At 65.7% G+C, this 53,355-nt stretch carries 48 protein-coding genes, 1 pseudogene and 1 riboswitch; of the genes and pseudogenes, 24 read left to right on the forward strand and 25 right to left on the reverse strand.

From position 1 onward, the window contains the following. Positions 1–164, reverse strand: a 164-nt coding sequence (locus KO516_RS04375) for a transposase (protein WP_216002638.1), incomplete at its 3' end; no start/stop codon positions are given. 246 nt (positions 165–410) lie between these two features. Between KO516_RS04375 and KO516_RS04380 the strand changes: the two genes are divergently transcribed. After that, positions 411–647 (forward strand): transposase, encoded by a 237-nt coding sequence (locus KO516_RS04380; protein ID WP_216002594.1) that lies wholly within the window; start codon positions 411–413, stop codon positions 645–647. Between the two features lie 212 nt (positions 648–859). Beyond that, on the forward strand, positions 860–1,135 hold the full coding sequence (locus KO516_RS04385) for an IS3 family transposase (RefSeq protein WP_216002595.1): 276 nt from the start codon (positions 860–862) through the stop codon (positions 1,133–1,135). Positions 1,136–1,943: 808 nt separating this feature from the next. Here the strand turns inward: KO516_RS04385 and KO516_RS04395 are convergent. The 5 genes from KO516_RS04395 to KO516_RS04415 all read right to left on the reverse strand — a co-directional run bounded on the left by KO516_RS04395 (position 1,944) and on the right by KO516_RS04415 (position 7,289). Further along, positions 1,944–3,434 (reverse strand): replicative DNA helicase, encoded by a 1,491-nt coding sequence (locus KO516_RS04395; RefSeq protein ID WP_216002597.1) that lies wholly within the window; start codon positions 3,432–3,434, stop codon positions 1,944–1,946. Positions 3,435–3,680: 246 nt separating this feature from the next. Then, positions 3,681–4,364, reverse strand: a complete 684-nt coding sequence (locus KO516_RS04400; protein ID WP_216002598.1) for an orotate phosphoribosyltransferase — start codon at positions 4,362–4,364, stop codon at positions 3,681–3,683. A gap of 114 nt (positions 4,365–4,478) precedes the next feature. Then, on the reverse strand, positions 4,479–4,868 hold the full coding sequence (locus KO516_RS04405) for a hypothetical protein (protein WP_216002599.1): 390 nt from the start codon (positions 4,866–4,868) through the stop codon (positions 4,479–4,481). After that, positions 4,853–5,887, reverse strand: a complete 1,035-nt coding sequence (pyrC, locus tag KO516_RS04410) for a dihydroorotase (protein ID WP_216002600.1) — start codon at positions 5,885–5,887, stop codon at positions 4,853–4,855. Before pyrC ends, KO516_RS04405 begins: the two co-directional genes overlap by 16 nt. 205 nt (positions 5,888–6,092) lie before the next feature. Next, the gene (locus KO516_RS04415) at positions 6,093–7,289 is read right to left on the reverse strand and encodes a cytochrome b/b6 domain-containing protein (protein WP_216002601.1); all 1,197 of its coding nucleotides are present in this window, start codon (positions 7,287–7,289) and stop codon (positions 6,093–6,095) included. Positions 7,290–7,481: 192 nt separating this feature from the next. Between KO516_RS04415 and fabD the strand changes: the two genes are divergently transcribed. The 3 genes from fabD to KO516_RS04430 all read left to right on the forward strand — a co-directional run bounded on the left by fabD (position 7,482) and on the right by KO516_RS04430 (position 9,646). Then, complete coding sequence (gene fabD, locus KO516_RS04420; RefSeq protein ID WP_216002602.1) at positions 7,482–8,432, forward strand: ACP S-malonyltransferase; 951 nt, start codon at positions 7,482–7,484, stop codon at positions 8,430–8,432. A gap of 22 nt (positions 8,433–8,454) precedes the next feature. Continuing rightward, the gene (fabG, locus tag KO516_RS04425) at positions 8,455–9,192 is read left to right on the forward strand and encodes a 3-oxoacyl-ACP reductase FabG (RefSeq protein ID WP_216002603.1); all 738 of its coding nucleotides are present in this window, start codon (positions 8,455–8,457) and stop codon (positions 9,190–9,192) included. A gap of 220 nt (positions 9,193–9,412) precedes the next feature. Then, complete coding sequence (locus KO516_RS04430) at positions 9,413–9,646, forward strand: acyl carrier protein (protein ID WP_007800270.1); 234 nt, start codon at positions 9,413–9,415, stop codon at positions 9,644–9,646. A 144-nt stretch (positions 9,647–9,790) separates the two neighbouring features. On the opposite strand, the gene KO516_RS04435 is transcribed toward KO516_RS04430, so the two are convergent. Together KO516_RS04435 and KO516_RS04440 are read right to left on the reverse strand one after the other, a co-directional pair. Next, the gene (locus tag KO516_RS04435; RefSeq protein ID WP_216002604.1) at positions 9,791–12,013 is read right to left on the reverse strand and encodes a VWA domain-containing protein; all 2,223 of its coding nucleotides are present in this window, start codon (positions 12,011–12,013) and stop codon (positions 9,791–9,793) included. Between the two features lie 210 nt (positions 12,014–12,223). Further along, on the reverse strand, positions 12,224–13,066 hold the full coding sequence (locus KO516_RS04440; protein ID WP_216002605.1) for a LysR family transcriptional regulator: 843 nt from the start codon (positions 13,064–13,066) through the stop codon (positions 12,224–12,226). 93 nt (positions 13,067–13,159) lie between these two features. Between KO516_RS04440 and KO516_RS04445 the strand changes: the two genes are divergently transcribed. From KO516_RS04445 to KO516_RS04460, 4 genes are read left to right on the forward strand one after another with little or no spacing between them, the layout of a single operon-like run. Further along, on the forward strand, positions 13,160–14,461 hold the full coding sequence (locus KO516_RS04445) for an aspartate aminotransferase family protein (protein WP_252737394.1): 1,302 nt from the start codon (positions 13,160–13,162) through the stop codon (positions 14,459–14,461). 51 nt (positions 14,462–14,512) lie between these two features. Next, positions 14,513–15,961 carry an aldehyde dehydrogenase gene (locus tag KO516_RS04450; RefSeq protein WP_216002606.1) on the forward strand — a complete coding sequence of 483 codons (1,449 nt, stop codon included), beginning with the start codon at positions 14,513–14,515 and terminating at the stop codon, positions 15,959–15,961. Continuing rightward, positions 15,958–16,470: a hypothetical protein gene (locus tag KO516_RS04455; RefSeq protein WP_216002607.1), complete on the forward strand. Its 513-nt coding sequence runs from the start codon at positions 15,958–15,960 to the stop codon at positions 16,468–16,470. Before KO516_RS04450 ends, KO516_RS04455 begins: the two co-directional genes overlap by 4 nt. Before the next feature lie 53 nt (positions 16,471–16,523). Next, positions 16,524–16,718: a hypothetical protein gene (locus tag KO516_RS04460; protein WP_216002608.1), complete on the forward strand. Its 195-nt coding sequence runs from the start codon at positions 16,524–16,526 to the stop codon at positions 16,716–16,718. Positions 16,719–16,805: 87 nt separating this feature from the next. Here the strand turns inward: KO516_RS04460 and KO516_RS04465 are convergent, their stop codons facing one another. From KO516_RS04465 to edd, 7 genes are all read right to left on the reverse strand, one after another. Continuing rightward, entirely contained in the window at positions 16,806–18,230 is a 1,425-nt protein-coding gene (locus KO516_RS04465) for a gamma-aminobutyraldehyde dehydrogenase (protein ID WP_216002609.1), read from the reverse strand. Between the two features lie 16 nt (positions 18,231–18,246). Continuing rightward, positions 18,247–19,053 carry an ABC transporter permease gene (locus KO516_RS04470; RefSeq protein ID WP_216002610.1) on the reverse strand — a complete coding sequence of 269 codons (807 nt, stop codon included), beginning with the start codon at positions 19,051–19,053 and terminating at the stop codon, positions 18,247–18,249. Next, a complete protein-coding gene (locus tag KO516_RS04475) occupies positions 19,043–19,945 on the reverse strand; it encodes an ABC transporter permease (RefSeq protein ID WP_216002611.1) in 903 nt (300 codons plus the stop codon). Before KO516_RS04475 ends, KO516_RS04470 begins: the two co-directional genes overlap by 11 nt. Then, complete coding sequence (locus KO516_RS04480) at positions 19,942–20,922, reverse strand: ABC transporter ATP-binding protein (RefSeq protein ID WP_216002612.1); 981 nt, start codon at positions 20,920–20,922, stop codon at positions 19,942–19,944. Before KO516_RS04480 ends, KO516_RS04475 begins: the two co-directional genes overlap by 4 nt. A 48-nt stretch (positions 20,923–20,970) precedes the next feature. Further along, positions 20,971–22,125, reverse strand: a complete 1,155-nt coding sequence (locus tag KO516_RS04485; RefSeq protein ID WP_252737395.1) for an ABC transporter substrate-binding protein — start codon at positions 22,123–22,125, stop codon at positions 20,971–20,973. Between the two features lie 229 nt (positions 22,126–22,354). After that, positions 22,355–23,263 carry a LysR family transcriptional regulator gene (locus KO516_RS04490; RefSeq protein WP_216002614.1) on the reverse strand — a complete coding sequence of 303 codons (909 nt, stop codon included), beginning with the start codon at positions 23,261–23,263 and terminating at the stop codon, positions 22,355–22,357. A 51-nt stretch (positions 23,264–23,314) separates the two neighbouring features. Continuing rightward, entirely contained in the window at positions 23,315–25,120 is a 1,806-nt protein-coding gene (edd, locus tag KO516_RS04495; protein ID WP_216002615.1) for a phosphogluconate dehydratase, read from the reverse strand. Positions 25,121–25,301: 181 nt separating this feature from the next. Between edd and KO516_RS04500 the strand changes: the two genes are divergently transcribed. Both KO516_RS04500 and KO516_RS04505 read left to right on the forward strand, forming a co-directional pair. Beyond that, positions 25,302–26,495 carry an RSP_2647 family RNA methyltransferase gene (locus KO516_RS04500; RefSeq protein ID WP_216002616.1) on the forward strand — a complete coding sequence of 398 codons (1,194 nt, stop codon included), beginning with the start codon at positions 25,302–25,304 and terminating at the stop codon, positions 26,493–26,495. Next, positions 26,492–27,034 carry an RSP_2648 family PIN domain-containing protein gene (locus tag KO516_RS04505; protein WP_216002617.1) on the forward strand — a complete coding sequence of 181 codons (543 nt, stop codon included), beginning with the start codon at positions 26,492–26,494 and terminating at the stop codon, positions 27,032–27,034. Before KO516_RS04500 ends, KO516_RS04505 begins: the two co-directional genes overlap by 4 nt. Positions 27,035–27,082: 48 nt before the next feature. Here KO516_RS04505 and KO516_RS04510 read toward each other — a convergent pair whose 3' ends face one another. From KO516_RS04510 to KO516_RS04555, 10 genes are all read right to left on the reverse strand, one after another. Further along, positions 27,083–28,078: a YafY family protein gene (locus KO516_RS04510; RefSeq protein ID WP_216002618.1), complete on the reverse strand. Its 996-nt coding sequence runs from the start codon at positions 28,076–28,078 to the stop codon at positions 27,083–27,085. Between the two features lie 401 nt (positions 28,079–28,479). Beyond that, the gene (locus tag KO516_RS04515) at positions 28,480–28,716 is read right to left on the reverse strand and encodes a DUF2842 domain-containing protein (RefSeq protein WP_216002619.1); all 237 of its coding nucleotides are present in this window, start codon (positions 28,714–28,716) and stop codon (positions 28,480–28,482) included. 13 nt (positions 28,717–28,729) lie between these two features. After that, positions 28,730–30,025, reverse strand: coding sequence for an adenylosuccinate synthase (locus tag KO516_RS04520; RefSeq protein ID WP_216002620.1), 1,296 nt, complete (start codon positions 30,023–30,025; stop codon positions 28,730–28,732). Positions 30,026–30,106: 81 nt separating this feature from the next. Continuing rightward, the gene (locus KO516_RS04525; protein WP_216002621.1) at positions 30,107–31,042 is read right to left on the reverse strand and encodes an AEC family transporter; all 936 of its coding nucleotides are present in this window, start codon (positions 31,040–31,042) and stop codon (positions 30,107–30,109) included. Between the two features lie 121 nt (positions 31,043–31,163). Next, the gene (locus KO516_RS04530) at positions 31,164–31,961 is read right to left on the reverse strand and encodes an MBL fold metallo-hydrolase (RefSeq protein WP_216002622.1); all 798 of its coding nucleotides are present in this window, start codon (positions 31,959–31,961) and stop codon (positions 31,164–31,166) included. Continuing rightward, positions 31,958–32,755: a TatD family hydrolase gene (locus KO516_RS04535; protein WP_216002623.1), complete on the reverse strand. Its 798-nt coding sequence runs from the start codon at positions 32,753–32,755 to the stop codon at positions 31,958–31,960. Before KO516_RS04535 ends, KO516_RS04530 begins: the two co-directional genes overlap by 4 nt. A gap of 120 nt (positions 32,756–32,875) precedes the next feature. Then, the gene (locus KO516_RS04540) at positions 32,876–33,631 is read right to left on the reverse strand and encodes an ABC transporter ATP-binding protein (RefSeq protein ID WP_216002624.1); all 756 of its coding nucleotides are present in this window, start codon (positions 33,629–33,631) and stop codon (positions 32,876–32,878) included. Between the two features lie 48 nt (positions 33,632–33,679). Then, positions 33,680–34,654 (reverse strand): iron ABC transporter permease, encoded by a 975-nt coding sequence (locus KO516_RS04545; protein ID WP_216002625.1) that lies wholly within the window; start codon positions 34,652–34,654, stop codon positions 33,680–33,682. Further along, positions 34,651–35,478, reverse strand: coding sequence for an ABC transporter substrate-binding protein (locus KO516_RS04550; protein WP_216002641.1), 828 nt, complete (start codon positions 35,476–35,478; stop codon positions 34,651–34,653). Before KO516_RS04550 ends, KO516_RS04545 begins: the two co-directional genes overlap by 4 nt. Continuing rightward, complete coding sequence (locus KO516_RS04555; RefSeq protein WP_216002626.1) at positions 35,465–37,333, reverse strand: TonB-dependent siderophore receptor; 1,869 nt, start codon at positions 37,331–37,333, stop codon at positions 35,465–35,467. Before KO516_RS04555 ends, KO516_RS04550 begins: the two co-directional genes overlap by 14 nt. Positions 37,334–37,466: 133 nt before the next feature. Next, positions 37,467–37,660, reverse strand: a riboswitch (cobalamin riboswitch). 282 nt (positions 37,661–37,942) lie between these two features. On the opposite strand from KO516_RS04555, the gene KO516_RS04560 reads away from it, so the two are divergent. The 13 genes and pseudogenes from KO516_RS04560 to KO516_RS04620 form a co-directional block, all read left to right on the forward strand. Further along, positions 37,943–38,485 (forward strand): peroxiredoxin, encoded by a 543-nt coding sequence (locus tag KO516_RS04560; RefSeq protein WP_216002627.1) that lies wholly within the window; start codon positions 37,943–37,945, stop codon positions 38,483–38,485. A gap of 441 nt (positions 38,486–38,926) precedes the next feature. Continuing rightward, positions 38,927–39,781: an IclR family transcriptional regulator gene (locus KO516_RS04565; RefSeq protein ID WP_216002628.1), complete on the forward strand. Its 855-nt coding sequence runs from the start codon at positions 38,927–38,929 to the stop codon at positions 39,779–39,781. A gap of 20 nt (positions 39,782–39,801) precedes the next feature. Further along, positions 39,802–40,968, forward strand: a complete 1,167-nt coding sequence (locus tag KO516_RS04570; protein ID WP_252737396.1) for a zinc-binding dehydrogenase — start codon at positions 39,802–39,804, stop codon at positions 40,966–40,968. 116 nt (positions 40,969–41,084) lie between these two features. After that, positions 41,085–42,002, forward strand: coding sequence for a xanthine dehydrogenase family protein subunit M (locus KO516_RS04575; protein WP_216002629.1), 918 nt, complete (start codon positions 41,085–41,087; stop codon positions 42,000–42,002). Next, positions 41,995–43,908, forward strand: a complete 1,914-nt coding sequence (locus KO516_RS04580; RefSeq protein WP_216002630.1) for a molybdopterin cofactor-binding domain-containing protein — start codon at positions 41,995–41,997, stop codon at positions 43,906–43,908. The genes KO516_RS04575 and KO516_RS04580 overlap by 8 nt, the downstream gene beginning before the upstream one ends. Continuing rightward, positions 43,905–44,972 (forward strand): xanthine dehydrogenase family protein molybdopterin-binding subunit, encoded by a 1,068-nt coding sequence (locus KO516_RS04585; RefSeq protein ID WP_216002631.1) that lies wholly within the window; start codon positions 43,905–43,907, stop codon positions 44,970–44,972. Before KO516_RS04580 ends, KO516_RS04585 begins: the two co-directional genes overlap by 4 nt. 72 nt (positions 44,973–45,044) lie before the next feature. Beyond that, a complete protein-coding gene (locus KO516_RS04590) occupies positions 45,045–46,007 on the forward strand; it encodes a tripartite tricarboxylate transporter substrate binding protein (protein WP_216002632.1) in 963 nt (320 codons plus the stop codon). A 21-nt stretch (positions 46,008–46,028) separates the two neighbouring features. Then, positions 46,029–46,529: a tripartite tricarboxylate transporter TctB family protein gene (locus tag KO516_RS04595; protein ID WP_216002633.1), complete on the forward strand. Its 501-nt coding sequence runs from the start codon at positions 46,029–46,031 to the stop codon at positions 46,527–46,529. Between the two features lie 7 nt (positions 46,530–46,536). Beyond that, complete coding sequence (locus KO516_RS04600; RefSeq protein WP_216002634.1) at positions 46,537–48,036, forward strand: tripartite tricarboxylate transporter permease; 1,500 nt, start codon at positions 46,537–46,539, stop codon at positions 48,034–48,036. Next, positions 48,033–49,910, forward strand: coding sequence for a thiamine pyrophosphate-dependent enzyme (locus tag KO516_RS04605; protein ID WP_216002635.1), 1,878 nt, complete (start codon positions 48,033–48,035; stop codon positions 49,908–49,910). The genes KO516_RS04600 and KO516_RS04605 overlap by 4 nt, the downstream gene beginning before the upstream one ends. A 16-nt stretch (positions 49,911–49,926) precedes the next feature. Then, positions 49,927–51,375: an NAD-dependent succinate-semialdehyde dehydrogenase gene (locus tag KO516_RS04610; protein ID WP_216002636.1), complete on the forward strand. Its 1,449-nt coding sequence runs from the start codon at positions 49,927–49,929 to the stop codon at positions 51,373–51,375. After that, positions 51,372–53,078 carry an IlvD/Edd family dehydratase gene (locus KO516_RS04615; RefSeq protein ID WP_216002637.1) on the forward strand — a complete coding sequence of 569 codons (1,707 nt, stop codon included), beginning with the start codon at positions 51,372–51,374 and terminating at the stop codon, positions 53,076–53,078. The genes KO516_RS04610 and KO516_RS04615 overlap by 4 nt, the downstream gene beginning before the upstream one ends. An 11-nt stretch (positions 53,079–53,089) precedes the next feature. Then, positions 53,090–53,355 (forward strand): annotated as a pseudogene (locus KO516_RS04620) (NAD(P)(+) transhydrogenase (Re/Si-specific) subunit alpha); the annotation flags it as partial.

Raw genomic sequence — 53,355 nt, forward strand, 5'->3', positions numbered from 1 at the left:
CCATATTCCTTCGGTGCATCCCGCCAACGCAAGCCATTGCGATTGATGAAAATAATGCCGCTCAAGACGCGTCTATCATCAACCCGAGGCTTCCCGTGTGACTTGGGAAAGAAGGGAGCCAGACGTGCCATCTGCGCGTCAGTCAGCCAGAAGAGATCGCTCATATCACCGCTCCGTTTTCGAAGCCGTGAATCATGCTGGTGCAGCGAAATCAATGCATCCTGACCCTAGGAACGTCCCCGGCCGCAAAACCGATGTCAGCGATGCCGGGTGGCTGCGCCAATTGCAAGCTTATGGCCTGGTACGCGGCAGCTTCCGCCCCGATGCAGTGAGCTCCTCCCCGAAAATCGGACAGTGACGGAAGCTACAATCCGACGTCTTCTGGTCTCCAAGGACGAGCAGATCAGAACATGTCGACGCGCAGGAACCATGACGCGGGCTTCAGGGCTCGCGTGGCGCAGGAAGCGGTGATAGGCGCCCGCAGCGTGTCGATGCTTGCGGCGGAATACGGCGTGCATCCGAGCATGATCCAGCAATGGAAGGCGGCGCTGCTCGAGGGGGCATCGGAGATCTTTGAACGCGGCGGAAAGAAGAAGGCCGAGGTCGACGGGGAGACGCTGCCCCCACTGCACGCCAAGATCGGGTGAATTGGCGGGTGAACGCCATCGACCCGAGAGAACCCGCCAATGCAGTCGCCAACGATTTTTTTTTGTCACGAGGGCTCACACCCTGGACCGGAAAGCGAGGCGCGGGATGATCGAACGCTCTCACCCCACGCTGTCGGTCGGGGCGCAATGCCGCCTGCTGCCGATCTCGCGGTCGTCATTCTACTTACTGCGCAGCGCAGGGCGAGATCGCAGTGAACCTGGCGCTCATGCAACTGATCGGCCGGCAACTGATCGACAGGCAATTCTTGGAAACGCCGTTCTACGGCGTCCAGGAGGTGACCCGGCACCTGCAGAGCGAAGGCCACGCCGTGAACCTGATGCGCATCCGGCGGTTGATGCGGCCGATGCCGATCTACCGGAAGCTCAACACCAGCAAGCCCGCGAAGGGGCGCTGCCCCTGCCTGCTAGCTGGCCTGCGGGTCGATCGGCCAAACCAGTTCCTCCCTTCGGGATCATGCTGCGCATGACCTTTCCGGGCAACGGGTGCGCCGACCTCCCCTGTCTGCCGATGCGACGAGGCGTCCTCTCCCTGGTCGCCATCATGGCTGATTCACCCGGGAGGTGCTGGCCCGGCGCATCCCGAACACGCTGGAGGCGGACTTCTTAAACGAGGCAGTTCACCGCTTTGGCCCGTCAGAGATCATGAACAGCGATCAGGGCGCACAGTTCACATCCTTCGCCTGGAGCAACCGGCTGAAACGGATCGGTGCCAGAATCTCAATGTACGGGACGGGCCGCTGTCTCGACAACATCTTCATCGCGCGTCTCTGGCGGTCTGTGAAGGATGAGTGTGCATACCTGCACGCCTTGGGAGACCGGCGCGCAGGCCAAGGCTGGCGTTGGCCAATGGATCGCTTTCTGCAATCACCAGCGGCCGCCCGCCGTGGTCTACTTTACCAAATCGAAACCGACCGGCAGGGGCAGAGTGTAGCCTACTCTACACCAGATACTGTCCAACAGATGGGGTGGAACTCAGAGTTGCACTGTCGAAGGCATTTTACGCCTCGCTTTCAGTGCCGCCGATTTCAAGGTGCCGGGGGCGAAAGCCTCGACGTTGCCATTTGTGGCAAGCTGGTCCAGTTCGCCTGTGTCACCGGTTGCACCGAGGTCACAGCAGACGCAGTGCTGGTGCCCGCGTCAGGCCTGATGCTGCTGGGTTGCCGCGCTGCGCCGCAGGGCGCGCAAGGCCTGAGGCCTCCTGCGCGATGCAGAAGGACGGGCGGCGCTGAGTAGGCCGCCCTGTTCTTATGGTCGCTCCTGCCTCGAAACGGCGGATCAGTACCCGGCGTCGTCGCCGTTTTGCTGCCACGGCTTCACGAGGTTGCCGAAGCGGGTGAACTGGCTTTCGAAGGACAGCTCGACCGTGCCGATGGGGCCGTGACGCTGCTTGCCGATGATCACCTCGGCCTTGCCGTGCAGGCGTGACATCTTTTCCTGCCATGCCGCCATTTCGTCGAGCCGGTCATCCGACGGCTTTTCGCGTTCGGTGTAATATTCCTCGCGGAACACGAACATCACCACGTCGGCATCCTGTTCGATCGAGCCCGATTCCCGCAGGTCGGACAGCTGCGGGCGCTTGTCTTCGCGGTTTTCGACCTGACGCGACAGCTGCGACAGGGCGATCACCGGGATGTTCAGCTCTTTGGCGATGGCTTTCAGGCCCATCGAAATCTCGCCGATCTCCTGCACCCGGTTGTCGGCGGTGCCGCGCAGCAGCTGCAGATAGTCGACGATCACCACGTCAAGCCCATGCGTCCGCTTCAGCCGCCGCGCCCGCGCCGCGACCTGCGAAATCGGCAGGGCGGGGGTGTCATCAATGAACAGCGGGCAGGCCTCGAGCTCCTTGGCGGCATCGACGAAACGGCGGAATTCGCGCTCGTCCATGTCGCCCTGACGGATCTTGTGCGAGCTGATCTCGGACGCCTCGGCCAAGATCCGGCTCGCCAGCTGCTCGGCGCTCATTTCGAGGCTGAAGAAGCCCACAACGCCGCCGTCGAGCGCGCCTTCGGTGCCATCGGTCTTGATCCCGCGCCGATAGGCCTTGGCGATGTTGAAGGCGATGTTGGTGGCCAGCGAGGTCTTGCCCATCGACGGGCGCCCGGCAAGGATCAACAGGTCGGACGGGTGCAGGCCGCCCAGCTTTTTGTCCATATCGGCAAGGCCGGTAGAAATGCCCGCAAGCCCGCCCTCGCGCTGGTAGGCGGCGTTGGCGACATGCACGGCATCGGTCACCGCGCGCAGGAAGGATTGAAAGCCGCCCTCGGAGCTGCCCTGCTCGGCCATCTTGTAGAGCGCCTGTTCGGCCTCGACGATCTGCTCGCGCGGCTCGGATTTGACATCGACCTTGGCGGCCTTGTCGGCGATGTCGCGCCCGAGCCGGATAAGGTCGCGGCGCACCGCCATATCATAGATCATCTGCGCGTAATCGCGCACCGCAAAGCTAGACACCGCCGCCCCGGCAAGGCGCACCAGATAGGCCGGCCCGCCCAGTTCCTTGAGCCCCTCGTCGCTTTCCATGAACGCCTTGAGCGTCACCGGCGAGGCGAGGTTGTTCTTGGCGATGCGCGCGGCGGCGATCTCAAAGATGCGCGCGTGCACCGGCTCGTAGAAATGCGCCGCGGTCAGAATCGCCGCGACGCGGTCGTAGACGTCGTTGTTGGTCAGGATCGCGCCCAGCAGTTGCTGCTCGGCCTCGATCGAATGCGGCATCGTGTCGGCCTGATCGATCTCGACACCGGTCGCATTGAATACGCTATGATCGTTCATTGCTCTGCCCTGCCTTGTGCCTGTTCCCGATTGTGCCCCGTACGCTCCCCAGCGGTTCGGCTGCTATAAGCCGAAGCGCGGGGCGGAACCAATCTGTATATCTCTGTGGAGAACTGGCGCATAAGCCCGGTATTGCCCGGATCGTGGCGCAGCTCTCGCCGGATATCGTAGCAGATTGCACGATTCCCGCAACATCTGGGGCGGTGTTCAGCGATTCGACGCGGGGGGTTGCCCCGCGCCGCCCGATTAGGATGCGCCGTTTTCCGCCTGCCATTTGCGCGGGTCGGCAAGGAAGGCTTCGACCGCCGCCAGCGTGGCCGCGTCGAAGCCGCCGCGCGCCTTGGCCTCGGCCAGAACGTCATGCCATGTGCACAGGTGGTGCAGCGTGACGCCGTGATCGCCAAGGGTCTTGGTGGTTTCGGGGAAGATGCCGTAGTAAAAGATCACCGCGGTATGAGCGCAGGTGGCACCGGTTTCGCGGATGGCATCGACAAAGGACAGCTTGGAGCCGCCATCGGTGGTCAGATCCTCGACCAGCAGCACGCGCTGGCCTTCGCTCATCACGCCTTCGATGCGGGCGTTGCGGCCATAGCCCTTGGGCTTCTTGCGCACATAGGTCATCGGCAGGGCCATGCGTTCGGCCACCATGGCGGCAAAGGGAATGCCCGCCGTTTCGCCGCCAGCGATGTTGTCGAAGGTTTCGAACCCGGCATTGCGCATCACGGTGACGGTCAGGAAATCCATCAGGGTCGAACGCACTCGGGGGAACGAATTGGGCTTGCGGCAGTCGATATAGACCGGCGAGGGCAGGCCCGAGGCCAGCTTGAACGGCTCTCCGCCCTCCATGAAATGCACGGCGCCGATTTCCCACAGCATCCGTGCGGTCAGGCGGGCCATCTCTTCGGGCGAGGGGTAGGACGAGGGGATCATGGGCACAACTCCAGCGGCAGGTTTCGCCCCCTCTAGCCCATATCCACGCCCAAGCGAAAGAGCGTCGGGTCATGGACCATGGCGTTGATCGGAAAAAACCGGCGCGCGGCGCGCTCAGCCGTACGAATTGGTCTGCGCCCAGACCATGCGGTTCGGCACCGGATCGCTGAGCCGGCGCTGCGGCAGATGGCTCCCGCCACAGGTATAGGCCTCCAGCGCGCCGCTGCGGCGGCTCGCCCAGGTCTGCACCGCGCCGGATTGCGCCTGCGTGTGATGCACCAGCTTGCGCAGCAGGCGCAGGCGCCAGAGCGGGGTGTCATTGGGGGCGTCATACTCGGCCGCGCCGTCGATGCCTGCCGTGTCTGGAGTGTTGCGGCCGCGACCAGATGCGCAGGAAACGGATGCGCGCGCACGCCACTCATGAAAACGCGCCTCACCTGCGGGCAGATGGGCGCGTTTTGCCGGATGTCGGTGAAAGGCCGGGGCGCTCAGAGCACCTGCCAATGCAGCGGGAAGCCCGGATCGAAGACCGTGAGCGGCCCGTCGCCGGTCTCGATCTTTGCCGGATAGCTCACCGGCGCGCCCTTGCGCAGGGTCGTGCGGGCGTCGTTCGGGGCCAGCCCGTAGAAGGCGGGCCCGTTCAAAGAGGTGAACGCCTCAAGCCGGTCCAGCGCGCCGGCGGCCTCGAAGACCTCGGCGAGGATCGACATGGTGTTGGTCGCGGTGAAGCAGCCAGCACAGCCGCAGCCGCTTTCCTTGGCCGGGTCAACATGCGGGGCGCTGTCGGTGCCCAGAAAGAAGGTCGCATCGCCCGAGGTCGCCGCCTCGAGCAGCGCCAACCGATGGCTTTCGCGCTTGGCGACGGGCAGGCAGTAGTAATGCGGCTTGATGCCACCGACGAGGATGTGGTTGCGGTTGATCACAAGGTGATGCGTGGTGATCGTCGCGCCAAGCGTATCGCCGCCCGAGCGCGCGTAATCGACACCGTCCTTGGTGGTGATGTGCTCCATCACCACCTTGAGGCCGGGGGTGGCGCGGCGGATCGGATCGAGCACGCGTTCGATGAACACCGCCTCGCGGTCGAAGATGTCGATCTCGGCATCCACGACCTCGCCATGGACACAGAGCGGAATGCTGGCTTCGGCCATCGCCTCGAGCACCGGGCGCACCTTGTCGAAATCGCGCACCCCGGAGGCCGAATTGGTGGTCGCGCCCGCCGGGTAAAGCTTGACCGCGGTGACGATGCCGTCCTGCTTGGCTTTAACGACATCCGCAGGGTCGGTCGCCTCGGTCAGGTAAAGCGTCATCAGCGGCGTGAAATCCGCGCCATCCGGTACCGCGGCAAGGATGCGCTCGCGGTACGCGACCGCTTCGGCGCCGGTGACCACGGGAGGCACCAGATTGGGCATGATGATCGCACGGCCAAAATGGCGGGCGCTTTCGGGGGCAACGGCGCTAAGCATCTCGCCATCGCGCAGATGCAGGTGCCAGTCGTCTGGACGACGCAGGGTGATCTCGGTCATGAGGGCGCGATATCATGGCCACGCGCGCTGGACCAGACGTGTCGATGGGGTGCTGAGGGCGGAAGGGGGCGCTGCCCCCCGCGCGTTGCGCTCCCCCCGGGATATTTTGGGCCAGAAGAAACAGGGGCGCGGGGCTCTGATTTCTTCTGGCTGCAAATATCCCCGCCGGAGGCCGGCCGGACATCGCGGTCTGGCGCGGCGCGGGTCAGTTCTCGCTGCGGGTTGCGGTCAGGGTCACGCGCAGCTGCACCTCGTATCCAAGTTGCAACGGGTCACTCATGCCGTCGCCAATGGCAAAGTCGCGGCGGTCGAGCGTGGCGCGGCCGGTCATGGTTGCATTGTCGCCCTCGACGGTCAGATCGAAGGGCAGGGTCAGCGGTATCGAAGCGCCTTTGAGCGCGAGCATTCCCTTTGCCTCACGGCCATCACCCGTGCGGATGAGGTCGGCTTGGAATGTGGCCGTGGGATGTTCGGTTGCGGCAAAGAAGTCGGGCCCGAGCGCCTGTTGCGTGACCGAGCCTAAGGCAAGCGAGGGGATAGCGATCTGCACCGTCACGTGGCCTTCGGGGCCGGGCGTGGCCGCTTCGGTCCAGGCGATGGCGGCGGTCCAGTCGGCAAAGCTGCCGGTGATTTCAGTGCCCATCTGCATCACGCTGATCGAGAGCGTCCCATCCTGCACCTGCCAGTCTGAAACGGCGGCTTCGAGCTTTGGCGTCTCGGCAGTGGGGGCGGTGCCGTACAGGCCCGCCGCGGCGCCGCCGCTCAGCAGGGCGATCCATGCTGCGCTGGCAAGAAGGGCGGGCGTTGCGTGGCCTTTGTGGGGGTGGGGTGTGCCTGCGGACGTACCTTTGGCCATACGGGCAAGGGTGGCGTCGCGGTCGATCAGCGCGTGTTTCAGCGCTCCAGCGATGTGCAGCGCAAGCGCGGCGACGAGCAGCCATTGTGCGAGGAAATGCACCTCGGCAAAGCTTTTCGCCAGCGTGGGGGAATTGGGCACCAGCGGCAGGTCTTGCCCCAGGGGCCACCAGATCGGCGCAAAGCCATCGGTTGCCGCATGTTCGATCCAGCCGGACAGCGGCACCAGCACCAGCGCACTGTAGAGGGCCCAATGCACGGCTTCGGCCAGCAGGGTTTCGGTGCGTCGCTCCGGGTGCAGAGGCACCGGGCGCGGTTGGCTCAGGGCAAAGCCGATGCGCGCCAGCGCAACGAAGAAGATGGCGACACCCAGCGTCTTGTGGGCCGAGAACAGCGTGGTCTTGATGGTGATCGCCGCTGCATCCTGCATCGGCCACAGGTGTGCGGCCCATCCTAGCGGGATCATGAGCGCGATCCCAAGGGCGATCAGCCAGTGAAACAGGCGGGCAATGCCGCCATAGGCGGTGGCGGTGTTGGAAAGGGGCATGTCTGGCTCCTGCGGGCGCGGCATCTGGGTGACAGGATAGGTGCCCGTTTGGCGACGCATGGGCAATTGCGGCCCGGCGCACAGCGGACGTGCGCATCGCGCGAGCGTTGCGAAACCATGGCAACCCCGTTAATGGAGGCGTCCAACACGGGGCGCAGCGCGCCCGCACCGCAGATGCAGACGGAGGACCCCATGTCGCGAGCGTTCATCTTTCCCGGCCAAGGCGCCCAGACCATCGGCATGGGCCGCGCGCTGGCCGAGGCCTATCCGGCGGCCAAGGCGATCTTTGACGAGGTCGATGCGGCACTTGACCAGAGCCTGTCCTCGCTGATCTGGGAGGGCGATGCCGAAACTCTGACGCTGACCGAAAACGCCCAGCCCGCGCTGATGGCGACCTCGCTGGCGGCGCTGCGTGCGCTGGAGGCCGAGGGCGTGCAGGTCGACTCTGCCGCCTTTGTCGCCGGGCATTCGCTGGGCGAGTATTCGGCGCTGACCGCTGCCGGCGCGCTGCGCGTTGCCGATGCGGCGCGTCTGCTGCGCATTCGTGGCCGCGCCATGCAAAGCGCGGTGCCGGTCGGAATGGGCGCGATGGCGGCGCTGCTCGGGCTTGATCTTGCCACCGCGCGCGAGGTGGCCGCCGAAGCCGCCGCCGATGGCGGTGTCTGCGCCGCGGCCAATGACAATGATCCGGGGCAGGTGGTGATTTCCGGCAGCAAGCACGCTGTCGAGCGCGCGGTCGAGATCGCCAAGGCCAAGGGGGCCAAGCGGGCCGTGATGCTGCCGGTCAGCGCCCCGTTCCATTGCGCCCTGATGGCGCCCGCAGCCGAGGTCATGGCCGAGGCGCTGGCCGCTGTGCAGATCAAGGCGCCCTCGGTGCCGCTGGTTGCCAACGTGCGCGCGGCGGCGCTCACTGATCCGGACGAAATCCGGGCGCTGCTGGTCGAGCAGGTCACCGGATCGGTGCGCTGGCGCGAGTCGGTCCAGTACATGCTTGGGCAGGGCGTCACCGAATTCTGGGAAATTGGCGCGGGCAAGGCGCTGTCGGGCATGGTGCGGCGCATCGAGCGCTCTGCTGCCGTGCAGAACATCGGCACGCCCGAAGAGGTGGCCAAGGTCATCGCGGCGGACACCGCGGCTGAGTGAGACACTATAAAGAGGACGGGCAATGTTCGATCTGACAGGAAAATGCGCGCTGATCACCGGCGCATCGGGCGGCATCGGCGGCGCAATCGCCAAGGCGCTGCACGGGGCCGGGGCCACGGTGGCGCTGTCTGGCACCCGCGAGGCGCCGCTTCAGGCGCTGGCGGACGAGCTGGGCGAGCGGGGCTTTGTGCTGCCGTGCAATCTTTCCGACCCCGAGGCGGTCGCGGCGCTGCCCAAACAGGCGGCCGAGGCGATGGGCGCGGTTGATATTCTCGTGAACAATGCCGGGATCACCCGCGACAACCTGTTCATGCGGATGTCGGATGACGAATGGCAGTCGGTCATCGATGTGAACCTGACCGCGACCTTCAAGCTCTGCAAGGGTGTGCTGCGCGGCATGATGAAGGCGCGCTGGGGCCGGATCGTCAATATCTCGTCGGTCGTCGGGGCCACCGGGAATCCGGGGCAGGGCAACTATGCCGCCTCTAAGGCGGGCATGGTGGGCATGTCGAAATCGCTGGCCTACGAGGTTGCCTCGCGCGGAATCACGGTGAATGCCGTTGCGCCCGGATTCATCGAAACCGCGATGACGGACAAGCTGTCCGATGACCAGAAAGCTGGCATTCTGGGGCAGATTCCGGCGGGCCGCATGGGCTCTGCCGATGAGATCGCGGCAGCGGTTCTGTACCTTTCCAGCCCTGAATCCGCTTATGTCACGGGCAGCACGCTGCACGTAAACGGCGGCATGGCAATGCTGTGAGAACGGCCTTCTTCACGCTGCCGGAAAGCATTTGCCATCTGACACGCGTGTGATATAGGCCCGCATGGATTAGGGCCTCGGGGGTGCGAAGACTCGCGCCCCCGAGGTTTGACCCGGACCGACCGGGAAGAGCCGCCCGGGCAACGGGCGACATGAGCCGCCACCCCGGTGGGGCGAGGGCAGAGATGGGCGAGAGCCCGGAAAATTGTGAGGACGGAAAATGAGCGATATTCCTGATCGCGTTCGCAAGATCGTTGTCGAGCACCTTGGTGTGGAAGAAGACAAGGTGACCGAGAGCGCCTCGTTCATCGACGATCTGGGCGCGGACAGCCTTGACACGGTCGAGCTGGTCATGGCCTTCGAGGAAGAGTTCGGGATCGAGATCCCCGACGACGCCGCCGAAACCATCCAGACCTTCGGTGACGCGGTCAAGTTCATCAAGGAAGCCTCGTAAGAGCCTTTCGGACCGACCGGATTTCCAAGGCGGCGCCCCAGCGGGGCGCCGCCTTTTTTGCGTTGTACCCGGCCGGGACCGGCGCTCGTTCCTGCGGAACATCGCCCCGCCCGCCGTCCCGCAGCACATCGGGCGGGGCTTTGATCAGAACAGTTCGATGTCGGCGAGCAGGGCGTCGGTCGAGGTGATGCCCTCGAGCACGATCGAGCCGTCATACAGTCCGATGGTCAGACTGTCGCCGTCTGTCGAGGTCATTGCCTCAAGCGAGGCCTCATCCAGTGTGCCGCCTGTCCAGCTCGATGCCCTGATTCGCAGCAGGTCGGTGCCGAGCTCGAAATCCGTGATGACGTCTACGGCTTCCAGCCTGTCGAAGAAGAAAACGTCGGCCCCAGCGCCGCCGGTCAGGGTGTCTCTGCCGTAGCCGCCCTGCAGCGTATCATCGCCCGTGCCGCCGAGCAGGGTGTCGTATTGATCGCCGCCCTGAAGCAGATCATCGCCGTCACCGCCTTCGAGGGTGTCGTTCCAGTCGCCGCCAAACAGGTGGTTGTCGAAGGCGTTGCCGATCAGGTGGTCATCAAATCCCGAGCCGATCACGATCTCGACAGAGGTGTAGCTGTCACCGCTTGCGCCACCCGCGTTTATCGATGGATCTTGCAGGCTGGCCCGCACGCCAAGATGCATGGCGCCTGTCGAGACCGCCACCCCGGCGTAGGATACGGCATCGGCGCCGTCGCCGCCGAAGAAGCTGTCGGCGCCCGTGCCGCCGATCAGCACGTCGTTGCCATCGCCGCCGTATAGCATGTCATCGCCGTTGCCGCCGCGCAGCAGATCGGCACCCTCGTTGCCGCGCAGGGTGTCGTTCTGTCGCCCGCCGAAGATCAGATCGTCGCCGATGCCGCCGCGCAGAAGGTCTGCGCCGAATTCGCCGTAAAGGACATCGGCATCGCGGTTGCCCGCAAGCTGGTCGTTGCCATCGCCGCCGCTGATCGTATCGCTGCCCGCGCCGCCATAGGCCGTATCGTCGCCCTCGTTCGCCGCGATCAGGTCGGCGCCGCCGCCGCCAAGCAGGGAATCGTCGCCGCCCCAGCCGCGGATGTCATCGTTGCCGTCGCCGCCATAGGCCGTGTCATTGCCCTGATTGCCGGAGAGTAGATCGTCGCCGCGCCCCCCAAGGACGGTGTCGTCGCCGATGCCCCCACGCACGGTATCGTTGCCGTCATTGCCGCGCAGCAGATCGTTGTCGCGATGCCCGTCGATCAGATCGTCGCCAGGCCCGCCCGAGGCGGTGTCGCCGCCCGCGCCCGCCTCGATGGTGTCGCTGCCAGTGCCACCCCAGATGCGATCGTTGTCTTGCCCGGCGATCAGCAGATCGTCGCCATCACGACCGAGCAGGGTGTCGTTGCCCTCGCGGGCATCAATGGTGTCGTTGCCGCCCAGACCATCCAGCAGGTTCGGCCGTGCCGTGCCGGTCAGAAAATCATCGGCATCGCTCGCCGAAACGATCGCGGTGAGCAGAACATCAACCAGATCGCTGGCATTGGCGGCGGTCAGCGCTTCGCCGCCCGTGGCGTTGGCGATGCGCGCGAAATCATCAAGTGCCGCACGGCTACCGCCAAGAGTAATGGTGCTGATCTGTACACGAAGGGGCGTATTCGATTCCCCGGTCAGCGCCGGAACATCGGAGGCCAATGCATAGACCGCATCCTCCAGCGATTCGTCTTTGGCGCTGGCGTCACCGAAGATAAAGATGCGCGACGCGGTTGCGTCGGGCCGCCAGTCGCCAGCGCTTCCATCAAGCGCAAGTTGAAGTCCCTTGAAGGTCAGTTCGGGAAAATCGCCGCCGCCGTTGGCGCGCAGGGAGTTGATGGCGGCGATGGCCGCAAGCTTGCGGTCTTCGGGATCTGCGTCGTCGGTGAACTCCAGAACCACATCGGTGCCGGGATCGTTGAAGCCCACGATGGCGATGCGACTGTCGTAGAGCCCGTTCTCAGGAGCGAAGATGGCATCGAGCAGATCGAGCGCACTCGACTTCACCGCGGCGATGTCATCGTACATGCTGCCAGTGGTGTCGACCACGATGGCAATGTCCTGCCCGCTGCGAAGCCCGACCTGCATGTCGGCGAATTCGGCATATTCGACCGAGGTCAGCAGATCGGTGCCGTCGCGATTCGCGACGCTGTCGGTGATGCGAACCGCGCCGGTGTTAAGGAATTCTACGGTATAGTCGGCGAAATTGCCGCGGTAGACCGAGATGTCCTCTTGCGGGCGTCCGTCGATGGTGTCGTCGCCGCCAAGCCCGGTGAGGCGGTCGGTGCCGTCGATGCCATTCAGGGTTTCAGAGGCGTCGGTGCCGATAAAATCGGGCATTGGATTTCCTTTTTAAAGTCGTGTCGCCATTGCGAAGAAATTGTTTTTTGCATCGACAGACCGGCCTGCACGTCATGCGCTAGACCGGTCATTGGCGCGGGCTTTGGGCTTGTGCGGCAGTCCCCGGTCTGCACAATCCGTGGTTGCAGGTTTGCGGAAAACCGCCATCGGTTCAATCTTCTTTGGGAGAAATACTGGCGAAGGCGGGCCTCAGTCGCTGCGCAGCGCTGCCGCGACGAAATCGCCAAAGGCCCGGACCACTGGCGTGGGCCGGGGCGAGGCGCAGGTCACGGTCATGCCGATACGTGGCAGCGGCGGCAGGCCGTCGCTCAGCACGCACAGATCGGCTGGCACTGCCGCGCCGGTGACCACGCTGATCGCAAGGCCGGACCGGGCAATGGCCAGCAGGCCGGCGAGCCCGTTGCTGGCATGGGTGACGCGATAGGCCCGGCCCGCCGCATCAAGCACCGCGCGCGCCATGCGGTGATCCACCGTTTCGGGACCGGCCAGCGCCAGCGGCAGCGGCTGTGCCTCCAGCAGCGCCGGCGCGCCAATCCAGACCAGCGGCTCGTGGCGCAGGATGTCCACGCCTGCGGCTGCACCCGGCACCGATATCAGCGCAAGGTCGATGCGGCGGCGCGCCAGCATCGGGCGCAGCTCGACCGTGGGGGCGCAGACGATCTCGATCTCGACATCGGGGTGGTCCTGGCCGTAGCGGCGCAGCAGCGCGGGGAAAAAGGCGGTCAGGTAATCCTCGGGGCAGCCGAAGGACAGCGCCCCGCGCAGCCCGCGCGGGCGCATCAGCGCCAGCGTCTCGTCATGGGCGGCAAGGATGCGCTCGGCCCCGCCAATCAGCCGCTCGCCCGCCACGGTCAGCGTTACCCCCGACCCGGTGCGATGCAGCAAAGGCGCACCGGCAATGTCTTCGAGCTTTTTCATCTGAAGGCTCAGCGCCGATTGCGTGCGCCCAACGCGGTCTGCTGCCGCCCGGATCGACCCGGCCCGCGCCACGGCGACGAAACTTTTCAACAGCGCGATATCCAGCGTTGCCATATCAGAAATCCTCAAGTCCGGGCTTTGAAGTATGAATTATCCTTATTGCGCAGCAAGGCATAGACTTCGCTCAAACGCCAGCAGGAGGCAGACATGACCAAAGCCGACAGAACCATTACCGAAGACACGCTAGCCCATGTGATGCGCTATGGACCGGTGTTCGAGAGCAAGGTGATTGCCTCTGCCGAGGGCGCCTTCGTGGTGGCCGAAGACGGCACGCGCATCCTCGATTTCACCTCGGGCCAGATGAGCGCGGTGCTGGGCCATTCCCACCCTGATATTGTCGCCTGTGTGCGCGATCAGGTGGGGCGGCTGGATCATCTGTTTTCGGGGATGCTGTCACGCCCGGTGATCGACCTGTGCACGCGACTGGGCAGCATGGTTCCGGGGCTGGAAAAGGTGATGCTGCTGTCGACGGGCGGTGAATCCAACGAGGCCGCGATCCGGCTGGCCAAGGTGGTGACCGGCAAACACGAGATCGTCGCCTTTTCGCGCAGCTGGCATGGCATGACCGGGGCCGCCGCCGGGGCGACCTACAGCGCCGCGCGACAAGGCGCCGGGCCGGCGAGCGTTGGCAATTTTGCCATTCCCGCGCCGCATGCCTATCACCCGCGCTTTACCCATGCGGATGGCACGCTCGACTGGCAGAGCGAACTTGACGACGCCTTCGCTATGGTCGACGCGCAATCGACCGGCAGCCTTGCGGCCTTTATCGCCGAGCCGATCCTGTCGTCCGGTGGCATCATCGAGCTTCCGCTGGGCTATCTCGCCGCGCTCAAGCGCAAATGCGAGGAGCGCGGCATGTTGCTGATCCTTGATGAGGCGCAGACCGGCATGGCGCGCACCGGCGATATGTTCGCCTTTCAACGCGATGGCGTGGTGCCCGATATCCTGACGCTGTCGAAAACGCTGGGGGCGGGGCTGCCGCTGGCCGCCGTGCTGACCAGCACCGCGCTGGAGCAGGCGGCGCATGACAAGGGCTATATCTTCCTCACCACCCATGTGAACGATCCGCTGCCCGCCGCCGTGGGCTGCACGGTGCTCGATGTGATCGAACGCGACGGGCTGGCGGCGCGCGCCACGGTTGCGGGCGCCCGGCTTCGCGACGGGCTGTTGTCGCTGCAGCAGCGATTCGACTGCATCGGCGATGTGCGCGGGCGCGGGCTTTTGCTGGGGCTCGAAATTGTGACCGACCGGGCCAGCCGGGTGCCCGATCTGGACATGGGCGATCGTATCGCCGCCGAGGCGATGGCGCGCGGGCTTAGCATGAACATCGTCAAACTTCCCGCCATGGGCGCGGTGTTCCGTATCGCGCCGCCCCTGACCGCGACCGACGCCGAGATCGATCTTGGGCTGGAAATCATGGCCGAGGCAATTTCCGCAGCCGGGGGCTAGGATCGCTCGAAGGGCGGCGCTAGGGTCCGGCGCAACAAAAGGAGCGCCGCCATGAGTTTCGATATTCCCCTGCCGTCCGGTCACTACATCGGGGGGCGCCACGTTTCAGGCAGCGAGGCGATCGAGGTGACCTCGCCGTCGACCGGGGCGGCGCTTGGGGCGATCCCGCTGGCCGATGCCTCGGTGGTCGATGAGGCCGTCAGCGCGGCGCGCACGGCGCTGACATCCTCGGGCTGGGCAGGGCTTGCGCCGCGGGCGCGGGTGCGCGCCATGCACGCCTGGGCCGACCTGATCGAAGCCGAGGCCGAGACCATCGCCCGGATGGAGGCGGTCTGTTCGTCGCGCCCACAAGCCGAAGCGCGCGTCGGCGATGTGATGACCAGCGCCGAGCAGATCCGCTTTTTTGCCGAATTTGCCGACAAGGAGGCAGGCACGCTGGTGCCAACCTCGGACGCCGCCTTCGGGTTTATCGACGATGCGCCCTATGGGGTGATCGGGGCGATCACGCCTTGGAACTTCCCGCTGAACATGGCGGCGTGGAAGCTGGGCGCGGCGCTGGCAGCGGGCAATGCGGTGGTGATCAAACCATCGGAAATGACGCCTTGGACAACGTCGTATGTGGCAGAACTGTCGGTGCAGGCGGGTCTGCCCGAAGGGCTGATCAACGTGGTGATGGGCGACGGGCCGGTGACCGGCGCGGCGATCACCGGGCATCCGGGCATCGACAAGGTCAGCTTTACCGGCTCGACCCGCGCCGGGGCAGCAATCATGGAAAATATCGCGAAAACAGGCATCAAGCCGATGACGCTCGAGCTTGGTGGCAAGAGCCCGCAGGTGGTTTTCGCCGATTGCGATCTCGATCACACCGCCGATTGCCTTGTGCGCGGCATCCTGCCCAACGCCGGGCAGTTCTGCGTCGCCGGCTCGCGCATTCTTGTCGAGGACAGCATCGCCGATGCGCTGGCGGCAAAGCTGCTGGAACGCTTCGCGGCGGTGGTGCCCACCGATACGCTGGCCGACACGGCGGGGTTCTCGCCGATCATCTCGGGCAAGCAGCTGCGCCGCATCGACGGCATCGTGCAGGCGGCTGTGACGCAGGGGGCCGAACTGCTCTGCGGTGGCAGCGCGTTCGACCGCGAGGGATCTTTCTATCGCCCGACGCTGATTTCCGAGGTCACCGAAACCAATCCCGCCGTCACCGAGGAAATCTTTGGGCCGGTTGCCACATTCCAAAGATTTTCCAGCGAAGACGAGGCGTTGCAGCTTGCTTCTCATCCAACTTACGGGCTGTGCGCGGGGCTGTTTACCCGTGATCTCAGTCGGGCGCTGCGGATCACCCGCAAGCTGGAGGCGGGCACCGTCTGGGTTAACCGCTACGGGCGCACCCGCGATCACATCCTGCCGACGGGCGGCTGGAAAGCCTCGGGGCTTGGCAAGGATCTGGGGCGCGAGGCCTATCACGGCAACCGCCGCACCAAATCGGTGCTGATCGACCTGTGAGCGCCGAACGCACGCTTGTCACCGCGCTTCTGAGCCATGCCGCGCAGGACGGCATGGGCGAAGCCGTGCCATGGCCCGAGATCGAGGCCGCCATCGGCGCGCTTGCCCATGACCCGATGGCGCCGCGGGCGCTGCGGCAGGCGCTGCGTGCGCTCAACGACACTGAAACGGCGGAGACCTTGCATGACTGGCTGCTGAGCGAGGTCGCCACCCGCGAGGCCGCCGCCCGCGCCGCCGCCCGACCGGCGGAAAAGATCGTCGCGCCGATCCAGTCGATCAGTCTTGGCGCCTGCGTCACGGGGGCGGCGCTGGCGCTGGCGGGAACGGTGGGCGTGGTGCCGGCCGGGATCATGTGCACTGCGGCGCTGTGCTCGGGGGTGGCGGCAAGCTTGTCGCGGATGCGCCTGTCGCGCGCCGAAGACAGCGCCCGCGCCGATGCCGACGCGATCCGCCGCCTTGCGGCGATTTGTGCCGCAGAGAAGGGAACTCATGCTCCCGAGCGGCGTTGATCTGGTAATCCGGTGTGCGGGATGCTATATATAGCTCAACAAGGAGGACCTGAATGACCTCATTCGAAATCGCCCTGAGCGTCGGATCGGTGGCTGCGGCCGCACTGTCCATCGGTTACATGGCCCATCTGCTGCGCGCAAGCGTCCAGCCGGTGCGCGTGTCCAAGGACCGGCTTGATCGGTTTGTGCAGAACGCACCCTATCACCGTCTCGACAAACGCCTTACAGGGCGCGGCCTGCCGAAGTAACGGCATCCGCTGTGCAAACGAAATGGCCCGCCAGTCAGGCGGGCCTTTGTTGTGTCTGAAGGCTGTGTCGCGTTCAAAGACGGGGCCTCAGTGGGCGATCATCACATGGCGCGGCACGCTGTAATCTTCCAGCGCGTACATCGACATGTCCTTGCCATAGCCCGATTGTTTCAGCCCGCCATGCGGCATCTCGTTGACCAGCATGAAATGCGTGTTCACCCATGTGCAGCCGTATTGCAGCGCCGCCGCCGTTTCCAGCGCCCGCCCGATGTTGCCGGTCCAGACCGAAGAGGCCAGCCCGTACTGGCTGTCATTGGCCCATATCACCGCCTGTTCGGGCGCATCAAAGCGTGTGATCGAAACCACCGGACCGAACACTTCGCGCTGCACGATCTCGTCGGTTTGCAGCGCGCCCGCGATGACCGTGGGCTGGTAGTAAAAGCCGCTTCCGGCCCCGGCGCTGCCGCCTGCGGTGACCTCGATATGGCTCAGATCGGTGGCGCGCTGCACGAAGCTGGCAACGCGGCCCTGCTGGCGCTGCGAGATCAGCGGCGGGATCTCGTTTTTCGAATCGTCCGCATCGTCGAACACGATGCTTGAGACCGCCGAAGACAGATCCGCCACCAGCTTTTCATAAATCCCCGAGGCGGCATAGATCCGGCAGGCGGCGGTGCAATCCTGCCCGGCGTTGTAATAGCCAAAGGTGCGAATGCCCTCGACCACGCGGGCCAGATCGGCGTCGTCGAACACGATGACCGGGGCCTTGCCGCCCAGTTCCAGATGGGTGCGCTTGACGGTTTTCGATGCCGCCTGCAGCACCTTCTTGCCGGTCGCCACATCGCCGGTGATCGACACCATGTCGATATCGGGGTGGTTGATCAGCGTGTTGCCGACGCTGCCACCCTGTCCGGTGATGACATTGACCACGCCGGTGGGTAGGATGCCCGCCAGCACTTCGGCCATCAGCAGCGCGGTGAGCGGGGTTTGCTCCGACGGCTTCATCACCACGGTGTTGCCGCCCGCCAGCGCCGGGGCCAGTTTCCAAGCCATCATCATCAGCGGGTAGTTCCACGGCGCGATCGACGCCACCACACCGATGGGATCGCGCCGGATCATCGAGGTATGGCCGGGCATGTATTCCCCCGCCACCGGCCCGGTCATGTTGCGCACCGCCCCGGCGAAGAAGCGGAAGACATCGGCAACGGCGGGCAGCTCGTCGCCAAGCGCGGCGTGGTAGGGCTTGCCGGTGTTGAGCGCCTCCAGCTTCGCAAGCTGTTCGGCTCTGGCATCCACCGCATCGGCGATGGCCAGCAGCTTGGCGGATCGCTCGGCGGGCGAGGTCCGCGCCCAGCCCGGAAACGCGGCGCGCGCGGCGGCGACGGCGCGCATCACCTGCGATTCATCGGCCTCGGGCACCTGCACGAGCAATTCGCCGGTGCGCGGGTTGAGCACCTGTTCCGGTGCGCCAAGCCCGTCTTCCTGCGCGCCTGCGATCAGCATTTTGGTCAGCATTGTTCTGGCTCCCTGTTTATTTTCCGTGACCCGCAACCGTATCGGTGCCGCGGGTCAGCAGCCACGCGCCAAGGATCGGCGGCAGCGTCACGACAAAAACCACCATCGCGACCACGTTGGTGACGGGGCGTTCGCGCGGGCGGACAAGTTCTTCGAGCATCCAGATCGGCAATGTCTGCTGCTGGCCTGCGGTAAAGGTGGTCACGATCACCTCGTCAAAGCTGAGCGCAAAGGCCAGCATGCCGCCCACCACCAGCGCCGTGGCGATGTTGGGCAGGATGACGAAGCGCAGCGTCTGGAACAGGTCGGCACCAAGATCCATCGACGCCTCGGTCAGGCTGCCATGCATCCGGCGAAACCGCGCCACAGCGTTGTTATACACGATGACCACGCAGAAGGTGGCGTGGCCCAGAACGATGGTCCATGTGCTGAAGGGGATGTCGGCAAGGCTGAAGGCGGATCGCAGCGCGATGCCGGTGACCACGCCGGGCAGGGCGATGGGCAGGATCACCAGCAGCGAGATCGTCTCGCGCCCGAAGAACCGCGTGCGCGCCACCGCCGCCGCGCACAGGCTTCCCAGCAGCATGGCGAGCAGCGTGCTGATGGCGGCGACCTTCAGCGACAGCCCCAGCGCCGCCCAGACATCGGCGCGCCCCCATGTCACCGCGAACCATTTCAGCGTCAGGCCGGGGGGCGGCCAGGCAAAGCTCTTTTCCTCACTGGTAAAGGCATAGACAAAGATCAGCAGGATCGGCAGGTGCAGGAAGGCCAGCCCCAGCCCGGCGGCCAATTTCAACGAGCGGGGGGCGGATTCAGAGCGCATCGAAGGCTCCCATGCGTTTGGCCAATGTCAGGTAGATCCCCATGATGACGATGGGCACCACCGCAAAGGCCGCCGCCAGCGGGATGTTCCCCGCAACCCCCTGAAACTGGTAGACGGCCTGACCGATGAACAGCCGCGAATTGCCGATGATCTGCGGGATGATGTAATCGCCCAGCGTCAGCGAAAAAGTGAATATAGACCCGGCCACCACCCCCGGCAGCGCCAGCGGCAGCAGCACATGGGCAAAGGTCTGCGCCGGATGCGCGCCCAGATCGCCCGATGCGTCAAGCATCGAGGTCGGCACCCGCTCCAGCGCCGCCTGTATCGGCAGCACCATGTAGGGCAGCCAGACATAGACAAAGACAAGGAAGGTGCCGGTCGGGCTGACCGACAGCGAATTGCCGCCCACCACCGGCAGGGCAAGAAACCCGTCGAGCAGCCAGCCAAGATGCAGCCCCGAAAAGATCCACGTCAGGATGCCTTCCTTGGCAAGGATCAGCTTCCACGCATAGACCTTGACCAGATAGCTTGACCAAAGCGGCATCATGATGCCGAGATAGAACAGCGCCCGCCACGGGCCTTTTGCATAGCGCGCGGCGTAAAGCGCGATGGGAAAGGCGATGATCGCCGCCGCCAGCGTGACGCAAGCGGCCATCACCGCGGTGCGGATCATGATGTCGATATTGGCGGGGCGCAGCAGCTCGGCATAGGTGGCCAGCGTCAGCTCGCGCGTGACCATACCGCTGAAATGATCGATGGAGAAAAAGCTCTGCAGCAGCAGCGCCACCAGCGAGCCGACATAGATGATGCCAAGCCACAGCAGCGGCGGGACCAGCAGCAGCGCCAACAGCAGGCGCGGGTGGCGCCACAGCCTGTCGGAGAGCGCGCTCATGCGCTTCTCATCACGTGCAATGCGCCCGGCGCCCAGCCAAGCGCGACGGTCTCGCCCTGAGCGGGCAGCGGGTGATGCTGCGGCACCAGCGCGGTGAGGCGCGTGCCCCCGGTTTCAAGCGTGACGCGGGTCGATTGCCCAAGAAAGCTGATCCCGGTGACGTTGCCCTGCAGCGGGCCCGCGCCAAGCTGAAGATGTTCGGGGCGCAGCGCGGCGGGGTGGGCCTCGCCGGTGAAGGGTTGTGCCATTTCGACTGGCAGCACGTTGCTGGAGCCGACAAAATCCGCAATAAACGGGGTTTGCGGGCGGAAATACACGTCTTCGGGGGTGCCAAGCTGCATGATGCGCCCGTCGTTGAACACCGCGACGCGATCGGCCATCGACAGCGCCTCGCCCTGATCATGGGTGACAAAGACAAAGGTGATGCCCAGTTCGCGTTGCAGGCTTTTCAGCTCCTCCTGCATCTGCTCGCGCAGCTTTAGATCCAGCGCGCCCAGCGGCTCGTCCAGCAGCAGCACCCGTGGTTTCATCACCAGCGCCCTCGCCAGCGCGACCCGCTGGCGCTGCCCGCCAGACAGCTCGGACGGCTTGCGCGCGCCGTAACCGCCAAGGCGCACCATTTCCAGCGCCGCCTCGACCTGCGCGTGGCGGGCGCGCCGCGACAGCCCTTTGATCATCAGCCCATAGGCGACATTGTCCAGCACGTTCAGATGCGGAAACAGCGCGTAATCCTGAAACACCGTGTTGACCGCGCGCTTGTAGGGCGGCAGCGCCCCGACGTCTTCGCCGAAGATGCGGATGCTGCCCGAGGTTGGGCGTTCAAACCCGGCGATCAGGCGCAAGGAGGTGGTCTTGCCCGATCCCGAAGGCCCGAGCATGGCAAAAAATTCACCTTCGGGGATGGCAAGGTCCACCCGGTCCACGGCCCGCACCGCGCCGTAATGGCGCGAGACCGATGCAAACGACACCGCTGACATGGCTGTTTCCTGTGCAAGGCCCCCGCGCGTGGCACGGGGGCAAGGGGCTTAGCGCCCGCCGATCACGCCGATATAATCCGACACCCAGCGGTAATAGGGCACGCATTCCTCTTGCGAGGCGCAGGCCGCGACCGGGGTTTTCCAGAACTTGATGCGTTCGAATTCAGCCAGGCCGTTGGCGTCGCAGCCTTCTTGCGTCTGCATCCCCGAGCCATCCGAACAGGCCGAGGGCACCGAGGGCACCGCGCCGAACCAGACGGACAGATCCGATTGCAGGTTCGATGACAGCGTGTGTTCCATCCATTTATAGGCGCAGTTCGGGTGCTCGGCCTCGGCGTGCAGCATGGTGGTGTCGGCCCAGCCGGTCGCGCCCTCGGTCGGGATGACCGAGGCCACCGGCACGCCATCGGCCTGCAACAGGTTCACCTGAAACGGCCAGGACCCGGACGCCGCCATGCCTTCGTTCTTGAAATCGTCGATCTGGATGAACGCGTCGTGCCAGTAGCGCGACACCAGCGTGCGCTGGGTGCGCAGCAGATCGAGCGCCGCGTCATATTGCGCCTGTGTCAGCTCATAGGGGTCGGTGATGCCCAGATCGGGCTGGTGGGTCATCAGGTACAGCGCCGCATCGGCAATGTGGATCGGCCCGTCATAGGCCTGCACGCGGCCCTCGTTAGGCGCGCCATCGGGCAGGTCCATCGGCTCGAACACCACCGACCATGATGTTGGTGCCTCGGGGAAGACCTCGGTGTTGTACATCAGCACGTTGGGCCCCCACATGTAGGGGGTGCCGTAATGGGTGCCATCGACGGTGTGCCATGGCGCGTCCTTGAGCCGGTCGTCGACCTTGCTCCACGATGGAATCAGGTCGGTGTTGATCGGCTGCACCCGCTTGCCCGCGATCATCCGCAGCGACGCATCGCCCGAAGCGGTCACCAGATCGAAGCCGCCCTCGTTCATCAGCGCGACCATTTCATCTGAGGTGTTGGCGGTCTTGACCGATACCATGCAGCCGGTTGCCTCTTCGAAGCTGGTGACCCAGTCGAAGGCGGCGTCGGTTTCGCCGCGCTCGATATAGCCAGCCCATGCGACGATCGACAGGGCGCCTTCGCCTGTCCCGATCTCGCTCATCTGGGCCAACGACGCGGTGGCGAGCGACATCGCCGCCGTGGTGCCCATCAGAGTCCTGAGCAATCTGTTCATCTTCATACTCCCGCAAGGGCGGGCCGCAGGGTGCCAGCTTTGCCAAGGGGCAAAGGGCAGGGGCGGCGTGGCCCGGAAATGGCGCTGTTGGTAAGGGCCATGCGGCCCGGGAGGCAGCGCCGCGCCTCTGGCGGGCGCGTGTCGCCGTCTCCGTAATCGCAGCATGTGCCGGTCTCGCTGCGTTCGCAAATTCAATCTTGCGAATGATGTATTCGGAAATTCCGATAGCTTAGCTGCGCAGATGCGCGCCTTGCCCCAGTCGCGCCAGCGAGATGAAATCCTGCACCGGCGGTGTCAGCGGCAGGCCGCGCCGCCAGACCATGCCGACCTGCACGATCGGCAGCGAGCCCGAAACGTCGCGCGCCTCGATCCGGTCGCCATCCAGCGACCACGGGCGATAGACCAGATCCGGCAGCAGCGCGACTCCAGCGCCGGTGGCGACAAGGCTGCGCACCGCTTCGACCGATCTGGTGCGAAAGGCGATCTGCGGGCGGCGGCCAAACGCGCTGAGCAGCTTGACCGCCTCGTCCTCCATCTCATCGACCGACAGCATGATCAGCGGCTCCTGCGCCACGTCATCAAGTCCGATGCCTTCGCGATCCAGAAGCGGATGTTCCAGCGGCAACCACAGCCGGAACGCCGACACATCAAGGATTTCCGATTGCAGCGCCATGCGGTCGCGCAGGTTGGAGATCACCATCACCGCCACGTCGAGCTCGCCGCCGATCAGCAGATGTTCAAGGTATTCGCCGCTGTCTTCCTGCGCCGACACCTGCACCGCCGGGTTCATCCGCCGGTAGCGCGCCAGCAGGTCCGACATGACGTAGCCGGCCATCAGGCTTGTCACCCCGATGTTCAGCCTGCCGGTGGTGCCTTGTGTCGTTTCAAAGGCGCGGCGTGCGCCTTGCACCTCGGTCAGGATACGGGTGGCGTGGCGCAGGAACTGGTGGCCGCTCTGGGTGATGTCCAGCCCGCGCGCGTGGCGGTCGAACAGCGTGACGGCCAGATCCGCCTCGAGGTTCTTGAGCGATTCGGTGATCGCCGACTGCGACACAGACAACGCCCGCGCCGCGCCAATGACCGAGCCGCGCTCGGCCACCGCCACGAAATATTGCAATTGTCTGAGGGTAAACGACATTCCGGCTCTCCTTGCGGAGAAGCAGAGCCGGAAATCAGGGCTGGCGCAAGCTCAGACGACCACCGCCGCGCCATTCGACGCAAGGCCGACGTTTTCGCGGAAGGCGGCGAACAATTCGCGCCCGACGCCATGGCCATTGCCAGTGAGGTCAACAACCACCGGGTCGCGGTCTTCGAAGCCTTCGGTCAGGCAGGACAGGGTACCCGCGGTCGCATCGACACGCACGATGTCGCCATCGCGCAGTTTGGCCAGCGGGCCGCCGCTGGCTGCTTCGGGCGAGACATGGATGGCGCTTGGCACCTTGCCCGATGCGCCCGACATGCGCCCGTCGGTGACCAGCGCCACCTTCAGCCCGCGATCCTGAAGCACCGCCAGCGTCGGGGTCAGCGAATGCAGCTCGGGCATGCCATTGGCCTTGGGGCCCTGAAAGCGCACGACGACGATGGTGTCGGTGGTGAATTCCCCGGCCTTGAACGCAGCTTTCACATCGTCCTGATCGTGGAAGATGCGGCAGGGGGCCTCAACCACGTGGCGCTCGGGTGCGACGGCAGAGACCTTCATCATGCCATGGCCAAGGTTGCCGTGCATCTGGCTGAGCCCGCCGGTCTTCTGGAACGGGGCCGAGGCGGGGCGCAGGATCTTGTCGTTCTGCGTCTCGCGCGAGGCCGGTTCAAACGTCACCACGCCGTCTTTCAGCTTGGGTTCCTGCGTGTAAAGCGACAGCCCGTCGCCCGCCACGGTCTTGACGTCCTCGTGCACGAGGCCCGCATCCAGCAACTCGGCAATCAGGTATTGCAGGCCACCGGCGGCGTGGAAATGGTTCACGTCGGCCAGCCCGTTGGGATAGACCTTGGCCATCAGCGGCACCACCGAAGAGATCGCATCGAAATCGTCGAGCGTGATCTCCAGCCCGGCGGCGCGGGCCATGGCGGGCAGGTGCAGCACGAGGTTGGTCGACCCGCCCGTGGCCATCAGCCCGACGATGCCGTTCACGAAGGCCTTGGCATCCAGAATATCGCAGACCGGGCGGTAATCATTGCCCAGACGGGTGATCTCCAGCGCGCGCTTGGCGCCGGCCACGGTCAGCGCATCGCGCAGGGGGGTGTTGGGGTTGACGAAGCTGGCGCCGGGCAGGTGCAGGCCCATAATCTCCATCAGCATCTGGTTGCTGTTGGCCGTGCCGTAGAACGTGCAGGTGCCGGGGCCGTGATAGCTTTTCATCTCGGCTTCCATCAGCTTGTCGCGGCCGACCTCGCCGGTGGCGAATTGCTGACGCACCTTCGACTTTTCGTCATTGGGCAGGCCCGAGGTCATCGGCCCGGCGGGCAGGAAGATGCCGGGAATGTAGCCAAAGGTCGCCGCACCGATCACGAGACCGGGCACAATCTTGTCGCACACGCCCAGATAGACCGCCGCATCAAAGACGTTGTGCGACAGCGACACGCCGGTTGCCAGCGCGATCACATCGCGAGAAAACAGCGACAGTTCCATGCCGACCTGGCCTTGCGTGACCCCGTCGCACATGGCGGGTACGCCGCCTGCGACCTGCGCCGTGCTGCCCGCCGCGCGGGCGGCATCGCGGATGATCTGCGGAAAGCGCTCGAACGGCTGATGCGCCGACAGCATGTCGTTATAAGCGGTGACGATCCCGAGATTCGCCGACAGCCCTTCGGCCAGACGGCCTTGATCGTCGCCCATCGCCGCATAGGCATGGGCTTGGTTGCCGCAGGTCAGGTGGGCGCGGCGCGGGCCTTCCTCGGCGGCGCGGCGCATCCGGTCGAGATAGGTGGCGCGGCGGGTTTCAGACCGGGCCTCGATGGCGTCGGTGACCTTGGCAATCGTGCTGTCGAGCGGCATGAGTCCTCTCCTTGCTGGTCGGCCCTTCACGGGGGCACTGGCATGGGAAACGATCTATATCAGTTAGCGGTAACAGTAAAGATCTGCACAACGCCCGCTGGATGCGCGCCAGCGCGTTGCCGTTTCTGGCGTCGTGAAATCGCGCTTTCCCTTGATGGGGGCAGCGCGATATAGGGGCGGGATGAACACATCGCTCCCCACCGTGCGCTTGACGCCGAAAGCCAATGCCCGCGCCCTGCGCCGAGGCTTCCCTTGGGTCTATTCCAACGAGCTGGTGCTCGACCGGCGCACCAAGGGGCTTGCCCCCGGCACGGTTGCGCTGCTCGAGGATGCCGAGCGCACGCCGCTTGGCCTCGTCGGGGTCACCCCCGGATCGAAGATTGCCGGGCGGATGCTGGACCGCAACACCGAGGCGGTCATCGACCGCGCCTGGCTGACCGCAAAGCTGCAAAAGGCGCTGTCGCTGCGCGCCCGCCTGTATGATGCGCCGTTCTACCGGCTGGTCCATGCCGAGGCCGATGGCCTGCCGGGCGTGATCATCGACCGTTTTGGCGATGTCGCCGTGGTGCAGCCCAACGCCGCGTGGTCGGAATTGTTGCTGGACGATCTTGTCGCCGCGCTGGCCGAGGTCAGCGGCGTGACCACCATCCTCAAGAACGCCGGATCGCGGGGGCGTCAGCTCGAAGGGCTGGATGACGTCAACGCGGTGCTGCTGGGCGATGCGCCCGATGCGCCGCTGCCGGTAGAAATGAACGGCGCGACCTATCTCGCCGATCTGACCGGCGGGCAAAAGACCGGGCTGTTCTTTGACCAGCGTGCCAATCAGGCCTTTGCCGCCTCGCTGGCGCAGGGGCAGACGGTGCTGGACGTGTTCAGCCATGTCGGCGGCTTTGCGCTGGCGGCGCTGGCCAATGGCGCAATCCACGCGCTGGCGGTGGATGGTTCGGCCCCGGCGCTGGCGCTGGCCAGCGAGGGCGCGGCGCGCATGGGCGCGACTGATCGCTTCGAGACGCGGCAGGGCGATGCCTTTGACGCGCTGGCGGCGCTGAACGAGGAAAACGCCCGCTTCGGCCTTGTGGTTTGCGACCCGCCCGCCTTTGCGCCCGCAAAGCCGGCGCTCGAGGCCGGCCTGCGCGCTTATGAGCGGGTGGCCAAACTGGCCGCGCCGCTGGTCGAGGAAGACGGCTATCTGGTACTGTGCTCGTGCAGCCATGCCGCCGATCTCAGCAGCTTTACCGGTGCCTGCCTGCGCGGCATTGGCCGCGCGGGTCGGCATGCGCAACTGCTGCACACCGGTTTTGCCGGGCCGGACCATCCGCTGATGCCGCAGCTGGCGGAATCGGGCTATCTCAAGGCGTTGGTCTTCCGCCTGTGAAGGTGCTGCTGGACACCTGCGTCATCTACCCCACGGTGATGCGCGAGGTGCTCCTTGGGGTTGCGGCGCAGGGCGTGTTCGAGCCGCTCTGGTCGGCGCGCATTCTCGAAGAATGGGCGCTGGCCGCGCGCAAGCTCGGCCCGCTGGGCGAGGTGCAGGCGCGCGGCGAGATCGCGCAGCTGCGCAGCGCATGGCCGCGGGCCGAGGTGCGCTACAAACCCTCGCTGGAACAGCGGCTGTGGTTGCCCGACCCGTCGGATGTACATGTTCTGGCGGCGGCGATCGACGGCAGCGCCGACATCATCGTCACCGAGAACGCCAAGGATTTCCCGCGCGGCGTTCTGGCAGAAGAGGGTGTGAGCCGCGTCGATGCCGATGGCTTCCTGCGCGGATGCTATGAGGCCAGCCCCGAAGCGGTGCGCAGCGCCTGCGACGCGGTTCTGGCCGAAGCTCGGCGGCTGTCTGGCGAAGACTGGACGATGCGCGCCCTGCTGAAAAAGGCGCGCCTGCCGCGTCTGGGCAAGGCGCTTGAGGCCTGAACCGCAGCAGGCGTGCCGCATCGAATCGCTTCACGCAGCACATGGATGTTACGGCAATGTCGGGAAATCGCCCCGGCGATGGGCGGCGACCATGTCGCGCAGTTCGGGCGGGGATATGACCTCGACCTGATCGCCCCATTGATACAGGTGCCACGCCATCTCGACATGGCCAGAGGCGGCAAAGCGCACGGTCAGCGCGCCGCTGTCGTCTTCGCTCATGGTCTGATCGGGGTGGAAGATGAATTGCCGGGCCACCGGCGCGGCGGCAGCGGTGAACCGCCACTCGACCGGGCCGTATTCGGATTCGGAATGGTACGAGCCGAACGCCTGCGCCGAAAACCGCGCCAGATCAAAATCGGGGTCGCGAGAAAAGCCTTGCCCGGTGATCTTTGCCGAGGCGATGCGATCCAGCCGAAACCGCCGCATCTTGCCGTCCCCCGCCACGGGCCGCGCCACCAGATAGCGCCGGATGCCCAGCAGCAGGCCATGCGGTTCCAGCAGACGCTCGCTTGGGGTGCCATCTGCCGCAAGATAGCTGATCTCCAATGTGAACGGCGCGCGCAGCGCCTCGGTCAGCACGCCCAGCGTCTCGAGGCCGGGGTTGACGCGGGGGCCGGGGCGCGAGGCAAAGCCCTGCGCCTCGAGCAGTGCCTCGGCGTCGGCCTCGGTACGGCGGGCATGGCTGGGGGGCATGGCCGCCAGCAGCCGGTCGCGCAGGACCCGCAGGCGGCGGGCTTCGTCGGGGGCTCCGTCGCGCTCGGCGCGCTTGACCGCCATGTTGAGCGCGACCAGTTCGCTGTCGCCCATGCTTTGCGCCTGCAACCAGCGCGGATCGTGGCGGGGCATCTGCCAGCGGCGGCGGCGGGTCTCGTCTTCGGTGATCTCGACCTGCGGGAAGAGCGCCTCGAACGAGCGCATCATGCGCTGCGCGGTGCGGTGATCGCAGCCAAATTCCTCGGTCAGATCCTGAAGCGCGATGCCGTTGAAACGCGACATCGCCAGTTCGGCAACGCGCAGCAAGTCTGCTGCCTTGGCATAAGACATTTGGGAAATCCCTTGAGATAATAATTGCTTGGGGTGCCATCACAGGGTGACATCCTGCGCCACGCTTCTCTGTCTTGGGCGATCTGTCAACAGAGCGTCGACCGGGAAACGGTCAATCTGACACAAATTGTGTCTAGCGGCGCAGGAAGCGGGCTTTTGCGCCGCAGGTTTGCCGACCAGCCAGAGGCCTGACATGTCACGCCGCTTGTTGCCGCTGCGCATTGGAATGGCTGTTTTGCATCAGGCTGGGGAGGAGATCCGGGGCAGCCCGGCCCGGTCGTTGCCGGATCGGCGCGGCTGTCGCGCAAGGCTGCGGCAGCGCGGCGAGCCCCGGATCGCGGGGCTCGGCTGGCGCGCTGACCTGAGCCGGGTTTCACCCTCAGGTCAGCACGCCGCGCCTCTCAGGGGCGTTCGTCGTCGCGCGCGGCATCGGGGTCTTCGCGGCCGACCCCCTTGAAGATGACCTTGAAGGGGATCGCCCACAGAAAACCGAGGCCGACATAGACCAGCAGTTCGGCCCAGATCGGCGGGCGGTCGAACAGTGCCACGACCCGGATGGCCACCGCGATATACAGCGGCAGCCACACCACCAGCAGCAGGATCGACAGGCGCTTGCGGGTCTTGTGGCTAAGGGCCATCAGAACGGTGCCATCAGTCTTCGAACGGGTCGGTGACGAGGATGGTGTCGTCCCGCTCGGGCGAGGTGGACAGCAGCGCCACCGGGCAGCCGATCAGCTCTTCGATGCGGCGCACGTATTTCACCGCAGCGCCCGGCAGATCGTTCCACGAACGCGCCCCTTCGGTGGATTCCGACCAGCCTTCCATCTCTTCGTAGATCGGCACGCAGCGGGACTGCTGTTCGGTGGCGATGGGCAGGTGATCGAGCACGGTGCCATCCATCTCGTAGCCGGTGCAGATGCGGATGGTCTCGAACCCGTCGAGCACGTCGAGCTTGGTCAGCGAGATGCCGTTGACGCCGCTGGTCGCGCAGGTCTGGCGCACCAGCACCGCGTCGAACCAGCCACAGCGGCGCTTGCGCCCGGTGACGGTGCCGAATTCGCGTCCGCGGGTGCCAAGGCGGTTGCCGTCCTCGTCATCCAGCTCGGTCGGGAAGGGGCCTTCGCCGACGCGGGTGGTGTAGGCCTTGACGATGCCAAGCACGAAATCGATGGCGGTCGGCCCGATACCGGTGCCGGTGGCAGCTTGCCCCGCGATCACGTTCGACGAGGTGACAAACGGGTAGGTGCCAAAATCGATGTCCAGCAGCGCGCCCTGCGCACCTTCGAACAGGATGCGCTTGCCGGCGCGGCGCTTTTCATTGAGCACCTTCCAGACCGGGCCGGCGTATTGCAGCACCTCGGGGGCGATGGCGAGCAGCGACTCGATCAGTGCCTCGCGGTCGACCGGCTCCATGCCAAGGCCGCGGCGCAGGGCGTCGTGATGGGTCAGCGCCCGGTCGACGCGCGATTCCAGCGTGGCGCGGTCGGCAAGATCGGCAACCCGCACCGAGCGGCGCCCGACCTTGTCCTCATAGGCCGGGCCGATGCCACGACCGGTGGTGCCGATCTTCGATCCCTTGGCGGCGGCCTCTTCGCGGGCGCGGTCAAGCTCGCCGTGGATCGGCAGGATCAGCGGGGTGTTTTCCGCGACCATCAGCGTCTCGGGGGTGATCTCTACGCCCTGTTCGCGGATCGACGCGATTTCCTTGATCAGGTGCCAAGGGTCCAGCACCACGCCATTGCCGATCACCGACATCTTGCCACCGCGCACCACGCCCGAAGGCAGCGCGTTCAGCTTGAAGACCTTGCCGTCGATGACAAGCGTATGGCCCGCGTTGTGGCCCCCCTGAAAGCGGGCGATTACATCGGCCCGGCTCGACAGCCAGTCCACGATCTTGCCTTTGCCTTCGTCGCCCCATTGGGCGCCCACGACAACCACGTTCGCCATAACATCTTGTCCTTTCGGCGTGTCAAACGCGCTTCGTATAGCGAAGCGAGGGCGCGGGGGAAAGCCCGCGATTTTGGCGGATCAGGGCAGCAGCTGAAGCCAGACCCAACTGGTAAGGATGCACAGCCCCGTCGCCATCAGCACCGAGGTCGCCGCAACCCGCTTGGCCCGCCCGTAGAGGTTGGCAAAGACATAGGCATTGACCCCCGGCGCGGCCGCGGCGGTGATGGTTGCCGAGCGCAGGCTGTCGCTCGACAGATCGAACGCGTGGCCAAGGCCGAAGGCAATGGCCGGATGCACGCCGAGCGACAGCGCGCAGACGAACAGCACCGTCAGCATGTCGCCTTCGGGACGGTAGCGGAACAGCACGCCGCCCAGCGCGAACAGCGCCGAGGGCAGCGCGGTGCGGATCACCATGTCCAACGCCTCGACCGCCGGGCCGGGCAACGAGATGTCGCCAAGGTTGAACACCACGCCGATGGCAATGCCGATCACCAGCGCATTGCGGAACATGGCGCGGGCGATGGTCAGCGGCAGGCGGTGCAGCGCGGTACCGCTGGATTTGGCGCGGGCGATCTCCATCGCGGTGATTCCCAGCGCGTAGAGCATCGGCGAGTGCAGCGCGATGATGGCATAATTGCCCGACAGCGCCTCGGGGCCATAGGCGCGCTCGGTGATCGGCAGGCCCAGCAGCAGCGAGTTCGAGAACAGGCAGCAAAAGCCGATGACCACCGCGTCTTCCCAGTCGCGCCCGAAGAACAACCGCGCGCCCGCAACCCCGAGGGCAAAGCAGGTCAGCGCGCCGCTGTAGAACGAAATCAGCAGCAACGGTTCGAAATGCGCGCCAAGGTCAAGCTTCCAGATGGCGGTGAACAGCAGGCAGGGGATGGCGATGGTCTGGGAAAACCCCATCAGCCCGTCGACGGCGCTGTCGGTCAGCAATCCGCGCCAACTGGCCAGATAGCCCGCGCCAATCACCAGAAAGACCGGGAGGATGATGTCAAAGAGGGCTTGCATGGGTCTCGTCCTGCGGAATGGACCCGCCCGGCGTAAAACGCCGCTGCCTCCGGCGGGAAGAGTGGATGGGATAGGGTCTTGAGGGGTGGTGTGGGCGCCGCTGTTGGCCTGCGCCGGCCACTCAGATCGTGTGGTTCAGGACCATGCCGTCATAAGCCGGGCGGATATGGTCGGGGGTTTCGCGCGCCACCTCGTCGTGATCGAGGTCGATGTGCATATTGGTCAGCACCGCCTCGCGCGGGGCGACGCGGGCGATCCATTCCAGCGACAGCGCCAGATGGGCGTGGCTCGGATGCGGCTTGCGGCGCAGCGCGTCGAGGATCCAGCAATCGAGGTTTTCCAGCAGCGGCCAGACCTCATCGGGAATGCGGTAGACATCGGGCAGATAGGCCACGCCGCCAATGCGAAAGCCTAGCGCATCGATGCTTCCATGATTGACCCGGAACGGCTGCAGCGTCAGCGGGCCGCCCTTGCCGTCGATGGTGAACGGCCCGTCGATGCTGTTCAGCTCGAGGATCGGCGGGTAGGGGCTGCCCGAGGGCTGCACGAAGGCATAGCCAAAGCGCGAGATCAGCGCATCCGTGGTGTCGCCATCGGCCCAGACCGGCAGGCGGGTGCCGGTGTTGAACACGATCTGGCGCAGATCATCCAGCCCGTGGGTGTGATCGGCATGGGCATGGGTAAAGGCCACGGCGTCAAGCTCGCCAATCCCGGCGCCCAGCAGCTGGCTGCGAAGATCGGGCGAAGTGTCGATCAGAACGCGGGTGATGCCATCCGGCCCCAGCCGTTCGATCAGGATCGAACAGCGGCGGCGGGCGTTTTTCGGGTTGGTGGGGTCGCAATCGCCCCAATGCCCGCCAAGGCGCGGCACGCCGCCCGACGAGCCGCAGCCAAGGATGGTGATGCGCAGATTGCTCATGGCCGCCATGCCGCCGCCTTGGCGAAGAGCCGTTCGAAATTGGCTTCGGTGGCCTTGGCGAATTCCTCGTAGGGCAACCCGAAGGCCTCGGCCCCGATGCGCGCGGTCAGCGCGGTATAGGCGGGCTCGTTGCGTCGGCCGCGGTGCGGGGGCGGCGCAAGGTAGGGGCTGTCGGTTTCCACAAGGATGCGATCCAGCGGCGCGGCAGCGAAGATGTCGCGCAGATCTTTCGATCTGGGAAAGGCGGCAATGCCGGACATCGACAGGTAAAAGCCGCAGTCCAGCGCCGCGCGCGCCAGTTCGGCCGAGGACGAGAAGCAGTGCATCACGCAGCCATACGGCTTTTGCCGGTACGCTTCGGACAGGATGCGCGCCATGTCATCGTCGGCGGCGCGGGCGTGGATGATCAGCGGCAGGCCGGTTTCCTGCGCCGCCTCGATGTGAACGCCCAGCGAGGTCTTCTGGATCTCGGCGCTATCGGCGGTGTAGTGGTAATCCAGTCCGGTCTCGCCAAGGGCGACAAACTTGGGGTGCTGCGACAGGGCCACCAGCTGATCGACGGTGACCAGCGGCTCTTCGGCGGCGCTCATCGGGTGGATGCCAGCGGCGTAGAACACCGGTTCATTGGCCTCGGCAATGGCGCGCACCTTGGGCTCGTTGCCCAGCTTGGTGCAGATCGTCACCATGCGATGTACGCCAGCGTCACGCGCGCGGGCGATCGTCGCGGGGAGATCCTCGTCGAAATCGGCGAAGTCGAGGTGACAGTGGCTGTCGGTGATACGGGGATGGGTCATGCGGGCTGTCCTTTGCAGCCTTGGTATCGGGGAAGGCGCGGGCAGGGTCAAGCGGGGGCGCGGCCTTGGGGCGACAGCTTGCTTGGATGCGCCTGAAATCCGGGCCGATGCGTTCGAGGCTTAGGGCAGAACGCCCAGCGGATGCAGCAGCGGGCCATGCGGTGTGTGCAGGATCTCGGCCTTCAGGTGAAAGCTGCGGGCAAGGTTTTCCGGGCACAGCACCTCGGTCGGCAGGCCGTCGGCCACAAGGCGGCCCTGATCGAGCAGCAGCAACCGGGTGCAATGGCGCGCCGCCAGCGTCAGATCGTGCAGCGACACCAGCACAGCATGGCCATCCGCCGCAAGATCCTCAAACACCTGCATGGTGGACAGCTGCGCGGCGGGGTCGAGCCCGGCGGTCGGCTCGTCGGCGATCAGCAGCGGGGCTTCTTGCGCCAGCGCGCGGGCAATCAGCGCGCGGGCCTGCTCACCGCCCGACAGCTCGGTGGCGCGGCGCTGGCGAAAGTTGCCCAGCCCCATGCGGGACAAGGCGGCGCTGACGGCGCGGGCCGAGGCGCTTCCGGCGCGGCTGTCATGGGGCAGGCGGCCAAGGGTCACGAGGGTTTCGACATCAAGCCCCCATGCGATTTCCCGCGCCTGCGGCAGCCATGCGGCGGCGCGGGCACGGGTCCGTGCGGGCATATCGGCAAGGTTCGATCGGCCATGATGCGCGATCAGCCCCAGCGCGGCGCGCATCAGCGTGGTCTTGCCCGCACCGTTGGGGCCGATCAGGCCGACGCATTCGCCGGGGGATATGGTCAGGGACACATCATCGACCACCGGGCGCTGGCCGCGCCGGACGGTGAGGTTTGCGAGGTCGAGCAGGGGGCCGCTCATGCGCCGCTCCGGGTGTGTCATGTCGAACGCCCCTTCGGGTAAGTCATCTCAGACGCCCCTCCGGGTGCGATAGATCAGATGCAGGAACAGCGGCGCGCCAAGGATCGCCATCACCACGCCCAGCTTCAGATCGCGGTCTGGCAACACCAGCCGCACCGCAAGATCGGCGGCCAGCACCATCGCCGCGCCGCCCAGCCCCGAGGCCCAGAGCAGCCGCGCGGGCCGTGCCTTGCACAGCGGGCGCAGCAGATGCGGCACCACCAGACCGACAAAGCCGACCGCCCCGGCCACCGCCGTTGCCGCGCCCACCGCCGCCGCCGTGCCCAGCAGCAGCGTCAGCCGCAGCCGCCCCAGCGAGACGCCAAGCGCCTGCGCCGCATCCTCGCCGAGGGTCAGCGCATCAAGGCCGCGCCCGGTGGTCAGCAGCAACGCGGCGCCAAGCGCGATCAGCGGCGCCGCCAGCGCCAGATGTTCCAGCGAACGATCAGCGACCGAGCCCATCATCCAGAACACGATCTCGAAGGTGGCGTAGGGGTTGGACGACAGGTTCAGCGCCAGCGACACCAATGCGCCCGCCAGCGCCGATACCGCGATGCCCGCAAGGATCAGCGTCAGCGAGCCGCCGCGCGGCCCGGCCAGCAGCAGGATCAGCCCCACCGCGCCGCCCGCGAACACCAGCGCCATCAGCGGCAGCGCCAGCGAGAACGCCGCCGCCAGCCCGGTCTGAAGCGCGATCACCGCCCCCAGCGCCGCCGACCCCGAAACGCCGATCAGCCCCGGTTCGGCCAGCGGGTTGCGCAGATAACCCTGCATCGCCGCGCCCGACAGCCCAAGCGCCGCGCCGACCAGCGCCGCCAGCGCCGCGCGCGGCAGGCGGATCTGCTGCATCACCATGACATGCAGCGGATCGCCCGCGCCCAGCAGCGCGCGCAGCGGGATCGGCGCATAGCCCAGCGACAACGACGCCGCCAGCAGCGCCAGCACCAGCGCGCACAGCGCTGCGGCAAGCGGCAGCGGCCTCATTGGGCGGACCGGCGCAGCGCGCGCATTTCGGCCACGGTGTCCAGCGTCGAGGGCAACCCGCAGATCCAGCCGGCGCTCGGGCCAATCTCGTGCAGCTTGCCGGTGGCTCTCAGCGCCGGGTGTTGCAGCAGCGCCGTGGCCTGCGCCGGGCTGTCATAAGGCGCGCCCACAAGGATCATGTCGGGCTGCGCCAGCACCAGCCGTTCCAGCGGCAGCGTCTCGCCGGGGGCAAGATCCAGCGCCTCGGCGATGGTGGTCATGCCAGCGGCGTGCAGGATGTCTCCGGTCAGCCCCTCGCCCGAGGCGGTCTCGTTGAAGGGCAGGTAATAGGCGACCACCGGGCGGGTTTCGGGCGCATCCGACAGGGTCGCAAGCCGCGCATCGAAATCCGCGACCAGCGCGGCGGCGCGGGCCGGGCGACCCAGCAGCACGCCCATGCGGGTGATGTTCTCGCGGATGTCGCTCAGCGAGCGGGTGGGCTGAAAGGTCTCGACCCGATAGCCGAGGCCGATCAGCATTTGCACCGTGGCGCGGGCGGTATAGCTGCCCGCCAGCACCAGATCGGGCTGCATCAGCGCCACCTGTTCGGCGCTGGCATCGTTGCGCGGCACATCGGCCATCTCTGCGGCCAGCGCGGCGCTGCGCGGATCATGCGCCAGCGGCGAGACCGAGACCAGCTGCCCCGGCGCGCCGATCAGCCAAGCCAGCTGGTCGGTACACACGTTCAGCGATACGACGCGCGCGGGCGCTGCCTCGACATCTGCCGCGGCAGCCACCGCGCAAAACAGCGCGGCGGCGAGGGGTATCAGATCAGAACGACGCACGAACGCCGAAATACCATGCCCGGCCCGAGGTCTGATAGTCAGGAATGACCTCGTAATCCGCGTCGAACAGGTTTTCCACCCGTGCCCAGGCTTCCCAGTTGTCGGCAATCTGATAGCCGAAGCGGGCATTGACCACGGTGAAATCATCGACGCTGTCGGTGCTTGCGGCGCCGTAAGTGTCGGGGAAATCGGCCTTGTGCGTCAGGCTGACCCCGGCGCTCAGCGCATCGGTGATCTGCGCATCCAGCCCCATGGTCAGATCGTAGCGCGGCACCCGTTGCAGCGGCGCATCGTCATCGTCGCGCGCATCGGTGTAGGTATAGCCGCCGGTGAGCGACAAACGGTCCGACAACGGCATCGCGCCCGACAGTTCCAGCCCGCGCGACACGGACGTGCCCGACAGCTGGCCATAGCGGCTGGTGGCGTAATCATATTCGATCAGATCGTCGATGCTGGTGTGGAACACCGTCGCGCCAATGCTCGCCCCGCCCGCAAAGGCGTAATCCGCGCCAAACTCGACCGACTGCGAGGTTTCCGGCGTCAGATCCTCGTTGCCATACGAGGGCGAGAACAGCTCGTACATTGACGGCGCGCGATAGCCCTTGGCCCATGCGCCGCGCAGGGTCAGCGCGTTGGTGGCACGCCACGACAGGGTGGCGCGGCCCGACCATTCGCCGCCGAACTCGGACTGCTCGTCATGGCGCACCGACACGGTGGCATCGACATCGGGGGTGATGGCATAGGCCAGTTCCGCATAGGCGGCGGTGTTGCCTGTTTCTTCGTCGCTGTAGCCGGTGCCGTTGCGCGACCAGAACGCATCATAGGTGGCGGCGCTGAAATCGGCCGTCTCGATGCTGCGCTCAAGGCCAAAAGACAGGGTCGCCGCGGCGCTGGCCTCCCACGTGCCGCTGTAGGCGGCGACATCGCGGGTTGAGCCGAATTCGTCGCTCCAGCCCACCGCGTCGAAGCTGCGCTCGATGTCATAGCGCGAGAAAGACAGCTCATGTGCGACCGTGCCGGTCTGCAGCTGCGCATAGGCGCGCAGCGCCCAGCTGTCGGTCTCGAAGCTGCCGCTGCCCGGATCGGTCCAGTCGTTACTGTCGTAATCGCCCGCGCCGTCATAGGCAAAGCCGCTCAGCCCAATGCGCAGATCGGGGGTGGCCTGAAAATAGCCGTCAAAGCCGTATTGGTTGGCGGTGTAGCCATCCTCGTCATCGGCGGCGTCAAGATCGATCGAGCTGAAGCCGTCGGTCGCCAGCCGCGAGGCCGTCACCGCAAGGCCCCAGTTTTCGCCCGCAACGCCATAAGAGGCGGCGGCGTTGGTGGTGCCAAAGGCGCCGTATTCCACCGACAGCGCGCCGGTCTCGCCGGTCTCTTCGGGGGCCTTGGCAAGATCGATGGCAACGATGCCGGCAATGGCGTCCGATCCGTACAGCGCCGATTGCGCCCCGCGCACCACCTCGGCGCGGCTGACGCCGCCGGGCAGGATGCCGCCAAAGTTGAAGGCCGCCTGCGTCGACGAGGCGTCGCTGACCCGGATGCCATTGATGAACACCGGAGCGTATTGATTGGGCAGGCCGCGGATCGACAGCGATGTGGTTGCCCCGGGCGCACCGTTGCGCACCACGTTGACGCCGGGCACCCGGTCGAGCGTGTCGGCAAGGCTGGTCTCGGGGCTGGTCTCGATCTGCTCTTGCGTCAGCACGGTGACGCTGCTGCCGGTGCGCGACAGCTCGGTCGGGGTTTCGCTGGCGTAAAGCGTCAGGCTGGGCAGCTCATAGGCAGCGTTGTCTTGCGCCTGAGCGGCGGCGGCGCTCAGCGCAAGCGCCGAGACGGTGGCGAGGGCGTGTTTCATCCAATCGGTCCTGTCCTTTGCGGCACCGGTCCTGCGGGGCCTGATCTGGTCGTGTCGGTGGAAGTGTTTCCGCGACGGTTGAACGTCACCACGAACGGACGAAGGACCGTTCCCTCAGGCGCGCCCCGCGCGTGGGGAGGGTGAACACCCTGGCAGGTCTCCTGACTTGCGGGTCGTCGCGCTGTCCGGGCCTTCCCGGGCCATATCGACCCAGTGGCATGTGTCCGGAGACGCTCGCCGCTCACAGTTGCGGGGGCAGTCGCGGAATGTCACCGCGTTCCCTTTTCACCGGGTCACTGACCCGGAACCAAAGCAGAGCCCGCATAGCGCGCCAGAGGGCAGCGCACAAGCTATTTGCCGCATCGCAAAGCGGTGCGTGGCCTGCATCTAGCGGGTTGCCCGGCGCGGGCCGCGACTGCACCGGGTATGCGCGACGAGGATCTTCAGACCCGATCCGGTCTGGATGTGGCGCCGGGCAACAGCGGCGGATCGCCCCGCGCTGCCCCGCGCGTCAGGTTTGCGCCGGGCGGGTAGCGGATATGCATAAAGGTTTGTCCGCTGCACCGCAGAATTTCGTTAGTTTTGCGCCATCACGAATAGGAGAAAACCATGAAAACGAACGTCAAGCTGCCCGACGTGACCTTCCGCACCCGTGTGCGCGACGACAGCATCGAAGGGCCGAACCCGTTCCGCTGGCAGGACATGACCACCGCCGATTATTTCGCCGGCAAGCGCGTCATCCTGTTTTCGCTGCCGGGGGCCTTTACGCCGACCTGCTCGACCTACCAGCTGCCGGGCTTCGAGAACAATTTCGAAGAGTTCAAGGCGCAGGGCATCGACGAGATCTATTGCCTGTCGGTGAACGACAGCTTCGTGATGAACCAGTGGGCCAAGGCGCAGGGCATCAAAAACGTCAAGGTGATCCCCGATGGGTCGGGCGAATTCAGCCGCCGGATGGGAATGCTGGTCAACAAGGACAATCTTGGCTTTGGGCCGCGCTCGTGGCGCTATGCGGCCATCGTCGACAACGGCGTGATCGAGGCATGGTTCGAAGAACCCGGCCTGATGGACAACTGCCCCGACGATCCTTATGGCGAATCCTCGCCCGAGAACCTGCTGGCCCATCTCAAGCAGGCGGTCGCGGCAGAGTAACGCCTCTGAGCCACGTCTTCAGACCCCGCCCGGGCACGCCCCGCGGCGGGTTTTTTTGTTTTTATGCGCGGGGGCGCTGCGCACGGTTCGCCCGCTGAATACCGCGTTCGGCACGCTCGATCGGGGCACGCCCCGCCACGGACGAGACGGAATTCCTCTCCATCTGACCGGGCGAGTCCCGCAGGTTTCGCCGACGCTCTTTGCCGATGATCTTTGGCACGACCCGGCAGAGACCGCAGCGCCGCCGCGCGCAGCGCGTCGCCCGGGCTCTGTGGCCTTGGCACGCCGCGATGCGCCCCAGTGCGTTTTGCAGATGCAGAACTGAATTCATTGAGAAATTTCCCCTCGAATTTCACAATGTCGGAACGCAGTCGACGATGACGGTTTTTCTTGCCGAATTTACGACCGCCTGAGACAGTGCCCGCAAGAGGAGCCACATACATGAAACCCCGAGCGGACCGCCGCTATCCGGCCGACTTTGTCGTGACCGGAGACGCGAAAGCCATGCCTGAAAAGTCGTCGCAGCGGACAATCCAGTCCGTCGAACGGGCGCTGACGCTGCTGGAACTGGTGGCGCGGGAACCGGCGGGGCTGACCCTTTCGGAACTGGCGAGCGCGGCGGGGCTGAACAGCTCGACCTGTCACCATCTTGCGGCGACGCTGGTGGCGCGGGGCTATCTGCGCAACGACAAGCGCAGTCGGGGCTATGTGCTCGGCGCGCGCATCCGCGAGTTGCACGAGCTAGAACAGGGCGAACGCGATCCTTCGGTGCTGCTGGCAGGCCCGTTGCAAGAGCTTGGGCAGCGCCTTGGGCACGGGGTGCAGATGGCGGTGATGTCGGAAAACGCGCTGATCACCAAGCTGCGCTTTCCCGACCCAACCGGCGAGGTCGAAGAGGCCGACGAGATCGAAAAGATGTCCGCCGCCCATGCCACGGCGACCGGCAAGTCGATCCTTGCATGGATCCCCGACACCGAACTGGTGCGGGTGATCTCGGCGCATGGGCTGACGCGCTACACCCCGCGCACGGTGACCAGCCTGTCGGGGCTGATCGAGGAATTGCGGCTGGTGCGGCGTCACAAATACGCGGTCGATGACGAGGAATTCCGCCTCGGCATCTGCTGCATTGGCGCCAGCGTGCGCGATGGCACCGGCGCGGTGGTGGGGGCGATCTCGGTCACCATTCCCGCCGCGATGGCGAGCGAGCCGTATCGCAAGATGCTCATCGGCGCGATGGTCGCCGCTGGCAACGACTTTTCACGCAAGATCGAAACCGCGACGCGGTTCGGCACCTGAAGAAAGAGGAGGAGACTATCATGGCAATGCAGGGCAAGGTGACGACCCACAAGGATTACCCGATCCCCGAGACGATGAAGGCCTGGGTGCTGGGCGATCCCGGCGAGCTGACGCTGGCCGACAAGCCGGTGCCCAGCCCGGGCAAGGCCGAGGTGCTGGTGCGCATCGACGCCGTGGCGATCTGCGCCACGGATCTTGAGATCATCCACCACGGCCCGCCCGCGCAGATCCACGGCGGCGATCCGTTCAACAAGAATTTCACCCCCGGTCACGAATACATGGGCACCGTCGTCGCCCTTGGGCCGGGCGTTGATGAATATGCCATCGGCGAGCGCGTCACCGTCGAAATCCACGCCGGTTGCGGCCAGTGCAAGCGTTGCCGTGAGGGCATGTACACCTCGTGCCACAATTACGGCAAGAATTACGGCGATGTCGACAAGGGCCACCGCGCCAATGGCTTCACCACCGACGGCGGCTTTGCCGAATACGCAATCAACAGCGTCAACACGCTGGTGCATGTCGACGACAGCATGAGTGACGAAGAGGCGACGCTGGTCGTGACCGCGGGCACGGCGATGTACGGTCTGACCGAACTTGGCGGGCTGGTGGCCGGGGAAAGCGTCGTGGTGACCGGGCCGGGGCCGATCGGCCTTTTGGGGGCGGCGGTGGCCAAGGCGCTGGGTGCGCAGCCGGTGATCCTGACCGGCACCCGCGACAACCGGCTTGAGATCGGCAAGCAGCTGGGCGCCGATCATGTGGTGAACGTGCGCAAGGAAGAAAACGTCGTCGAGAAGATCCGCGAGCTGAACGGCGGTAAGGGTGTCGATTACGTGGTCGAATGCTCGGGCGCGCCGCAGGCGCTGAACGAGGCGGCGCAGATGGTCAACCGGGGCGGGCGCATCTGTCTTGCGGCGTTTCCGGGCAGCTCGCCCGAGGTGGATATCGCCTATCTGGTGCGCAACAACATCTACCTCTACGGCATCCGGGGCGAGGGCAAGACCGCGACCCACCGCGCCGAGGCCTTCATGCGCCAGAAGCGCTTCGATGCCACGCTGATCCACACCCATACTTTCCAGATGGAAGATCTGCCCGAGGCGCTGCGCTACGCCAAGGACCGTGTCGAAGACGCCATCAAGGTAGTGGTCAAGAACAAGCACGCCGAAGCGCAGCGCGTCGCCGCCGAGTAACCGCGCAGGGGGCGCGGGATATCCGCGCCTCTGACCCCTTGTTTCGACCCGCAGCCGACGCCACGGCTTTGGCACGCGGGGCCGCTGATGCCGACTGATCGAAGAGGTGCAGTCCCATGCTGACCTACGATGCCTATCACCGACCGACCTCTCTGCCCGAGGCGCTGCGCCTCTGGCGGGATGCGCCCGAGGGAAGCCGGCTGGTTTCCGGCGCGACCGACCTTCTGCCTGCCGCCCGCGATGGCCGCCTTGGAGATGTCCATCTGCCCGCGCTTATCGACCTGACCGGGGTCACCGAGCTGCGCGGCTATGATTTCGCCAACGGCCATGTCGCGCTGGGGGCCGGGACGGTCTATCAGGATTTCCTGACCGACCCGGTGCTGCGCCGGGCGCTGCCTTGCATGCCTTATGTGTCGATCTGGTTCGCCGATGACCAGATCCGCGAAACCGCCACGCTTGCGGGCAATCTGGTCAACGCCTCGCCGGTGGCCGATGGCACACCCCCGGTGGTGGCGCTGAACGGGCTTGTCGAGCTTTCCAAGCTTGACGGCGATGCCATCACGTCGCGCCGGGTGCCGGTGCGTGACTTCATCACCGGGCCGGGCCGCACCGTGATCGCGCCGGGCGAAATCATGACACGGGTCTTTCTTGATACCTGCTACGGCTATGGCGGGGCGTTCCAGAAGGTCGGCCAGCGGCGCTCGCTGGTGATCTCGGTCGCCTGCTGCGCGGCGCTGGTCAAGCTCGACGAAAGCGGCCGGGTGTTCGAGGACGTGCGCCTTGCCCTTGGCGGGGTCGGTCCGGGGCCGATCCGGCTGGACGATTCCGAACGGATGCTGCGCGGCGAGCCGCTGTCCGAAGAACTGATGCAAGCCGCTGCCGGGTTGGCGGCGGAGAAGGTCGCCTCGCGCTCGCGCCGGGACTACCGCCGCGACGTGGTGGTCAGTTTCGTGCGCGCCGCCCTGTCGGAAGCGCTGAGCAATGCCGGGGCCAAGGCTCCGCTGCAAACCATGGAGGACATGGCCAATGTCTGAGACCAGGATCACCTGCGAGGTCAACGGCCGCAAGGTCGCCCGCACCGTCGCAACCCATAAACGCCTGCTTGATCTGCTGCGCGACGATCTCAACCTGACCGGCACCAAGGAAGGCTGCGGCGCCGGGGAATGCGGCACCTGTTCGGTGTTCGTCGATGGCAAGCTGGTGAAATCCTGCCTTGTGCCGGCGGCCCGTGCCGAGGGCGCGCGCATCGAAACCATCGAAGGGCTGGCGGGGATGGGCCCGCTGACCCCGGTGCAAAAGGCGTTTCACAAGACCGGCGCCAGCCAGTGCGGCTATTGCATTCCCGGCATGGTGATGGCGGCGACCAACTGCCTGCGGCTCAACCCCGAGGCCGATATCGACGAGATCAAGGAGCGTATGGGCGGCAATATCTGCCGCTGTACCGGCTATACCAAGATCCTCGAAGCGGTGGAAATCGCCCGTGACGTGATCGCCGGGCGCCGCCCCGAGGGCGATCTTGATACCGACGAGCCGCTTGGCGACAGCTTCATCGGCCACAACGTGCGCCGCATCGACGCCCCGGCCAAGGTTACCGGGCGCCTGCGCTATGCCGCCGACATGAAACTGGTCGACATGCTGCAGATGCAGGTGCTGCGCAGCCCGCATCCCCATGCGCGCATCGTTTCAATCGATACCTCTGTCGCCGAGGCGATGGAGGGGGTGGAATGCGTCATCACCGCCGCAGATGTGCCCGGCAAGGACGGGTTTGGCGTGTTTGTGCATGACCAGCCGATCATGGCGCGCGGCAAGGTGCGCCATGTCGGCGAGGCGGTTGCCGCCGTTGCCGCCGAGGATTTGCTGACCGCCCGCCGCGCCGTCGCCGCGATTAAGGTCGAATATGAACCGCTGCCGGTGATCGGCACCCCCGAAGACGCCATCGCCCCCGGCGCCCCGGTGATCCACGATTACGCGCCAGACAATGTCGTCAAGCATATCCCGCTGCGCAAGGGCAACCCCGAGGCGGGCTTTGCCGAGGCCGACCTGATCATCGAGGACAGCTTCAGTACGCAATCGGTAGAGCACGCCTACCTTGAACCCGAGGCCGGGGTGGCCTTTGTCGATCACGACGACGTGGTGACGGTGCATTCGCCCAGCCAGAACATCACCCATCACCGTCATATGCTGGCCGACATCCTTGGCCTGCCGATCAACAAGGTGCGCATGGTGATGTCTGCGGTGGGCGGCGGCTTTGGCGGCAAGGAAGACATGATCTATCAGGGCATGCTGGCGCTTGCGGCGATCAGGACCCGCCGCCCGGTGCAGCTGAATTTCACCCGAGAGGAAAGCCTGATCGCCTCGGCCAAGCGGCATCCGTCCAAGGTCAGCTACAAGATGGGCCTGAAGCGGACCGGCAAGATCACTGCCATCACCTTTGACATGCTCTCGGACGGGGGCGCCTATGGCATGAGCTCCGAAGGGGTGATGCGCAAGGCGGCGATCCTGTCCTGCGGGCCTTACGAGGTGCACAACCTTCAGGTCGATACCCGCGCGGTCTATACCAACAACACGCCGTCGGGCGCGTTCCGCACCTTTGGCGGCATGCAGGCGCAATTCGCCACCGAAAGCATGATGGACATCGCCGCCGAGGCGCTGGGCATGGACCCGTTCGAATTGCGGCGCATCAACATGTACCGCAAGGGCTCGATCACCCACACCCAGCATCGGCTTGACCGCGCATCGCTCGACATGGTGCTGGATGCGGCAGAAACCGCCAGCCGCTGGGAGAGCGGCGCGCCGAACGTGCGCGGTGCGGCGCGCAGCGACATGGGCGGCCCGGATACCCGCCAGCCCTGCACTCTGGGCGCGCGCATCGTCGCCGAGGCAGCGGACCTGTCGCAGGGCGATCATCCAACCAAGGCATCGACGGAGGCGGCAGAATGAACGCGATCACTCAGACCAGCGCCGACACCCGGCGCAAGCGCGGGCGGGGCATGGCGGCAAGCTGGTACGGCATCGCCCGCACCGCGACCATCGACCGGGCCGGGGCCTGGGCCGAGATCGACGATGGCGGCACCATCAAGGTGGTCACCGGCGTCACCGAGATTGGCGAGGGCATCCTGACGGTGCTGGCGCAGGTCGCCGCCGAGGAAACCGGCGCGCGCCCCGAGGATGTCACCATCGGCGACAACGACACCGCCCGCTCTCCCGAGGCGGCCCATGCGGGCGCCACCCGGCAGACCTACATGATCGGCAATTCGGTGGCACTGGCCTCGCGCGAGGCGCGCAAGATGCTGTTCGAACAGATCGCCGAGCATTGGGACACCCCCGAAGACAGCCTGCGCGCCTTCAACGGCGAGATCTGGGTCGAGGGCAGCAACCTGCGCATGACGCTGTCCGAGGCGGTGGCGATCTGCAAGGGGCGTGGCGTGGTGCCGGTGGGGGCAGCAAGCTTTACTGCCCATGGCACCGGGCTGCACCCGGTGGATGGCAAGGGCAGCCCGTGGCAGACCTATGTCTTCGGCACGCAGGTCGCCGAAGTCGAGGTCGACACATGGACGGGCGAGGTGCAGGTGCTGGGCATCTGGGCCGCGCATGACGTGGGCCGCTGCATCAACCCGCGCGGCGTCGAAGGCCAGATCGAAGGCGGCGTGGTGCAGGGGCTGGGGCAGGCGCTGATGGAGGAGCACATCTGCGAAGGTGGCCACCCGACCACCCATGGTTTTGCCAAATACATCCTGCCGACGGCGCTGGATGTGCCGCAGATCAATTGCATCATCGTCGAAGACGAGGACCCGACCAGCCCCTTGCGGGCCAAGGGCATCGGAGAGCCGGCTCTGGTGCCGACCTGTCCGGCGATCATGAACGCCATCTATGACGCCATCGGCGTTCGGATGAAATCTTTGCCCGCGACACCGGAAAAGATCCTCGCGGCGCTTCGGATGCCGCCCGGAGGAGGGGCGCGCATCACTTGGAACAACCGCCCGGCGGGGGAAACCTTGACCTAGGGCGGTGCGGTGCCGCGGAACTGGAGAGCCGCGGCACCGCCCTATCGACCAATCAACAGGGAGGAGAGGAAGATGATTTTCAAGGCCACGATGAAAGGTGCCCTTGCGGCGCTTGCCACCGTCTCGATGCTGGCGCTTCCGGGCGGCGCTCGGGCGGACTACCCGGAAAAACCCATCGAGATGACCATCCTGTTCGGAGGCACCGCGAACACCATCGCGCAGCTTCTGGCCGAGTTGATGTCGCAGGAACTGCCCGAGCCGGTGGTGCCGGTCAGCCGTCCCGGCGGCGGCGGCGCGGTGGGCTATAGCCATGTCGCGGCGGCGCGCCCCGATGGCTACCAGCTGGTGTGGAATTCCAACTCCATCAACACCGTCACCCATACCGGCCGCGTGCCGTTCGACTATACCGCCTTTGCCCCGATCGCGCGGATCTCGGTCGAGACCCCGGCGCTTGGGGTCAATTCCGATCGCGGCTGGGCGTCGCTTGATGATCTCAAGGCCGCGGCGATGGCGGGCAAGCCGCTCAAGGTCGGGATTTCGGGCAAGGGATCGTTCACCCATCTGGTGTCGGCGGCGCTGTTCGATGCCATGGGGATCGCTGACAAGGTCATGTATATCTCCTACGGCGACGGCAAGGCGCCGGTCGAGCTGATGGCGGGGCGCATCGACGCCGCGATCCAGTGGCCGGGGCAGTTCTCTTCCTACATGCAGAGCGGCGAGCTGAAGGTGCTTGCGGTCACCGGGGCCGAGCGCATCGAGGCGCTGCCCGACGTGCCCACCGCCGCCGAACAGGGCGTCGATGTCGATATCACCATGTGGCGCGGTCTTGCCGCCCCCGCGGGCACCCCCGAGGGCGTGATCGCCGCGCTTGCCAAGGCCGCACAGGCCGCCACCCAGACCGACCAGTTCAAGGCGGCCACGGGCACACTGGGCTTTACCGCCGCCTATATGGGGCCGGAACAGTTCGGCGCGCTGATCAAGCAGGACGACGAGTTCTACGGCGCGCTGCTGGGCGAGCTTGGCATGGGCATGTGAGCAGGCGGGGGGATTGGACAGATGACTGACAGACACAAGGACCTGATCTTCGGAGGGCTGCTTCTGGGCCTCGGGCTGACATGGACCGGGCTGGTCTGGTCGACCATCCCCCCGGCCTTCGATGCCTACAGCATCGGCCCACGCGCCTTTCCTCTGACGCTTGGGTTCATACTGGTCGGGCTTTGCATGGTGCTGCTGGTGCACCGCGCGGCCCGCGAACATGACAACAGCGGTACCGACGTGCCCGCTGAAACGGATACGGCGCTGAGCCGCCGCATCATGTGGCTGCCGCTGGCGCTGATCACCGTGGAAATCTGCGCCTATGGCTTTTTGCTCGACAAGATCGGTTTCCTGCTCGCGACGCCGCTGGTGATCCTTGCGATCCTCGCTTTGAACCTGCGCTGCGGCAAGCCGAAGGTGCTTGTCGGGATGGCGCTGGGCGTAACCGTGGGCTGCTGGCTGATCTTCGACAAGCTCATGGGCATCCACCTGGCCAGCGGCAGCTGGATCAACCTCGGATAGGCCAATCATGGATATGTTTTTTCACGCGGCAATGCTCGCGCTCGACCCCTGGGCCATCGGAGCGGTTGGCCTTGGGACGCTGGTAGGGCTGATCTTCGGCTCGATCCCGGGTCTGACATTCACCGTGGCGCTGGCGCTGGCGCTTCCCATCACCTTTTCGATGGACAGCGTGCCGGCCATCGGCCTGCTGCTTGGCACCTATATCGGCGGCATGACCGGGGGATCGGTCTCTGCCATCCTGCTGGGCATCCCCGGCACACCATCCGCCGCCGCCACCGTGCTTGACGGCTATCCGATGACCAAGAAGGGCGAGGCGTCGATCGCCCTTGGCACGGCGGTCATCGCCTCGGTCTTTGGGGGGATGTTTTCGCTGATCGTGATGATCGTCTCGGTGAACCTTGTTTCGAAACTGGCCATCGGCTTTGGCCCGGCCGAGATCTTTGCCCTCGTGGTGTTCGGCCTGTCGACGATCTGCGGGCTGTGCGGCGGCTCGATGCTCAAGGGGCTGATCTCCGGGGTGCTCGGGCTGATGATCATGACCGTCGGGCTGGACCAGATGGAAGGCGTGCCGCGCATGACCTTTGGTTCGGTGAACCTGCTGCAGGGGGTGAACCTGCTGGTGGCGATGATCGGCCTGTTCGCGGTGCCCTTCATCATAGAGGCCTGCTCGGGCCATATGGAGACCAAGCACAAGCGTATGGTCCGGGTACGGGCAGAACTGCCGTCGATCCGGCTGCTGCTGGGGCGGTTCTGGCTGATGCTGCGCTGCTCGGTGCTGGGCACCGGCATCGGGGCGATCCCCGGCACTGGCGGCGCCATCGCCTCGTTTCTGGCCTATGATCACGCCCGGCGCACATCCAAGACCAAGGAGAGCTTCGGCAAGGGAGAGCTGGACGGCGTCATCGCCCCCGAGGCGGCCAACAACGCCGTCACCGGCGGCACGCTGATCCCGCTGCTGTCGCTGGGCATTCCGGGCGATCCGGCCACGGCCATCGTGCTGGCGGGGCTGATGATCCACGGCATCACGCCGGGGCCGGCGCTGTTCATGAACCACGCCACCGAAGTCTACGGCATGTATGTCGCGGTGGCTGTCGCCTATGTCTGGGTGCTGGGGCTGCAACTGCTGGGCATCCGCCTGTTCGTCCATGTGCTGAAGATCCCGCGCGATCTGCTGGCCATCGGGGTACTGGTGCTTTGCGTCATCGGGGCGTGGTCAGTGCGCAACTCGGTCTTCGACATCTACGCCATGGCGGCGATCGGGGGGCTAGCATACCTGTTCATCGCGCTCGAGGTGCCGATCACGCCGATCATCCTTGGCATGGTGCTTGGCCCGACCATCGAAAACGAGTTCCGCACCGCCATGATGCTGTCGGGCGGCAGCTGGGACATCATCTTCACCTCTCCGCTCGCCATGATCTTCCTCGGCCTCGCAGCGCTGATCATCGTCCTTCAGGCGATTTCGGAACTGCGGGTCCGGCGGTCCAACCAACAGAAGGTAAACGCATGATGCTGGACAAGAATGACATGCCCGCCGCCGAGGCCACGCGCAGCCGCGCCATCCGCCTTGCCTCACAGGAGTTCGACACCGCCTTTCCCGGGCAGGGCGTGCTTGAGCTGACGCTGTCCGAGGCGCTGGTGGTGGCGCTGATGAAGCAGGGGGTGCGCACGTGGTTTGCCATCTTTGGCCATGGCTCGACCGATCTGGGCGAGGTGCTGCGGGTCTATCATGAGGAAGGCGCGGTGCAGGTGATCAACTGCCGCAACGAGGTCGAGATGGCCCATGCCGCCACCGCCCATGCCTGGGTCACCGGGCAGACGCCCGCGGTGGTGACCTCGATCGGGCCGGGGGGCTTGCAGGCCATGGCGGGCTCCCTGGCGGCGGCGTCGAACGGGGTGGGGGTGTATCACATCTACGGCGACGAGACGACGCGGGGCGAGGGCTACAACATGCAGCAGGTGCCCAAGCCGCAGCAGGGGGTGTTTGGCCAGATCGGCGCGCTGATGGGGCAGGCCTATACGCTGCATACCCCCGGTGCGTTGCGCGAATGCATGCGGCGCGGCACGGCTTGCGTGCACCATCCCTACAAGGCGGGGCCGTTTTACATCCTGCTGCCGATCAACACCCAGCCGGCGCTGACGCAGCTCAACCTTGCCACGCTGCCCGGCAAGCAGGACGTGCCGCCGGTCGTCCCGGTGGGCGCGGCTCTGAGCGAGGCGGCAGCGTTGATCCGGGGCGGCACGCGCGCGGTGATCAAGGCCGGGGGCGGCTGCCGCAAGCATTCCGAAGCGCTGCGCCGCTTTGCCTGTGCCATCGGCGCGCCGGTGGTGCTCTCACCGGGATCAACCGGGGTTATGATGGACGGGCATGTACAGAACATGCATGTCGGCGGGTCGAAGGGATCGATCAGCGGAAATTTCGCCATGCAGGGGGCCGAGCTGGTGATCATCGTCGGCTCGCGCGGGGTCTGTCAGGCGGATTGCTCGGGGATTGGCTATCCGAATGCGCGCGCCGTCATCAACATCAACGGTGATCTTGATGATCTGACCCATTACGCCCGCACCACGGCGCTGCCCGGCGATATCTCGGCGGTGCTGACCGCGCTGCTGTCTGCGCTGGGCAAGGACACCGGGCGCGATGCCCGCAGAAACTGGCTGCGTGATTGCGAGGCGAAAAAGGCCGAGTGGACCGCCTTCAAGGCTGCCCGCATTTCAGGCGCGCCCATCGCCGATGTGGTGTGGAAAACCCCGGTGCTGACCCAGCCCGCCGCCATCCACGCCGTTGCAAGTTTTGCCAAGGCGAAGGGCGCGGTGAAATTTTTCGATGCGGGCGACGTACAGGCCAATGGCTTTCAGATCGTCGAAGACGACAGTCCGACCGAGACCGTCACCGAAACCGGGGCGTCTTATATGGGCTTTGCCGCCTCGGCGCTGCTGGGGCTGGCCGGGGTCAAAGACGCGCCCTATGGCGTCGCCTTCACTGGCGATGGCTCTTTCATGATGAACCCGCAGGTGTTGATCGACGCGGTGGAACATGGCGTGCGCGGCATGATCGCGCTGTTCGACAACCGGCGCATGGCGGCGATCACCGATCTTCAGCTCGCCCAGTACGGGCGCGCGTTCAAGACCAACGACAGCGTTGCGGTCGATTATGTCGCGATGGCCGGGGCGGTCAGCGGCGTCAAGGCGATCTGGGGGGGCACCACCCGCGAAGAGCTGGATGCGGCGCTAAAGGCGGGGTTCGCCCATGACGGGCTGAGCCTGCTGCACATCCCTGTCTATGCCGGGCGCGATCCGCTCGCGGGTATGGGCGCCTATGGAAACTGGAACGTCGGCAACTGGGTCGAAGACGTGCAGGCGAAATACCTGCACGCCACGATCTGAGCCACGGGAGAAAAGCATGTATCACGATCTGAAACTGTATATTGGCGGCGACTGGCGTCCCGCCTCTGACAATGGCACCAAGCCGGTCACCGATCCCGCCACCGAGGATGCGCTGGGCCTGATCGCCGTCGCCACCGAGGCCGATGTTGCCGATGCGCTGAATGCCGCGCAGGCAGGGTTCAAGGCCTGGCGCGCCACCGGCCCGTGGGAGCGCGGGGCAAAGCTGCGCCGGGTGGCCGAGATCCTGCGCGCCGATGCCGACCGCATTGCCATGCTGATGTCGCTTGAAACCGGCAAGCCGCTGGCCGAGGCCAAGGGCGAGACCAATGCCGCCGCCGATCAGTTCGAATGGTACGCCGAAGAGACGAAGCGTATCTACGGCCAGACCATCGAAAGCCGCACCCCCGACAGCCGGATGCAGGTGATCTATCAACCGGTGGGCGTTGTCGCGGCCTTCAGCGCGTGGAATTTCCCGGCGCTGCTGCCTGCCCGCAAGATCGCCGCCGCGCTGGGCGCGGGCTGCGCCATCATCGTGAAACCGGCAGGGGAAACCCCGGCTTCCTGCGCGGCGCTGGTGCAGGCCTGCCACGATGCGGGCATCCCGGCGGGAGCGGTCAACATGGTGACCGGCCATTCCGGGGCCATCGCGGCGCAGCTCATCGGCTCGCCCATCGTGCGCAAGGTCTCGGTCACCGGTTCTGTGCCCATCGGCAAGGAGATCCTGCGCCTTGCCGCCGATGGCGTGAAGAAGGTGACGATGGAGCTGGGCGGCCACGGCCCGGTGCTGGTGTTCAACGACTTTGATGCCATCGCCGCCGCCGAAACCTGCGCCACCACCAAGTTCCGCAACTGCGGGCAGGTCTGTATCTCGCCCACCCGCTTTTACGTGCACGAGGCCAGCTACGAGGCGTTTTCCACCCGCTTTGCCGAGGTGGCAAAATCGCTGAAGATCGGGCGCGGCACGGATGATGGCGTACAGGTCGGTCCGATGGCCAACCGGCGCGGGCTGGAGACCATCCGCCGCATGACGCAGGACGCGCTGGACAAGGGCGCGCAGTTGCTGGCGGGCGGCGGTACCCCTGCGGGCGCCAACAAGGGGTTTTTCATCGAGCCCACCGTGCTGGGCCAGGTGCCCGACGATGCGCTGGTGATGACCGAAGAACCCTTTGGCCCCATCGCCCCGATCACCACCTTTCGTGACTATGACGAGGTGATCGCGCGGGCCAATGCGCTGCCCTTTGGCCTTGCGGGCTATGTGTTCTCGAACGATCTGCGCATCGCGACGCGGGCCTCCGAGGATCTTGAATGCGGCATGATCGGGGTCAACGAGATGCTGCTGGCCACCGCCGAGGCGCCCTTTGGTGGCATCAAGGAAAGCGGCATGGGCCGCGAAGGCGGCGCGCTGGGCATCAAGGATTACCTCGATGCCAAATACATTCGCACCAAACTGGGAGCCATCGCATGAGCGACAAAGAACAGGGCCTGTCGCGCGGGCTGACCAATTACGGCGACCGGGATTTCTCGGTCTACCTGCGCAACAGCTTTGCCTCTTCCATGGGCTACAGCCGCGACATGCTGAAACGCCCCATCGTCGGCATCGCCAACAGCTTTTCGGGATTCAACAACTGCCACCGGCATTTCCCCGAACTGCTCGATGCGGTGAAACGCGGGGTGCTGATGGAAGGCGGGCTGCCGATCGAATTTCCCACCATTTCATTGGGCGAGGTGTTCCTGTCGCCGACCTCGCTCAAATTCCGCAATCTGATGTCGATGGACACCGAGGAAATGGTGCGCGCCCAGCCGATGGATGCGGTGGTGCTGATGGGCGGCTGCGACAAGACGGTGCCAGCGCAGCTGATGGGGGCGGCCTCGGCCGATCTGCCGGCGGTGCAACTGGTGGCGGGGCCGATGATGACCTCGCGCTATCAGGAAGAACGTCTGGGCGCCTGCACCGATTGCCGCCGCTTCTGGTCGAAATACCGCGCCAAGGAGGTGACGACAGAACAGATAAACGACATCGAGGGGCGGCTTGCCACCACCTCGGGCACCTGCGCTGTGATGGGCACCGCCTCCACCATGGCCTGCATCGCCGAAACGCTGGGCATGTCGCTGCCGGGCACGGCGGCGATTCCGGCGGTGCACGCAGACCGTCTGCGCGCGGGCGAGGAATCGGGGCGCGCCGCTGCCCGGATGATCCTGAACCCGATCAAACCGTCGCAAGTCATGACCGAAAAATCGGTGGAAAACGCGCTGCGGGTGTTGCTGGCGTTGGGGGGCTCGACCAACGCCATCATTCACCTGACCGCCGTGGCGCGCCGTCTTGGCATCCCGGTGTCGCTGCAAAAGCTCAACGAGCTGTCCGATACGACGCCGGTGCTGGTGAACCTCAAGCCGGTGGGCAGCAATTACATGGAAGATTTCTTCTTTGCGGGCGGCGTCGGCGCGGTGCTGCGCGAGCTGAAGCCGCTGCTGCATCTCGACACGCTGTCGGTCACCGGCCAGACCCTGGGCGACCGGCTGGAGCAGGACGAAGGCTGGGTGGATCGCCGGGTGATCGCCAAGGCCTCCGAGCCGCTGGAGCCGCAGGGCGGGCTGGTGGCGCTGTTCGGCAATCTTGCGCCGCGCGGGGCGATCCTCAAACGCTCTGCCGCCGACAAGACGTTGTTCGAAAAAGAGGGGCGGGCGGTGGTGTTCACCTCGCTGGCCGATCTTGCAGCGCGGGTCGATGACCCGGATCTGGACATCACCAAGGACGATTTCATGGTGTTGCAGAACGCTGGCCCCAAAAGCGAATCCGGCATGCCCGAGGCGGGCTACCTGCCGCTGCCGCGCAAGATCGCGGAGCAGGGCGTCAAGGACATGGTGCGCATTTCCGATGCGCGTATGTCGGGTACGGCCTTTGGCACCATTGTGTTGCATGTCGCGCCCGAGGCCTCGGTCGGTGGGCCGCTGGCGCTGGTGCGCAACGGCGATCGCATCAAGCTGTCGGTCAAGGAGCGGCGCATCGAGCTACTGGTCGATGATGCCGAACTGGAAAGCCGCCGCGCCGAGTGGGTCAGCGACAACGTGCCGCCCGAGCAGCGGCGCGGCTATGACCGGCTTTATGCATCCGAGGTGATGCAGGCGGACGAGGGCTGCGATTTCGCCTTTCTCGGGCCGGTGGACTGAAGGGACAGAGCATGAAGATAGGGACGCCGAAGGAGCTAGTGCCTGGTGAGAACCGGGTGGCGCTGACGCCGGAGTCGGCGCGTGCGTTGCACAAGCTGGGGCATGAGTGTCTGGTTGAAAGCGGCGCGGGCGTTGCGGCGGGCTTTTCCGACGCCGCTTACAGCGATGCGGGGGTGACGGTACTCGACAGTGCCGAGGCGCTGTATGAGCAGGCCGATGTGATCGCCAAGGTGCAGCCGCCGAGCGACGCCGAGGTCGACCGGCTGACAGAGGGCAA

Source organism: Citreicella sp. C3M06, assembly GCF_018860705.1.
Classification (GTDB): Bacteria; Pseudomonadota; Alphaproteobacteria; order Rhodobacterales; family Rhodobacteraceae; genus Salipiger.

Bases quoted from the DNA above. Each gene is read 5' to 3' on its own strand.
- KO516_RS04380 (WP_216002594.1), top strand. From the start codon at position 411: ATGTCGACGCGCAGGAACCATGACGCGGGCTTCAGGGCTCGCGTGGCG.
- KO516_RS04395 (WP_216002597.1), bottom strand. From the start codon at position 3,434: ATGAACGATCATAGCGTATTCAATGCGACCGGTGTCGAGATCGATCAG.
- KO516_RS04400 (WP_216002598.1), bottom strand. From the start codon at position 4,364: ATGATCCCCTCGTCCTACCCCTCGCCCGAAGAGATGGCCCGCCTGACC.
- pyrC (WP_216002600.1), bottom strand. From the start codon at position 5,887: ATGACCGAGATCACCCTGCGTCGTCCAGACGACTGGCACCTGCATCTG.
- KO516_RS04415 (WP_216002601.1), bottom strand. From the start codon at position 7,289: ATGCCCCTTTCCAACACCGCCACCGCCTATGGCGGCATTGCCCGCCTG.
- fabD (WP_216002602.1), top strand. From the start codon at position 7,482: ATGTCGCGAGCGTTCATCTTTCCCGGCCAAGGCGCCCAGACCATCGGC.
- fabG (WP_216002603.1), top strand. From the start codon at position 8,455: ATGTTCGATCTGACAGGAAAATGCGCGCTGATCACCGGCGCATCGGGC.
- KO516_RS04430 (WP_007800270.1), top strand. From the start codon at position 9,413: ATGAGCGATATTCCTGATCGCGTTCGCAAGATCGTTGTCGAGCACCTT.
- KO516_RS04435 (WP_216002604.1), bottom strand. From the start codon at position 12,013: ATGCCCGATTTTATCGGCACCGACGCCTCTGAAACCCTGAATGGCATC.
- KO516_RS04440 (WP_216002605.1), bottom strand. From the start codon at position 13,066: ATGGCAACGCTGGATATCGCGCTGTTGAAAAGTTTCGTCGCCGTGGCG.
- KO516_RS04445 (WP_252737394.1), top strand. From the start codon at position 13,160: ATGACCAAAGCCGACAGAACCATTACCGAAGACACGCTAGCCCATGTG.
- KO516_RS04450 (WP_216002606.1), top strand. From the start codon at position 14,513: ATGAGTTTCGATATTCCCCTGCCGTCCGGTCACTACATCGGGGGGCGC.
- KO516_RS04460 (WP_216002608.1), top strand. From the start codon at position 16,524: ATGACCTCATTCGAAATCGCCCTGAGCGTCGGATCGGTGGCTGCGGCC.
- KO516_RS04465 (WP_216002609.1), bottom strand. From the start codon at position 18,230: ATGCTGACCAAAATGCTGATCGCAGGCGCGCAGGAAGACGGGCTTGGC.
- KO516_RS04470 (WP_216002610.1), bottom strand. From the start codon at position 19,053: ATGCGCTCTGAATCCGCCCCCCGCTCGTTGAAATTGGCCGCCGGGCTG.
- KO516_RS04475 (WP_216002611.1), bottom strand. From the start codon at position 19,945: ATGAGCGCGCTCTCCGACAGGCTGTGGCGCCACCCGCGCCTGCTGTTG.
- KO516_RS04480 (WP_216002612.1), bottom strand. From the start codon at position 20,922: ATGTCAGCGGTGTCGTTTGCATCGGTCTCGCGCCATTACGGCGCGGTG.
- KO516_RS04485 (WP_252737395.1), bottom strand. From the start codon at position 22,125: ATGAACAGATTGCTCAGGACTCTGATGGGCACCACGGCGGCGATGTCG.
- KO516_RS04490 (WP_216002614.1), bottom strand. From the start codon at position 23,263: ATGTCGTTTACCCTCAGACAATTGCAATATTTCGTGGCGGTGGCCGAG.
- edd (WP_216002615.1), bottom strand. From the start codon at position 25,120: ATGCCGCTCGACAGCACGATTGCCAAGGTCACCGACGCCATCGAGGCC.
- KO516_RS04500 (WP_216002616.1), top strand. From the start codon at position 25,302: ATGAACACATCGCTCCCCACCGTGCGCTTGACGCCGAAAGCCAATGCC.
- KO516_RS04510 (WP_216002618.1), bottom strand. From the start codon at position 28,078: ATGTCTTATGCCAAGGCAGCAGACTTGCTGCGCGTTGCCGAACTGGCG.
- KO516_RS04515 (WP_216002619.1), bottom strand. From the start codon at position 28,716: ATGGCCCTTAGCCACAAGACCCGCAAGCGCCTGTCGATCCTGCTGCTG.
- KO516_RS04520 (WP_216002620.1), bottom strand. From the start codon at position 30,025: ATGGCGAACGTGGTTGTCGTGGGCGCCCAATGGGGCGACGAAGGCAAA.
- KO516_RS04525 (WP_216002621.1), bottom strand. From the start codon at position 31,042: ATGCAAGCCCTCTTTGACATCATCCTCCCGGTCTTTCTGGTGATTGGC.
- KO516_RS04530 (WP_216002622.1), bottom strand. From the start codon at position 31,961: ATGAGCAATCTGCGCATCACCATCCTTGGCTGCGGCTCGTCGGGCGGC.
- KO516_RS04535 (WP_216002623.1), bottom strand. From the start codon at position 32,755: ATGACCCATCCCCGTATCACCGACAGCCACTGTCACCTCGACTTCGCC.
- KO516_RS04540 (WP_216002624.1), bottom strand. From the start codon at position 33,631: ATGAGCGGCCCCCTGCTCGACCTCGCAAACCTCACCGTCCGGCGCGGC.
- KO516_RS04545 (WP_216002625.1), bottom strand. From the start codon at position 34,654: ATGAGGCCGCTGCCGCTTGCCGCAGCGCTGTGCGCGCTGGTGCTGGCG.
- KO516_RS04555 (WP_216002626.1), bottom strand. From the start codon at position 37,333: ATGAAACACGCCCTCGCCACCGTCTCGGCGCTTGCGCTGAGCGCCGCC.
- KO516_RS04560 (WP_216002627.1), top strand. From the start codon at position 37,943: ATGAAAACGAACGTCAAGCTGCCCGACGTGACCTTCCGCACCCGTGTG.
- KO516_RS04565 (WP_216002628.1), top strand. From the start codon at position 38,927: ATGAAACCCCGAGCGGACCGCCGCTATCCGGCCGACTTTGTCGTGACC.
- KO516_RS04570 (WP_252737396.1), top strand. From the start codon at position 39,802: ATGGCAATGCAGGGCAAGGTGACGACCCACAAGGATTACCCGATCCCC.
- KO516_RS04575 (WP_216002629.1), top strand. From the start codon at position 41,085: ATGCTGACCTACGATGCCTATCACCGACCGACCTCTCTGCCCGAGGCG.
- KO516_RS04580 (WP_216002630.1), top strand. From the start codon at position 41,995: ATGTCTGAGACCAGGATCACCTGCGAGGTCAACGGCCGCAAGGTCGCC.
- KO516_RS04585 (WP_216002631.1), top strand. From the start codon at position 43,905: ATGAACGCGATCACTCAGACCAGCGCCGACACCCGGCGCAAGCGCGGG.
- KO516_RS04590 (WP_216002632.1), top strand. From the start codon at position 45,045: ATGATTTTCAAGGCCACGATGAAAGGTGCCCTTGCGGCGCTTGCCACC.
- KO516_RS04595 (WP_216002633.1), top strand. From the start codon at position 46,029: ATGACTGACAGACACAAGGACCTGATCTTCGGAGGGCTGCTTCTGGGC.
- KO516_RS04600 (WP_216002634.1), top strand. From the start codon at position 46,537: ATGGATATGTTTTTTCACGCGGCAATGCTCGCGCTCGACCCCTGGGCC.
- KO516_RS04605 (WP_216002635.1), top strand. From the start codon at position 48,033: ATGATGCTGGACAAGAATGACATGCCCGCCGCCGAGGCCACGCGCAGC.
- KO516_RS04610 (WP_216002636.1), top strand. From the start codon at position 49,927: ATGTATCACGATCTGAAACTGTATATTGGCGGCGACTGGCGTCCCGCC.
- KO516_RS04615 (WP_216002637.1), top strand. From the start codon at position 51,372: ATGAGCGACAAAGAACAGGGCCTGTCGCGCGGGCTGACCAATTACGGC.